Genomic DNA, 53,926 nt, shown 5'->3' with positions numbered 1-53,926 from the left:
TCTTTAACATGGAGCAAAAATAACATATTGCTACCTAAGCGCCTATACCTAAAACAATATTTCACTTCAGATGAAAATACCTGCAAAATGCAGTGTTTATCCTTATGGGTTTATTCCACAGCGTATTCATACGGTTCCCGGCTTTCATCCAGCACAATTTTCATATCGTTGAGTTTACCGATCTCATATCGCGTTTCGAAATGTTTCGTCACTTCCTCAATCTTTTCAATGCTGTAAGGATGAAGGAATACTTTGTCAGGATATTTTCCCATATCTCTGCGGTATTCCTGTTTCTCGCGCTCTATTCCTTCGAGCATAAGTTTTACTCTTTCTGATGTTTCCATTAATACAAGATTTTAATTTGTGATAGCTTTCAGTAAACCGATTCCTTTCTATGAAATCCGGTTTACTTCAGGATTGTTCAGGGAGAAGCATTTTTTGGTATTTGCTGCTGAGCGAATCATAAGGGAGACAAAGGATTTGGCGCCTGCCGCTTTGAGGCCATTCCCGCAGGAATATTAATTTTACAGCGAATAATTTTTCCGGTTCAAAAAAGATCAAATACGATGGCAGAAGAAAGAATATGTATAGCGGGTGCAGGTTTGGTAGGCTCATTATGGTCGCTTTTCCTGGCAAAGCATGGCTATGCGGTGGATGTACTGGAGCGCAGGCCGGATATGCGAAAAACCGGTGCAGCGGCAGGACGATCCATCAACCTGGCGCTAAGCGACCGCGGGTGGAAAGCGCTGGAGAGCGTAGGAATCCGGGATGAGATCATGAAAATAGCCATCCCGATGCACGGCCGGATGATCCATGCGGAGGATGGTACACTCAACCTGCTGCCTTATGGCCGGGCAGGACAGGCAATTTATTCTGTTTCGCGTGGGGGGCTCAACGAAAAGATGATGACCATTGCCGAGGCTTCTGAAAAGGTAAAAATATACTTTGAGGAGAAAGTAGATGCGCTGGACCTGGAAACAGGAATAGTACAATCTGAAGGTGGAAAGCAGCGGCAATACAAGCTCATTTTTGGAGCCGATGGAGCGTTTTCGCAAGTGCGGCTGAATATGATGCTGCAAAGTGAACGGTTTAATTACAGCCAGCAATTTCTTCCGCATGGATATAAAGAACTTACCATTCCTCCTGGCAAGGATGGCCGCTGGCAGATGGAGAAAAATGCGCTCCACATCTGGCCAAGAAAACATTTCATGCTCATTGCACTGCCGAATATGGATGGCAGCTATACCGTAACTCTATTCCTGACTTTTGAAGGCGATGAATCTTTCGCCAGTCTTCAGAATGCGCAGGCCGTGCAGCTATTTTTTGAGCAATATTTTCCGGACGCCACCGAATTGATGCCGGAACTGGCCCGGGATTTTTTCAGCAATCCTACCGGTAGCCTTGTGACGGTGTCCTGCGCACCGTGGCATTATAAAGACAAAACCTGCCTGATGGGCGATGCCGCTCATGCAATTGTGCCTTTTTACGGGCAGGGAATGAATGCGGGATTTGAAGACTGCACAGTACTCGAGCAATTGATGCTGCAACATGGCGATAACTGGACGAATATTCTCGCAGATTTCAGCCTGAAACGAAAGACCGATGGCGATGCAATAGCAGAATTGGCGCTGCGCAACTTCATTGAAATGCGCGACCTCGTTGCGGATCCTCACTTTTTGAGAAAGAGAGAAATTTCACGCAGAATACAGCAGTTATATCCGGAGCACTGGATCCCGGCTTATGGCCTGGTGACTTTTTCCAACATCCCATATTCCAAAGCGCTCTTCCTGAGCGATCAGCAGAACAAGGTGCTGGAGACGCTTAGCGTGCGCAATGAATGGGAAGAATATATTAAGAGCGAAACGATGAAGGATGTAGTACAGGGGATCTCTGAAATGCGTGACGGAAAATCCGGGAAATCCGGATCGGGAATACAACCGGTGATCTGATCATGCTTTCAAGTTAATGATAAAGATAGCGATGAGATACTTGAAATTGATGGGCCTTGCTTTCTTTTTTCTGTTGTCTTCTTGTGTTTCCGATATGAACTTTGGAGAACCACAACCGAAGAATGACAGAGACGAAAGAAAATTTAAAAACAAATTTCAGGGAAAATACCTGTGCCTGGCAGATAGCTCAATACTTACCATCGGCAACAAAACTTTAATTCAGGAATGGAATATTAAGGTTCATCTGGCAAAGTCGTTTATTGACAGCGCAGAAGGACATGACTTGAAGGATGGTTTGCTTTATTCCAAAGGAATAGAAACGCCTTTGCCGGTGGACATTATGGGAGATACTGTAGTCGCCACGTGGCAACATGAGAAAGAAATTTTCAATATTTCAGAAGAGCAGGTACTTCGCCATTATAAGGGAATTTATTTTCTCAACTATAAACATGCAGACCAGGAATGGACGGTTAAGATCATGAAAACCGGCAAGGACGGAACGCTTTCAATAAAAAGGATTTACGGAGGAGATGAAGAAATTGAGGAACTACAAAAGTTGACGGAAGTTGAGGAAATTGCTGATGAAAAAGGGAAGGTTGTGAATCTTAAAATACAGCCAACAAGGAAGGAATTAAAAGGAATATTAGCGGCCGATCTTTTTAAGGAAGGGACGATATTTAAGAAGTTGAAAGAATAAAGGAAATCCGGGAATTTAAAGTTTAATACCATTTGTTATACAGGGCAGAACAAAGCCGTCTCATTCGCGCCACCTGTGAGAACATTAAAAGTCATAATGTTAAAAAATACAATTTTAGAAACTGAAAGAACTTATCTGCGAAAGCTGTCTGGCGAGGATGCAGAGAATTTTTTCAATCTGAATTTTGATCCGGAAGTTTTGAAATTTACAGGCGATAATGCATTTGAGACCATTGAGGAAGCAAGAAAGTTTCTTGAACAATACGACCAATATGAAAAATATGGAGTAGGACGATTAGCGGTAATAGATAAGAAAACGAACAAATTCATGGGTTGGTGCGGACTGAAATTCAGTCCTGATTATAATGAATATGACATTGGATTCAGATTTTTTAAAGCATTTTGGAATCAGGGATACGCGACAGAGACGGCAGGAAAATATCTGGAGTTTGGATTTAATAACTTAAAAATCAGCGAAATTGTAGGGCGCTCAAGAATAGAAAACAGGGCTTCGATTAAGGTGTTTGAAAAGATTGGAATGGCCTTTAAAAATAATTTTGACTTTGACGGTTACAAAGGAGTTGTTTATCAAATAGCAAAAGATGATTTTAGAAAAATCGAATAATTAATTGTAAAGTTGAAAAACAAGATGGATCAAAATAATTTTTCTGAGATAAAAACGGAGCGACTGTTTTTGAGAAAATTAGAGCAATCTGATTGGGAAATGATTTCTTATCTGCGTACCGATAAAATAGTAAATAAACTTGTTAAAAGACCCGGTGCCGGATCAAAAGAAAAGGCACTTGAATTTATTAATAAAACAAATGAAGGGATAGACAGGCGGGATTTATTCTATTGGAGCATTTCCGAAAAGGATAAAGCCAAAATGATCGGAAGTATTTGCTTGTGGAATTTTTCGAAAGACAGAAAAACAGCAGAAGTCGGATATGACCTGAGCCCTGAATTTCATGGTAAAGGGTTAATGAATGAAGCCCTGCAAAGTGTTGTTGACTTTGGTTTTAACAAGTTGGGGCTTAATTCAATTGAAGCCTATACACATAGAGAAAATAGCAGTTCTGTAAAATTATTGGAAAGGAATAAATTCAGATGGGTTGAAAGCAGATCTGATGAAGACAATGGAGATAATATAATTTTGGTATTGAACAGGCCGGAAGTTCTCAGTACATAGTAAAAGGAGCACACTGCCGGTTAAACTAAAAACGTAACAATGGGATTGCGATTTAAATGCCTTTTTTCAGGCGTGCTGCCAGCCGTTTTCCCATTTCTTCTACTTCTGAAATGTCTGCGGTCAGGTGATCAAAGTTAATTTTAGTACCGCTGTCGTTTGCATACATTCCATGCAGTGTGATTGAATTACCCGTGATTTTAGCATAGCCACCAATGGGCATCCGGCATCCACCACCCAATTCATGCAGGAGGGCGCGCTCAGCGGTTATGGCTAGTTCGGTTTCGCGGTGGTTGATCTTTTCCAGGAGTTGTTTCAATTTCAAATCGTCTTCCCGGATCTCTGCGGCCAACGCACCTTGTCCAACTGCAGGCACCATTTGCTCTACGCTGAAAATTTCGGTGATACGATTCAGAATTCCGAGCCGTTGCAGACCCGCAGCCGCGAGGATGATCGCATCATATTCGCCACCTTCCAGTTTGCTCATACGGGTAATGATGTTTCCACGCACCGGCACAATCTCCATCCCCGGCTGAAGCCTTTGTATCTGAAATCCTCTGCGCATACTGGTGGTGCCAATCCTGCTACCGGGAGGCATCTGTTCCAGCTTTTTGCCGTCATTGCTCAGCAACACATCACGAGGGTCGGCTCGCTCCGGGATGCCAGCTATAATCACACCTTCCGGAATTTCCGTGGGCATATCCTTCATACTGTGTACGGCAAGGTCAATTTCCTTGTCGAGTAATGCCCGTTCTACCTCTTTTACCCACGCCCCAAGTTCTTCCAAATGCCCCATGTCTCCGCTTGTCTTTATGGTTTTAATCATAAATTCATTGTCAGGATCCATTTCTTTTAGCTTCTCAATCACCTCATTGGTTTGCGCCAGCGCCAGTTTGCTGTCGCGGCTTCCCACGATGATCCTTCTTTTAGGGATATGGATATGCACGTCTTTCAGATTAAAGATTTCACGAAAAGTATCAATAGGCCGGTCGCGGCCATGGGGTTCTTGTGCATAAGTTTTCAACACTTCAACGGGGCGTTTGCTCACGTGGCTGATCAGGCGGTTGGCAAACTTGTCAATGATCTTTTTTTGGGTCTCGTCCAGTGTTCCCATCTTGGGAATGACCCAGCTCATTTCGCGGGCCTTTATAATTTCAAGCTGGTTATAATAGCCGGAGATCAGCGGATGTACCCGTTTTGCATTTAACCAGTACACAAAATCCTCCACCTCATCATTAATGATAGCCTTCGCCTTGGGGATTTCCTTTTGGCGTTTCATAATGCCCTGGTAAGTAAGATCCTTGATGCTGTCAAGATCATGGAGTGTAATATTTTCCAGATCTGCAATTTCAGGAGCAAAATTGCGCGGCATCCCCATATCAATGAACAATTTACTATGTCCATTTACATAAGGCAGCATCTGTTCCCGCGAAACGATAACTTCAGCCGCAGCGGTAGCACCCACAATTACATCGGCTTCTTTCAGTATTTCATCCAGATTGCCAAGAGCTACCGGGGTGGCCTGGTAAATTCCAGCTATCTGAGAGGCCCGGTTCAGTTCCCGGCTTGCTACCATGAGTTTACTTACTTCGGTCTTCGCCAGCATTTGCAGGATCAGGTTGGCCATCTCTCCGGTACCGAGTACGAGCACTTTCGCGCCCCTCAATTGGGGGTGTATTTTGTTCACCAATTCGAATGCTACGGAAGCAATGGAAGTGGCAAACTGTCCGATGGATGTTTCTCCGCGAACGCGCTTTCCGGCCCGTATGGCCCTGCGTGAGAATTCATGCATTACCGGACCGAGCGCTCCTGCTTCTCTGGCCGTATGGTAGCTGTCTTTGATCTGTCCCAGTATCTGGTGCTCACCGACTACCTGGCTCTTCAGGCCCGCTGCCGTACTGAACAGATGGCGCACTGCCGAGTCATCATAATCGTAGATGGTGAGATAAAGGTTGAGATTTCCGAACCGGTTGAAGAAGTCCAGGACAGGGCGATAATTGGTGCTATAAGTATAAACTGCCAGGCGGTTGCAGGTAGAAATAATCAGGACTTCGTTTAGCCTGGATTTCATCTCATGCATTGCCTGCACCGTTTCTTCTTTGGTGAGAACAATTTTTTCTCTAATGTTTAGAGGGGCGTTTTGGTGGCTTAACTCTACTCCGATAATCCTGTGCATGCAGAACTATTGTGGCAATTTTATTTGTAAACTAAAAACAGGCGCAAAGATAGGGCTTGTGGATTCCCCAAGGATTGCTGAAGCCCTGAAACAAGAGATTTCTCTGTCAGCTATTCCTCATGGTCAATGGTCAAAGTTTCAGCTTTTTGAAATACTGCTCGGGGATATTTTTTATAACCGACATAATACCACGCCAAAACCATTTCACATATAGAACATTTTGCCTTTTTTTCGCTGCCCTGAAAACCTGATGCGCCACTTCATCAGGTTGTGAGGTGAGCAGGGCAGGGGTTTCCATGCCTTCTGTCATTTTGGTATCTACGAATCCTGGTTTCACGGTCAATACATGGACACCACTTTTATAGAGCCGGTTTCGGAGGCCGCTCAGATAGGCTGAAAATGCGGCTTTTGAACTCCCGTAAAAGTAATTGCTCTGCCTGCCCCTTTCGCCTGCCACCGAGCTGATGCCGGTAATGAAACCATTTCCTGCCTGTTCCAGATGGCTTGCCGCAATGTTCAGGATCGAAACGCAGCCGGTATAATTCGTATCCAGAATTCGCCTTGTCTCAGCGAAATCCCTCTCAGCGAGTTGTTGATTCCCCAGATAGCCCGCCACACAAATAACGCCCTTAGGAGCCGGTGACAGTTGGCGGTAAAACGCCTCGTGAGTCTCGAATTCGAGAACATCGAACCGGTGAGAGGTGACCTCCACTCCGTATCGAATACGAATATCTTCTGCCGTAACCTGCAGCAAAGACTGATTCCGGGCCGTAAGGTGAAGGTTATAACCATGACGGGCATATTCGTGGGCCAGGGCTTTTCCGATATCAGAGGTTGCTGCTATTACCAAAACGTAAGGTTTTTCGGGGGTATCCATGCCGTTTAATTTTGGTGCAAAGATTCAAAAAGGGTTGTTGTTAAAAATACGGCTGAAGTGAGGCAGCCGGAAAGACATATTGAAGGATGGGAATATTACTTTATTATGAACTGACGTTTTGAAAAGCATTAGTACGACTTAAAATATAGCGTTGTGAATAAGCGGTATTTGGGGCAAGATGTTCCACTGGTTTTTACCTCCAAACATTGTTATCCAGAAGGTATTTGTTGAAAAATAAAATAGGACTAAAATGCTCTTGAAATGGCTATTGATGTTTTTGACGGAAAGCCAGGTTTTACGGCCATTGCAATTGTTTGGAGATAACGGGATGTGCATAGTGAAAGGACTGAGTGCTTAATAGGATGAGGAGATTCAAAGGAGGTTATTCACACGTAATCCACAGGTCCGGCAAAGGGGTGGATAAGTTTTTGAGCATGGACAATGGCTGCTTTGGGCAAGGTCAGGATATTTAGTTTTGAACCCCCTTAACAATTCGATAATCTCAACCCAGGAATCTAAACAAAAAATGAAGGAAACTCCTCAATCTTTTCAGGACGTGCTGAAGCGGAAAGTAAGGCGCGGAAACCCCGAGGATTCAGGCATGATGAACATTGGAAAAGTCCCTCCCCAGGCACCTGATCTGGAGGAAGCCGTACTTGGAGGACTTATGCTGGAGAAGGATGCCATCACTGAGGTGCTCGACATTCTGAAGCCAGAGAGCTTCTACCGGCAGGAGCACATCAGCATTTATAAGGCGATGCTTCAGTTATTTGAAAAATCACAACCGGTTGACATTCTAACTGTCACCAACGAGTTGCGGCAGATGGGTGAACTGGAAAAAGTGGGCGGGGCCTTCTATATCAGTCAGCTTACGAACCGGGTAACATCAGCCGCCAATATAGAATATCATTCACGGGTAATTGCAGAGAAATTTCTCTTACGGGAGCTCATTCGTATCTCGGGGAATATTCAGCAGGAAGCTTTCGATGAATCCACGGATGTTTTCGATTTGCTGGACGATGTAGAGCGGGAGTTGTACGGAGTTTCTTCCGGAAATATCAGGAATCAGTATGAGAGCCTGAGTACGCTCATTGCGAAAGCTATAGCCGGGATTGAAGATAGAAAGGGGAAGACGGATGGCTTAACAGGCGTGCCTTCCGGATTCCGGGATCTTGACAGGATCACAAGCGGCTGGCAACCTTCTGACCTGTTGATACTTGCAGCCCGCCCGGGGATGGGTAAAACGGCCATGGTCTTGTCGCTGGCCCGAAATGCTGCGGTGGACTTTCAGCTTCCCGTGGTAGTGTTCTCACTCGAAATGTCGGCTTTGCAATTGGTGAACAGGCTAATTTCTGCTGAAGCTGAGATTGATGCGATGAAACTCAGAAGTGGTAATCTCGAAGATTATGAATGGGCACAACTCCATTCTAAAGTAGGAAAGCTGAGCGATGCCAAAATATTTATCGATGATACTCCGGCCCTGAATATTTTTGAACTCAGGGCGAAGTGTCGCAGACTCAAGGCTCAGCATGGAATAGAGATGATCATCATTGACTACCTGCAATTGATGATGGGAAAGGGGGACAACCGCAACGGCAACCGTGAGCAGGAGATAAGCTCAATCAGCAGGGCGCTGAAGGGGTTGGCCAAAGAACTGAACGTGCCGGTGATCGCATTGTCTCAGTTGAGTCGTGAGGTTGAAAAACGTGGAGGCAGCAAGAAGCCCATACTTTCGGATTTGCGTGAATCGGGCTCTATAGAGCAGGATGCTGACATGGTAATGTTCCTTTATCGTCCCGAATATTACGGACTTACGGAGGATGAGGAAGGGCGGCCCACCCAGGGTACTGCCGAGTTGATAATTGCAAAGAACCGCCACGGAGCCTTGGAAAGTCCTAGAGTACGGTTCATTGCCAAGTTTGCCAAGTTCGTAGAGTTTGATGAACCTGACTTTGACGGAGGCGGCATGGGAATGGGCACAATTATTAAAGAATCACGAATGAACGATGATGAGGAAGATGCTCCATTCTAAGCTGTGATCATTGTTATGTCCAAAAAATTGAATTTTCCTTTTATAGAATATGATAAAAGCTAATAGGTGCCAGCGGGGTATTCGCAGGCTTATTTTAATTCCGCTATTGATTTTCCTCACTTCCCTTTCAGCCCAGCCTGTGCCGGATGAGATGAGGGACAGCATTATAAAGGAAGGCAGGAATATTTCAACCACCCGGTTTGCGGCCAACTCCGCAATTGCGGCATTTGGAAGTAAGCAAAAGTTCAGTGGACTGGATGGCTATATTACCTATAAGAAAGGAAGTATCTGGATCAACGTATTTTACGCTAAAAGCGGAGACAGCATCCTCGTGCAGCACACCTTGAACACGAATGACTTGAAAAATCCCGGTGCATGGTCTTTTTCTGACGTTAAGCGTAAACCTTCGGAACTGGAAGGAGAACTCATGAAGGTTAGAGAAGCGGTGCTTGAGGATTTAAGCCTGGATACCGACTTTTACGACTTTTATGATGACCTCGGTTTCGAGCCTGTTATTCTGCCAAAAAAGGATAAATATTATGTTTACCTCATGCCGACATCACCTGAGAAGGAATATGTTCTATTTGGTAATGACTACCTTTTAGTGTTGGATGCAAGCGGAAATATCCAGAGAAGAGAAAAACTTCACAGTGAAATTCATTCTCTTCCCGCGAAGCCTGAAGGGCAGGGTACCACGATGGGTTCGATGCATGAGCATCATGACGATGAATCAGTATTGCCCACCCCAACTGATATTGCCGTGTTGCTCTATAATAAGGACAGGGTAGATTGGGATCAGCATATTATTCTGTCGAAGAAATTTATGAGCATCTTTTACCTCGATCAGGAGGGAATGGCTATATTCCCGGCAGGCTCCTACGACAAATAATACTACTTGCGCTCAACAATCCTCGATAGTTCATTGATGTTTTCGGCAATTAATTCGGCCTCTGCAATTGCTATCGAAGAGTGAAAAACATCGCCTTTCTTGAGCAGTTCTTTGGCTTTCTGCATTTTTGCCTGATAGACACGAGCCAGCTTTTTAAGGGGATGAGTTGCAACAACCATTTTTGAAAATTTTTAATTAATTACTAATGAGCTGAACAATCATGATTTAGACGGATTCAAAACTTCCCGATATAAACGTTCCGTTACGAAATAATGTTGACTAAAAGAATAAGTAATTATACATATACTGCTGAAACTCTTGTCAGCAGTGATTTTGTGCTTTATAAAAAAATGATATGCATCTAAAAAAGCAGTTACAACTGCAAAAGGGCAGTTTTTGGATTCTCTTTGGAGCAGAAAATTATTCCTGGCACCAGGCACCGGGCGCTGCTATTACACCCCATGATTTTACTTAGGTGTTCAGACAAATATCACCTTTCAGGTTATCGCCTCAAGCTTGTGAAGCGAATTCAGTTCTTAAAGGTTTAAGATAATGATAAGACAAGGTTGCACTTGCCGCTCCTACCCGCTAAATTTGCTGCATCTGCTGCTTCTCACTGTTATTAAAAGTTCCCTGTATTGAGAAATCTGCTTCTCATTTTCACAAAATACTTTCATGTATTTCTTTTTCTGAGTCTCGAAGCGGTTTGTTTCTTCCTTATTTTCAGATACAACCCTTACCAGAACGCAGTTTTTTTCAATGCCAGCAATGCCTTTCTCGGAACTATTTACAGCACATTTACTGACTACGAAGAATACTTTAAGCTGGAGGTAATTAATGACAGCCTTATCGCAGAAAATGCACGGCTAAAAGCACAACTGGAATATTCACATCTCAGCGCGGATACAGCAGTAGTGGAGGTAAGGGACAGTTTATACGATCAACGCTACACTTATATTCCGGCTAAGGTGGTCCGCAACTCACTGGAGAAAGGATACAACTATTTAACTTTTAACCGGGGGGCATTGCATGGAGTGGGTAGGCGAATGGGGGTAATAACGGCAAATGGCGTAGTGGGCGTAACCAATTCAGCAAGCGAGCGATTTTCTACAGCACTATCAGTATTGCACATGAATTTCAGCATCAGTGCGCGAATTGATGAGATCAATGAAATCGGTTCGGTGCGGTGGGACGGTACGGATCCGGAGATTGTGTACATGAATGACATTCCTTTGCAGGCCAGAGTAAAGGAGGGGCAACATGTTTACACCAGTCCTTTTTCTCCTCACTTCCCGGAAAACATACCCATCGGGCAGATCATCTCAGTAGAGCGCAGCAGAAGCAATAATTTTTATATTCTCGCCATCCGGCTTTCGGTTTCCATGCGAAATGTTACTCACGTATACATTGTAAATAACCTGATGAAGGATGAACGAGAAAACCTGGAAGCCCAAATCGAGGAATGATCACTTATATCCTGAAATATTTTGCCCGGTTTCTTGTCTTTGCCACAGTCCAGGTGCTGGTATTGAATTCCATCACGTTGCTGGATCTGATGCATCCCTACCTTTATATCATCTTCATCCTGATCTTGCCGGTACACGTGCCACGATGGGTATTGCTCACTTCAGCTTTCGTTCTCGGCCTTATCGTAGATATCTTTCTAGGAACACCAGGAATTCATGCCGGAGCATCGGTTCTCCTGGCTTTTCTCCGCAATCCGTTTATCAGACTCTTCAAGCCGCCTGAGAATATTTCCACGGGTGTCGAACCCCATATTCGCGTCCTGGGTTTGGGTCAGTTTTTGTTGTATTGCGGGCTGTTAACGGCTATTCATCATCTATTTCTTTACATCATCGAAGCGTTCAATTTTGGGAACGTTGGATTTTCCTTAGTCAATGCAGTGATCAATACTGCCATTAGCCTATCCCTTATTATTTTGACAGAATTTATTTTTTATTATCACTCCACTCAGGCGGATGAACCAGTTCGATAACCGGAAATTTGTAATTGCAGGAGTCATCCTGTTGGTGGCGCTGGTCTTCCTTATCAGGTTGTTTTATGTTCAGGTATTGAACAGCAACTACAAGATTTTCGCGGAAAACAATGCGCTGCAAAAGCAGGTCGTAATTCCCTTGCGGGGGCTGGTTTATGACCGTAAAGGGAAAATTCTGATCAACAACCAGGTGGTGTATGACCTGATGGTAGTCCCGGGCCAGGTACAGGAACTGGATACTGCGGCTTTTTGTGAAATGCTGGAAATGGAGCCCGAAGAATTCCGTCAGCGCCTGCAATTGGCCACGGAATATTCCCGGTATAAGCCTTCGGTATTCATAAAGGCTCTTTCCGTCAAAACTTATGGCCGTTTTCAGGAACTGTTGCATGAACTCCGGGGATTCTTCGTAATGGCCAGTACCACCCGGTATTATCCTTATGCTACTGCCTCACATATTTTGGGATACACCGGAGAAGTGGATCGCAACAAGCTGGATATGAGTACTGAATTCTACAGGCCGGGTGATTATATTGGCATGAGTGGAATCGAGAAAGAATATGAAATGGAATTGCGCGGAGAAAAAGGATTGCGCAATGTGCTTGTAGATGTTTTTAACCGGGAGAAGGGAAGCTATATGGACGGTGAATATGATAATCCATCCATACCCGGTCAGGCCCTGCACACAAGCCTTGATCTTGACCTGCAACTCTATGGCGAAAAATTAATGCGAAATAAGATGGGCAGCATCGTGGCAATTGAACCCGCAACGGGTGAGATCCTTGCATTGCTCAGCAGCCCTGCTTATGATCCTAATTTGCTGCAGGGGCAGGAAAGGGCAAAAAATTACCGCAAGCTGCAGCTAGACCCTGCCACGCCTTTGTTCAACCGTGCTACCGATGCTAAATATCGTCCCGGGTCTATCTTCAAAATTGTGCAGAGCCTGGTAGCATTGCAACAAGAGGTGATTACTGAAAATACAGGTTTTTCCTGCAACAGGTCTTTGGTGGGATGCCATAATCATCCTCCGGCCACCAATGTTGAAAAGGCGATCCAATACAGTTGCAATCCTTATTATTTTATGTGTTATAAAAGAATGATCCAGCAGGGAAAAGCGAAAAGTGTTTTTAAGGATAGTCGCATAGGATTAGAGATATGGAATGAACATGTTAAGAGCTTTGGCCTTGGCAAGCGCCTGGGAACCGACCTGCCGAACATTAACCAGGGATTTGTTCCGGATGTAAAATTTTACGATAAATGGTATGGAGAGGGCCGGTGGGCATTCAGCACCATTTACAGCAACAGTATTGGCGAAGGAGAACTTGGTGTTGTGCCCATTCAAATGGCAAACCTGGCAGCGATTATTGCCAACAAAGGATATTATTACACGCCACATATTGTAAAGGGAATCGGGGATGAGAAAGCCACACCAGAGCAATTTAAGGTGAAGCATTATACAACTGTGGATTCCAGTCATTTCGATATGGTGCTGGAGGCGATGAGAAGGGTAGTGGAAGAACCCGGAGGAACTGCCAGAAGAGCGCGTGTGGAGGGAATCACTATTTGCGGCAAAACCGGAACCGTGCAAAATAAGGATCGTGAAGACCATTCGGTATTTATTGCCCTGGCCCCAAAGGAAAATCCTAAAATCGCCATAGCCGTATATGTGGAGTATTCTGGATTTGGCGGACAATGGGCCGCCCCTATTGCGAGCCTGATGATTGAGAAATATCTCACTGACAGCATCTCCCGCCCGGCAGACGAGCAAAGAATTCTGGACGCTGATTTTATCAATACAAAAAAAGACACGCTGTTACCTTTGGAAATTACAGTTTCTCAGGCGGTACCGGCTACCGGCTTATGAACAGTAGTTTTGGTTCCTTACATGATTCCGGGCCCTCCGGTGGCTTTCTGCTGAATATTGACTGGGTAACTGTTCTTATTTACCTCGCCCTCTGCACCATTGGCTTTCTGAATATCTATTCTGTTGAATTCACGGAATCGCGCGAGGTATTTTTTGATATGTCAACCAACTATTCAAAGCAATTGCTTTGGATCGGCATTTCCCTGCTGCTGGGGATTATCATTCTTATCATTGATGCACGATTTTTTACTACCCTGGCTTATGGAATATACCTGGCAACTTTTCTCGTATTGCTTATTACGCTGGGATTTGGAAAAGAAGTAGCCGGGTCAAAATCATGGATCCAGATTGGCAGTTTCAGCCTGCAATCTTCTGAATTTGCAAAGTTTGCTACCGCCCTCGCGCTGGCAAAACTCCTCAATACATATCAGGTGAACATGCAAAAAACTCAGGATATGCTCCTGGGTTTTTTGCTCATATTGCTTCCGGTGGGGTTGGTATTACTCCAGAATGATACTGGTTCTGCAATTGTATTCCTGGGTCTTACTCTAGTACTGTTCCGTGAAGGCTTGCATCCTGCATTTCTGTTGATCCCGGTAGCCAGCGTCATTCTGTTCCTGTCCGTGCTGGTATTCGGCAAAATAGCGGTGCTGGGATTCCTGATAGCGATCGTTGTAATTATCCTGAATGCGATGGTCAAAAAAGCCACATTGAAAGCCTACATGCTGGTGTTCGCGCTTCTCTTTCTCAGCGGAGGAGTGGTTTATGGGGTGGACTATGCTTTTCATTCAATATTGCAACAACATCAGCGGGAGCGGATTGAAGTGTTGCTGGGCCAGAAAATAGATATGAAAGGAGCAGGATATAATGTTCATCAATCGCTTATCGCCATAGGTTCCGGTGGAATATCCGGTAAAGGTTTTTTAGAGGGCACCCAAACAAAATTTCAGTTTGTACCAGAGCAGCACACAGATTTTATATTCTGCACAGTGGGAGAGGAGCATGGCTTTTTTGGCAGTGCTGCTGTTGTATTGCTTTTTATGGTGCTTCTGCTTCGCATCATTTACAGGTCTGAAAAGCAGAAGCATAAGCTTGTGCGGGCTTACGGCTATGGCGTGGTATCTATCCTGTTAGTTCATTTTATGGTCAATATCGGGATGACCATCGGTTTGCTCCCTGTCATTGGAATTCCATTGCCTTTCATCAGTTATGGCGGCTCTTCCCTGCTTGGTTTTACGCTACTTCTGTTTCTTTATCTAAAACTGGATGCTTCTTTTAAATACGATTTTTTGTAGTGCAGGAAGGCATTTTTTCCGTTCTGGGTTAAAAGAAATACGGTTTTGGTTGCAACAATCATGAAAACACATGCGAAGCTAAAAGCAACTTTTACGACCTGAGAAGATTTATCATCAAACATTATGAGAGAAAAAGTATTCTTCAACAATACATTATGATTCTTGTGAGAAACATTATTGGCATGGCTTGTGGGAGCGGCTGAGTTATTTATATTTGTCGCGATATTTACCGGTTCTTTACAGCAGGTAATACCGGAAGTTGTTATTAATCCAAAGAAAATAAAAAAGTGGTCCGGCAGCAATACGGGGTTCAGACCCCGGGGCCGTCATTAACAAAAAAAACAACCAGATCAGTTATGGAATTTGTGACCAAAAGGGATGACATTGTAGATAACCTGAAAACCATAGAAGGTTACCTGCATTCAAAAAATGAAGATGAGCGCAAATTTGCTGTCAACCTCATTATCGAGCAGGATAAAATCCTGGTGTATAAGGTAAACGGAGACAATCACTTCGCGCCACTGAATTTCATCGCTGTTAAGAACAACAGCATGGCAGAGTACCTCGAGAATGAGAAGGAAGATGGAAAAGATCCTGATTCTGTTATTACCAAAATTGTGGGTCGTCCTTTCTTTACTGAACAAATTGAGAAGAAATTCCTGGCCTACGCCAGTAATTTCGGGAAAAAAGTACCCAATAAGGAGCGGCATTATTGGCGTATTAAAGATGAACGCAGAAAGAACCTTGATCTGAAGATCTGAGGATTTGCTTCTTGGCCGCTTCCCGCAGCCGCAATTGATCTCGTCAGCCTCAGCTATAGGGAACCTGAACTTCTTGCATGAACAGTCTGGTTTTCTCAATATCTGTATGAAATACCCGGTCAGTCTCAATAGGCGGGACGATGCCCCTGTATTCTTCAATTACTTTTTCAATAACCGGGGATGAATTTTGGGGCCTGCGGAAGTGCAGAGCCTGGGCTGCCGTCAGCAGTTCAATGGAGAGAATATTCCAAACATTATTCACAATGCGATGAAGCTTGGTAGCTGCATTCGCCCCCATGCTCACATGATCCTCCTGACCATTGCTGCTGGTAATGCTGTCAACAGAGGCCGGAGTGCAGAGCTGCTTGTTCTGGCTTACCAGGGCAGCCGCAGTGTATTGAGTGATCATTAACCCGGAGTTTACGCCAGGCCTGGCTACGAGAAAGGCGGGCAAACCCCGTTGTCCCGATACAAGCTGAAATATTCTGCGTTCGGATATATTGCCAATCTCAGCCAGAGCCATTGCGAGGTAATCCATTGTGAGTGCCAGCGGTTGCCCGTGAAAATTACCACCGCTTAAAATTTCCTGTTCCGCTGCAAAAATATTCGGGTTGTCCGTCACAGAATTGATTTCCGTTTCAAAAACCTGCATCACGTGGCTATACGCGTCTTTTGATGCCCCGTGCACCTGCGGAATGCAACGGAAGGAATAGGGATCCTGCACATGTTCCTTTATAACCTGGCTGAGATGGCTATCCCGTAGAATTTGCAATATGCTGGTGGCAGTTTGCTGCTGCCCTTTATGTGGGCGGATCTGGTGCAGGCCGGGTTGAAAAGGCTCCAGCTTGCAACTATATGCATCAAGGGAAATAGCGGAAATAAAATCGGCCCAGGAAAGCAGTTGCCTGGCATTATTGAGGCAGTAGATCCCATAGGCTGCCATGAATTGCGTGCCATTGAGCAGTGCCAATCCTTCTTTTGCCTGGAGCGTTAGGGGCTGGAGTTTGTACTGCTGAAGCACTTCTGATGCGGGCAAAATCCTGTCTTTCAGCCATACATCTCCCAGGCCGAGAAGCGGCAGGCTCAGGTGGGCAAGGGGGGCAAGGTCGCCAGAAGCGCCTAATGATCCCTGCTCAAAGACCACCGGGAGCAAATCTTCATTGAAATGGAAAATAAGCCTTTCCAGCGTTTCTATGGTAATTCCGGAATTGCCATAGGCCAGAGATTGAATTTTCAGGAACAGCATCAGCCTGATGATCTCAGGTGGCACAAGGTCTCCGGTTCCACAAGCATGGCTTTTCACCAGGTTTTCCTGTAGCAGGTTTAGTTCTTCAGGTGAGATCTTTATGTTACAAAGCGATCCGAAACCGGTGTTGATGCCGTATACAGGTTTCTCGCTGCTATTCAGGGCTTGTTCCAGGAAATCACGACATTCGGTAACGCGCTTCCTACTGCCATCAGAAAGCGAGACAGGTTTGCCCTGGTTGCAAATTTCTACAACATCCCGCAGCGTTAGTGCTACATTGCTGATTTGATGGCTATCCATATTATATATTCTTTAATTTCTCAGCGATTTCTCCGATGGTGAGAGCCTGCTGCTCACCGCTTGCCAGGTTCTTTAGTGAATATCGTCCGGTTTCGCGTTCTTCTTTACCTGCAATGAGGGCGTATGGAATGCGCTTTTTGTCAGCATATTTAAACTGCTTTCCGAGCTTGGCTGCCTCAGGAAACATTTCCGCAGCAATGCCTTCTTCCCGGAGTTGTTGCATTATGCTGAATGTGGTCAGTTCCTCTTCGTTACCCAAATTCATCAGCAGGACTGTCGCGGTAAAAAGTTCGGTTGCAGGAAACCGTTCCAGTTCCATCAGCACGTCATAGATACGATCGGCACCGAAAGATATACCTACGCCCGGCATATCCGGCAGGCCAAACGTTGCCGTGAGGTCATCATAGCGTCCACCGCTTGCAATGCTGCCGATCTTTACTTTTTGTGAAACAACCTCGAAAATTGTTGAGGTATAATAATCCAGCCCCCGTGCCAGGGAAATATCGAATTCCACCTTTTGGTTGGCACCGGTTAATGAAATGAAATTAAAAACCTGCTCCATTTCTTCTATGCCTTGCATGGCGGAAGGGGAGCTGGTCAGCTTCAGTTTTATATTTTCGAGTTTCTCTTTATTATTTCCTTTTAAATTTAAAACTGAAATGAGATTTCCTGCTTCTTCTTCTGAAAACCCACGGTTCAGCATTTCTTTATTAACACCTTCAATTCCTATTTTATCCAATTTATCAATGGAAATTGAAAAGTCAGTAAATTTATTTTCCAGTCCAAATTTTTCTGTTATTCCATAAAGGATTTTTCTGTTATTTACTTTAATATCTATATCAGGTAAATTTAATTCTTTAAAAACATTATTAAACAAACAAATTAATTCAGCATCATAAATAAATGATTTGCTCCCAATTACATCAGCATCACATTGATAAAATTCGCGGTAACGTCCTTTCTGGGGCCTGTCTGCCCGCCATACCGGCTGCACCTGGTAGCGCTTAAATGGGAATGTAATGTCATTACGGTGCTGGGCAACATAGCGGGCGAGCGGAACTGTAAGGTCATACCGCAATCCCTTTTCTGCGATGGAGCGGCCTATTGCAGCGGAACTTCCTTCCTGAAGCTCCTGCTCCGGCACATTTTTCAGGAAGTCACCGCTGTTCAGCACTTTGAAGAGGAGCTTATCTCCTTCCTCACCATATTTCTGTGTGAGGGTTTTAATATTCTCCATTGCAGGAGTTTCAATAGGAAGGAATCCATACCTGCGAAAAATTTGGGTAATGGAATAAAAAATATATTCTCTCCGGAATACCTCCTCGGGTGAGAAATCACGCATCCCCTTGGGAATAGCAGGTTTGATCATTGGGTGCTAATTTCTTTTGTCAGATGCGAAATTAGGCATTCCCGATCAAGACCGCAGGCAGCGGTGTAGAAGTAATCAAGCTCTAATAAATGTTCTGGTCTTTTTTGATTTGTTCAAGCATAGCGTAGTATTCATCAGCTTTTTCCTCCTGGCCGGTGGTGAGATAAAAATAGGCCATGTCCTGCAGCACTCTCAGGGTAACCGGGTTGTCAAGGCCATAAGAATTTTTGCATAAATCAAGGGCAATTTGATAATTCTTCCCGGCTTCTTCTGTTCGCTTTTGTATCCGGTACATGTCGGCCTTAGCGCAATAAATCTCTGATAGCGCAGGGTTTTCAGCGCCTATCGCATTTGATCGTTGCTTCAGCGCCATTTCGAAGTATTCTTCGGCTTTCAGGTAGTCCTTTTGTTTCTGGCTTAGCTTGCCCATATTCACGTAGGTTTCGGAGAGGCTTTCATGGTCTTCGCCCAAAAGGTTTTGCTTTATGCGCAATGATTTTTCATATAGTGCCCATGCATCTTCAGGACGATTTTGTTGCATATAAACATTGGCCAGGTTGTTTATGTCCCGTGCCGTAGCGGGATGTGCTTGACCCAGAACTGCGGTGTCAATGGTATAAGCCCTTTTAAAATACTCTTCCGCCTTGTCGAATTTTTTATCTCTTAAATAAACAGCCCCCAATTTATTCATGGCCGTTGCGATTTCAGGATGTTCTTTGTTCCCCGATTCGATATACACAGAAATGGCCTCGCGATGCTTTACCAGAGCTTTGGAGTAGAGGCCTTTTTTCTCGTAAATCTCTGCCTGGTCCTTTAAATATTTTGCGATGCGCAGATGATAACGGCCAAAGGCGGCAGTATCAATGGAAAGAGCAAGTTCATTAAATCGCAGAGAACGGTCATAATTTCCGTCAGATTTATAAAAGCGGGACATATTGTGGTAAACATTGGCCATCATAGGATTATCCTCGCCATAGTGTCGCTTCACAAGAATTACAGCTTTATCGAAAAGCTCTTCAGATTTCTCTTTTTCGCCTTTGGCACTGTGAAGCATAGCCAGATTCATAAGGCATGAGAGGTTATTTGTGCTTTTTTGCGCAAAATTCATTTTGTAGATATTGAGACATTCCTTGTACATTTTTTCAGAAATATCCAGTTTCCCCATACGCTCGTGCAAGTTGCCAAGGTTGTTGAGAATAATCGCGTATTTGGTGTCAGCCTTTCCGGAAGTGCGCTCAATTATGTCAAGTGCCTGAAGATAGAGCGGCTCGGCTTTCAGGTACAATCCGCCTTCAGTATAAATAAAAGCGAGATTGTTAATGGCGCTTACAGTATTTTCATGGTTGGGCCCGAAATGCTCCGCTGCTACTTCGTATGCCATTTTTGCAGTGTCAATGGCTTCTGCTATTTGGCCGGCAGAATAGAGCTTCTCCACCTGCTCATTCAGTTGGACAGCCAGCATTTCCTGCATTTGCCCGGAAGCAGGATTAAACACCTGAAGAAGGAGGGCAACGAAGATAGATGTAAGTGTTTTATACATGGTTTTACATTTTAGAATGCGGTACCTGAAAATTATATAAGTATAAACACCTACGAATACGTATAGTTCAAAATTAATTGATAATGGATTTTTAAAATTTGGATGCAATTAATTTTTATTCCTTTTTGTTAAAAAAGAATTCGGCAGGCTGAGAAGCCTAAAAATTTATACAGGTCTGCTGAAAACTTGGTAACTTTTGCACTTTAAAAAATAAACAGATTATGAAGCGAATAACTACATTTCTGACGATAGTTTGGCTGGCGCTGATAGCATTCTCGACAACTATTACAGCACAATCTACTTATTGTACACCCAGTTATACTGGACCTGGCTTTAATGGTTTGGGTGATCCAACTTCATTCTGGACACACATTCTTGAGGTGGAGTTGTTTGATATATCGCATGCAGTATCAGCACCTTTTGCTAACCCTGCACCCATTTACAGAGACTACACTAACATCAGTACAGTACTTACCCAGGGCCAGAATTATCCCATCACGGTGAAATTAGGTAATGGAGCAAATGACCAGACTCTGGCGGTTTGGATTGACTTCAACCAAAACAAAATATTTGAAACCACGGAAATGGTTTTTACGAAAAGAGATACATCCGGTATCGGAGATCACACGGCAAGAGGTATTATTTCGGTTCCGGTGGGAGCAGTATTGGGAAGCACCCGGATGCGCGTGGGAACCTTAGCCGATTTTACCCCTCCTGCTCCCTGCCAAAATAATGGGGGTTTTCCTAGCTGGTCGCAACACTTTCATGATTATACTATTGACATTGAACAACAGCAGACGCAAAGTTTTGAGTCTGCCACCTGTACCCATTCATCATTGCAGGAGGTAACTCCGGGAAGTAGTAACAATCAGATATTGCGCATAGAAGTTCGCAATAATCCGCATGGTGTTCTAAGCCCGCTCTCAGCCGGAGATTTTGATTTAAGCACGATTGGCACTTCTAATCCGCTGGATATTGAAAGGGCACGCCTTTACTATACAGGCCAAAATCCAAATTTCAGTACGGCTCAGCAGGTAGGCAGTACCGTTTCAAATCCATCTGCTTTTTATACAATAACGGCTAACCAGGAATTAAAAGCGGGTTCTAATTATTTTTGGCTGGTATATGATATAGATGAAGATGCGATCATTGGTAATGTGATTGATGCGCGCTGCAATTCGGTAGAAGTTAATTTTCCCCGCATTCCAGATGTTATAAGTCCTCCAGGTTCACGCAGAGTCGGTTATTGCGTTTCAGTTGGGGAGCAATCCAATTTCCTCTACGTAAGCCGTGTACAGATTGGAAATATAAACAACAGTACATTTTACGGCAATGGATATAGCAATTACACTTATCTCTCTACCGAAGTTACGCGGGGGTTGCGGTATCCTCTTTCCCTGCTTTTTGGCAACAGCGTTAATCCCGGCATAGGCCGCGCCTGGATTGATTTCAATCGGGACGGAGATTTTGATGATCCAGGAGAGATGGTGATGGGCGTAAATTGGATGGCCACGGCCGCAAATCCAAATTTCACCCCCGTTACCGATACGATCACCATTCCGGCTAATGCTGTGGTGGGACCCACCAGGATGCGCGTGTCTATTCAGTATACGCCAGCGCCTGGCCCGTGTACCAATCCTGTTCAAATAGGTGAGGCGGAAGATTACTCGATCATGATAGCCGAGGCCGGACAACCCGTTGCAGATTTTATTGCTGTTCCGGCATGTCTGGGATCGCCTACTGATTTTGTTGATGAATCCTACACTTTTGGTTCATTTAACATTACGAGCTGGAAATGGAACTTTGGGGATGGCGACAGCAGCGATTCCCAGAATCCATCACACACCTATTCCAGTCCTGGTGTATATAACGTTACACTTACGGTAAATTCTAATATGCCCGGTACGCCCAGTACGGTGAAAAGATCAATAAAAGTAAATGATCCAAAAGCAGATTTTTCTTATAACCAAACGATTTTCCAGACACCCATCAGGTTTACGGATCAAACCGAGGGTGGGGTGGTCATATCCTGGTTCTGGGATTTCGGAGCTACCAACAGCATGGGCCAGCGATATGCTTTCAATGAATCGCCAACCCATGTGTTTGACACAGTTGGAACTTATGATGTAATGCTCGTTGTAACAACCGAAGGAAATTGCCGGGATACTATTATTAAATCAGTAACGATAGTGGACGAAGTTTCCCCCATTGCTGATTTCAATGCGGATACATACAACCCTTATATCGGTGCAGCGACTAACCTGATTGATGCTTCCCTTCATGCACCTACCTCATGGAAATGGCGCTTCCAGCCTAACAGTGTTTCCTTTTATGAAAATACTTCAGATACAAGCCAGTTCCCCGTGGTTTCATTTGACAACCTTACTACTTATACCGTCAAATTGATCGCATCAAACGGAGCAGGAAGTGATTCCGCTACCAAAGTTTTTATTACTAAGAATTACACTGCTCCGGTAGCGGATTTTCTTGCCACCCCTGACACGGTCAAAGCCGGACAAATTGTATCTTTTGTTGACCTATCCACCAACGATCCGACATCCTGGCGCTGGGCATTCGGAGATGGTGATTCAGCTTTTGTAAAGAACCCGCTTCACCAATACGTGAATCCGGGTGCTTATAATATCTATTTGAGATCCGCTAACCCGGCCGGTTCAAGTGTTCGCACAAAATCCAACTATGTTTATGTTGATAATAAATACAGGTTGTGCGAATCGGATGCTCCTTATTCACCCCTTTATATAGGACATGTATATGACTCAGGAGATTCGGCTGCTAACTATAATTCCAATTCCAACTGCGGTTTTCTTATAGCGCCACCTTGTGCCGGTCCGATCACACTCACTTTTACTTCGTTCAATTTTGCGAATGATGATTTTATCCGGATTTATGATGGCACTGATAATACCGGAATTCCCCTCCACTCAGGAAATGGATTTTCCGGAAGTTCCATTCCTTCTGCAATTACAGCCTACTCCGGCAATATGTACATCGAGGAAGTTACTGATGCCTTCACTACTTCTTCCGGGTTTGCAGCAAATTGGTTTGCCGTGCCTAATATCAGACCGCGCGCAAGGATCACCGGAGATACTGTGGCGTATGTTAACAGCCCGGTTTATTTTTACGATGGCACCACACTGGGCACCGGTAATACCTATGAATGGGATACCGATGGTGATGGAGCGACTGATGGAACAACGCCTAATGTGAAGGCAACTTATTCTGCAACCGGCAGCTATACAGTAAGGTTGATAGTAAGCAATTGCAAGGGCAGAGATACTGCATACCACACTATTCAGGTAAGGAATCCAACTTTGGCTCCGGTTTCGGATTTTATCGTAACGAATGATACTGTTCCTGTTTTTTCTCTGAACGACACAGTTCTTCCGCTTGTACCTATTCGGTTTCTTGATCTCTCCACAAACGGACCTACCCAATGGCACTGGGAAGTAGAACCACAGGGACTTAGCTTCTTTGACATGGGAACCAGCGAGACATCGCAAAACCCTATTATTCTCTTTTTTGAAGAAGGGAAATATACGATTACACTTACTGCATCCAATTCTATCGGTACAGGAACCGTGGAGAGAAAAGTGGATTATATATATGTAAAAGGCAAGGGCTCGCTTTGCACTTTCCCATTCCAGAGTTTTGCTGATAAAGGAGTCCTCACGGATGATGGAACTGAATCAGCGAATTACAACAACAATACAAATTGTGATTACCTCTTAGACCCATGCGGAGATCGGGCATTCCTTAAATTTACTGAATTTGAGTTTGCTCTTGGCGATGTATTACGGGTTTATGATGGAGAAGATGCTTCCGGTATTCCTTTCCATACCGGAAATGGATTTACAGGGACCAATCTGCCGCCACCTCTCGTAAGTAATTCAGGGAAATTTTACATTGAGCAGGTGACGGATGCTTTTACTACTGCCAAAGGATTTATTGCAGAATGGAGCAGCGAACCTCCTGACCCGCCAGTTGCAGATTTTTCTGCACCGGATACCGGTTACACGGGCGGAGCGGTTGTAAGGTTTAACAACAGATCAACCGGCCCGGACAACCTATACGAATGGGATTTTGAAAATGATGGAACGGTGGATGAGACCACTGTTAATGCGGAGCATCAGTTTGCAACTGCCGGAGTTTACAATGTTCGCCTTCAGGCTGAGAACTGCCGGACTTCAGATGTGATGATCAAATCAATTAGAATTATTGATCCAACGGCTCCTCCGGGAGTTGATTTTTCGGCCAGCATGTTACGCGCGGCATTATCTGATACCATCAGATTTACAGATCTTTCCGATAATGGTCCGAGCGGCTGGAAATGGACGGTTACACCTGATAATGTCAACTTCATCAATGGTACTGCTGATACTTCTTCTGACCCTCAAGTGAAATTCACACAAACAGGAACTTATGCAGTGAAATTGGTAGCCCGGAATATCCTTGGCGAAGATTCGCTGGAGCGCACAGCATATATCACTATTTTCGATTATTGTACGCCTTCTGTTAATAATATCACTGCGGATATTGGCATCAGCCGCGTACAAATTGGAGACATAGACAACTCCAGTGAAACAGGCAAATTGGGCTATACGGATTATACAGGCATAGGAACCACCAGCCTCACCCGCAGAGGAATAGCGACCATCAGGGTAGAACGGGCTTCGATAGCCAATGATATGACCCGAAAGGTGTGGATAGATTATAATCAGGATGGCGTTTTCGATACAACCGAACTGGCAGCAGAAGAGCAGCCCGCCAAAACGATGACATGGACGCAAAGCTTTCAGATTCCTGGTTCTGCTTTATTAGGACCCACTCGAATGCGGGTGGCAACCAATTTGGCAGGAAATGCTAACATTCCTTGTGGCCCTCATGCATTTGGTGAATTTGAAGATTACCGTGTTACCATTTCTTTAGATAATACACCACCTATTATCACATTGCTGGGTAATAATCCTGATACCGTTGAGATTGGCTATCCTTATAATGATCCGGGAGCTACAGCTTTTGATGATCTGGATGGGAATATTACCTCTAAGATCGTAGTTGTTTCAAATGTAGATACCGGAGCCACGGGTGTTTATCAAATTAGTTATAACATAACGGATTCTGCTGGAAATGAAGCCGAAGAGGTGATCCGTACAGTGGTGGTGGTGAAAGATCATACGAAGCCCGTTATCACTTTATTGGGTGATAATCCCTTTATCCTTTCGGTTTACTCCTCTTTTAATGATCCCGGAGCCACAGCAATAGATAACCGAAGCGGAGATGTTACTTCTCAGATCACTACACAAAGCAACATTGATTCATCCCGCATCGGTGATTACCAGGTAATTTATACTGCGTATGATGCAGAAGGAAATTTTGCTTCGGTAGTGAGAGATGTGAAAGTAGTGGATACTGCGGCCCCGGTTATAACTCTGCTGGGCCCCACCGAAGTAACTATGAAGCTGGTAGACATGCCTTATATAGATCCCGGTTATCTGATCAATGACAACTATTATGATTCTGCTGACATAACAGTTACGATCTCCGGTACTTATTCCGATACGGTTACAGTGGCTAAAACGTACGTAATCAGCTATACGGCTAAAGATCCTTCCGGCAATTCTTCCACAGAACTGCGGTTAATAACGCTTGAAAGCAACATAGGAATAACAGAAGATGGTAACAACCTGTCGCTTGGGCTTTTCCCGAACCCAAATACAGGCCGCTTCAATTTAAATATTGAAATGACCCGGTCTCAACCGCTGACCCTGGAAATTACCGACCTTCAGGGCCGCCTGCTGTGGCAACAACAGCTTGCCCCGGCACAAACGCAGCAAGTGAATTTAGACGTACGCCACCTGAGTAGCGGGTATTACTTGCTGAAAGCCACAGGAACTGCCGGGACCAAAATATTACCGGTGCAGGTCTTGAAATAAGAATTTGTGGTTTTAAGGTAAAAAAAAGAGGCTGTCCGCGTTTTGGGATGGCCTCTTTTTAATTTATTTATGAGATATAAATCAAATTTGAATAGATGCTATGGTAGCTAATCCCGGAAGGCCGCACTGTCAGAATGATTGATCGGTAGCGGTCGTTATGCTTTTTAGAGATGTGGACATTAAACTCACCTTAAAACTCTACTTATAGCTCGACCAATACTAACCCCTCCTACATTCTATTGTAGTTGGGGTTTATTAGTGTAAAAGAGTAGCCTCGGCAAGAATCGAACTTGCATCTAGAGTTTAGGAAACTCCTATTCTATCCATTGAACTACGAGGCCATGGCCACCATGAAATTTGCGATGAATTTTATCAAACATTAAACTTGAAAACAGAGACTGTCAATCTCTATCTCATTTCTTTCTTTTCCGGAGGCATGGTGCGGAATATCAAATCCCAAAAAGGGCTGGAGACTCCGAATGCCCGGTCAGGATGCTTGTGATGATGCAAATGGTGGTGGCGCCAGATCGGCTTCAGGAACTCAAATGGCGGCTTAAACGCATGGATTGCATAATGCACCATTGCGTAAGCCAGGTACCCTAGGATGAAGCCGGGAAGGAAACTGTATACAGCCTCTCCCATAAAAAAACCAAACAGAAGGTAGAAGGTGCCGGCAATAATAAGACTTGGGACGGGCGGCATGATCAGGCGCTCCTTGTCAGTTGGGAAATCATGATGAACGCCATGGATGAGATGGTGTATCTTCTGTACAACCGGGTGATCAGTAATAAAATGAAATGCAAACCTGTGAAGGAGATATTCTACCAGCGTCCAGCTAAAAGCTCCAAGAAAAGCTATTCCGATTGTGGCTAGTATTGAACCGCTGAGTTCCATATAGTGGTAGTATAATGATAGAAGGCAAACAGGAACGTACATTCCTATGATCAAAGCGGGATGTGTGCGGGTCAGGGCTTCGAGAATGCGGCTTCGGAACAGCCGTCCACTCTTCTTTGGCAGGGTTACCTTATCCATATAGTGTTTTGGTTATTTTAGGTTACAAAGTTAATTCACATCTTTATGTTGTGAATAATTGTGATTCGGGGTTCAAATATAGAAGGTAAAAGGGTTGAAGCAACCTGTCATAATATAATAGAAAGGCACTTTTCCCTTCATTTAGTACTTTTGAAGGCAAATCAGCTTAATAGCAATGGAGCAAAATATAGCCGAAACAGAAGACGGGAAGATCCGGGAACAGGAATTCAAAACCGAGGTAATGAATGATTACCGGATAGCATTTGAAAGCCGTCAGGCAAGCCTGATTGGCCGGAAGGAGGTGCTTACCGGTAAGGCCAAGTTTGGCATATTCGGAGATGGAAAGGAAGTCGCTCAATTGGCCATGGCTAAATCCTTTAAAAAAGGCGATTTCCGTTCAGGTTATTATCGCGATCAAACTTTCATGTTTGCCACAGGTATGAGTACCATCAGGGAGTTTTTTGCTCAGCTTTATGCGGATACCAACCTGGAAAACGACCCGGCTTCAGGTGGACGACAGATGAACTCACACTTTGCCACGCGCAGTTTAGATGAAAACGGGGAGTGGAAAAACCTGACAAAGCAATACAATTGCTCTGCGGATATTTCTCCCACAGCAGGGCAGATGCCCCGCCTCGTAGGGTTGGGTTACGCCTCCAAACTTTATCGTGAAAATGAGGCGCTCCACTATCTTGATAATTTTTCCCACAGAGGTAATGAAGTGGCTTTTGGAACCATCGGAAATGCCAGTACCGCTGAAGGACTGTTTTGGGAATCGGTGAATGCTGTCGGTGTCTTGAAAGTGCCGGTTGCCATCTCTATTTGGGATGATGATTACGGCATATCAGTCCCGCAAAAATACCAGGTCACCAAACAGGACCTGAGCGAAATACTCAACGGGTTTGGTTATGATGAAGAAAAAGATCAGGGATTTTTGCTTTTTCGGATTAAAGGCTGGGATTACCCGGCTCTGATGGAGGCTTACGAGGAGGGAATCAGAACCGTGAGAGAAAAGCATATTCCGGCCATTTTCCATGTAGTGGAAGTAACTCAACCTCAGGGCCATTCTACATCAGGATCGCATGAACGCTACAAAAGCCGGGAAAGGCTGGAGTGGGAGAAAGAGCACGACTGCATGAAGAAAATGCGGGAATGGCTGATCAATACAGGCATTGCAACGGAAGATGAGATTCAGAACCTGGAGGAGGATGCTATCCAAATGGTAAAAGATGAGCAAAAAGCCGCCTGGAACGATTTCATTAATCCTATTAAAGAGGAAAGAAATGATTTGATAAACCGGATAAAAGTAGCGGCAGCCGAAAGTGAAAATAGTGCTGAACTTAGCCAGATAGCGAGCGAACTTCAAAACACTTTTGACAATGACCGCAGGGTAGCCATGAAAGCTGCTTTCAAGTCATTGCTGCTGCTCAGGGAAAATGATTCGGAAGAAAAAGATCAGATAAAGGACTGGCGGGATAAGCAGATCAGGATCGGCAGAGAGAATTATAATACCGATCTCTACAGCAGAACAGCAAAGGCTGCAAAAAATGTAATACAGATTGATCCCGTATATGAGGCAGAACCAAAAAAGGTGGATGGCCGCGAAATTATGGTTTCGATGTTTACGGCTGCTATGGAGCAATATCCTGAGCTTTTTGCCATTGGAGAGGACGTTGGAAAGATCGGAGACGTAAACCAGGGAATGGCGGGCCTGCAAGAGCTTTTCGGAGAAATTCGGGTAACCGATACCGGCATTCGCGAAGCAACTATTTTAGGGCAGGGGATAGGAGCGGCAATGCGCGGGCTTCGACCGATCGTAGAAATACAATACCTCGATTATTTACTCTACGCATTACAAATTATCAGTGATGACCTCGCTACCGTTTCCTATCGGACCCGTGGCGGACAAAAAGCTCCTCTTATAATTAGAACGCGTGGCCACCGCCTTGAAGGAATCTGGCATTCCGGTTCGCCTATGGCCACGATACTTGGTTCCTTCCGAGGCATCAATGTATGCGTTCCAAGAAATATGACCCAGGCCGCACGTTTTTACAATACCATCCTGCAATCCGATGAACCTGCGTTGATTGTAGAGCGGCTGAACGCTTATCGTATTAAAGAGGATTTGCCTTCAAATGTGGGAGAAATGACGCTGGCACTGGGACAACCTGAAATCCTTCAGGAGGGCGATGATATCACGATCGTTACTTACGGGGCGTGTGTGGATATTGCCCGTGAAGCAATGGAAATGCTTGACAAGGCAGGTGTTTCCTGCGAACTGATTGATGTACAGACACTGCTGCCTTTTGATACCAGCCATTCAATTTTGGAATCTTTGAAGAAAACCAGCCGGATCCTATTTCTTGATGAAGACGTACCCGGAGGCGCCACCGCTTACATGATGCAGGAAGTAATGGAAACCCAGGGCGGATATTATTATTTGGATTCCAAACCCATTACGCTTTCGGCCAAGGCACATCGACCGGCTTATGGTACAGATGGCGATTATTTCTCCAAACCCAATTCGGAAGGTGTTTTTGATGCTGTGTACAGACTCATGAATGAAGTGGATCCGCAGAAATTTGCACTCTATTTTTAGTTAAGAGTTTACTGCACAATTACTTTTTCTCAGGTATTATTGTTTTAGTCATTGCCGGAGTGTTACATTGTTAAATCTCAAATGCAACTCAACGAGGTCCGTGTGCATCTTTGACACGCTCGGATGAGTGCGTAAAATTTTATTTTTATCGAATCAGAACTTGAAAATATCCTGATTGAAGGCGCTCAAAAAGGCGATCGCAGTTGTCAAAAGAAGCTTTACAACCTTTTTTCCGGCAAGATGTACGCGATCTGTCTGCGCTATACCAAGAATACTGATGACGCTCAGGATATGCTCCAGGATGGATTCATGAAAGTTTTTTTGAACCTGAAGAATTTTCGGAGTGAAGGTTCTTTCGAAGGCTGGATAAGACGCATTATGGTCAACACTATATTGGAAAAGTTCCGGAAGGGAAAAGCGATACAGTTTCAGGAAGAGTTGGATTCTGCTGTCATGGCCACCGAATCTTTCGATGTCTTGGATAATATTTCGGTGGAGGAGATCATGAGCATTGTTTCACAACTTGCTCCCGGTTATCGAACGGTTTTTAACCTTTATGCTGTTGATGGATATACACACAAAGAAATAGCCGATGAACTGGGAATATCAGAAGGAACATCCAAATCGCAATTAGCACGGGCAAGAAAAATTATTCAAGAAAATTTGTTGAAGATATCAACTCGATATGAAAAATTCGTACATAAATAATCCTCTTGACGACAAGTTGAGAGAAAAGCTTCAGGAATATGAAGTAGCTCCTCCTCCTGAAGTTTGGGAGACTTTGGAATCACGGCTCAATGCACAGCAGCCGGTAGGTGCCACAAAAAGATATGCGCTTCTATTGCTCATACCTTTGCTAGCACTGCTTGGTACCGGAATATATTTCTGGCAGGCTGATCCGGCCAACGAAACTCAAGACGTTACTGCAATGGCGAAAAGCGCGGAATCGGCTTCCATCTCATCTGCACAAACCCAGGTTGAAGAAGCAGCTCATACAGGAAATGAGCAAGCAGTTGAAACACCCGGAGCAGGCGAAATCAATAATTCACCCGCCAATTCTGCAACTGCCGATAATTTAGCTTCAGCCACTACAGTTTCCGGCCCCGCACAACCTTCAATTCCCGGTTCTCAGGATGGCAATATCGCTGACCGCAATTCAGCCGCAAATAATTCTACCGCAGACAAAATACCTGCAACGGAAAATGAAGAGCTGTTTAATGAAATCCTGCTGTCCAAAATGCCATCACTCATGACGGTGCTGTTCCCCGCTGAGATGGGAGAACTGGATGAGGAATATCCGGAGGAAAAGGAATCAGTCGTGAAGCCTCGCCAGTATCGTCCAAGATTAGGATGGTCAGTGGAGGCATCTTTCACCCCGGCCTTCAGCAGTCGCTTTCTTCAGGAATCGAATGTGCCTGGCGAGGAAATTCCCAATCAAAATCAGATACAGGATCACATGCTGATAGAATACAGGAATGAAATGGAAAAGACCGGTTTCGGTTATTCATTTGATCTTAAGATCGGAAAACGGCTGAATGAAACCTGGATATTGAGAAGTGGAATATCATACATAAGGATGACGGAAAAGGTGGGAAAGACGGAACAATTTGCTACGCCCCAAATGCTATCCAACGATTCTATGGTGGTCCTTAACATAGAGCAAAACATGAGGCAGGGAGCCGCATCCAGAAATTATACTTCGGATGCTTACATGACGCAAACGAATGAATATGTTTTTATTGCAGTGCCTGTAACCTTGCAGTATGAAAAGGGATTTGGCTTGTGGAGATTCTATATGGGAGCAGGTGCTTCAGTGGATTATCTGATTCACGCCAGGACAGAAGTGCTGGATAACTATAGCTGGCCCATTGACCAAAATCGCAGGCTGAGCCCCTTGCCCAGGCTTAACTACAGCCTTATATTGAATGCGGGTCTGGGTTTTGAAGTGTTGCCACATCTTACCCTTACAGGAGAACCTACCTATCGTGTTTCGCTTCGCTCCATACTCCCGGAAGGAAGCTCGCTGCAGCAATATCCTTATATGCTCGGATTTTCTACAGGAGTGAAATATGAATTTTAACATATCGCGGAGAATATTTTGGAAGTAAAAGTTTAATCTTAATTTCTCATTGAAAAGCGTTCACTTCAAGCTGAAAAGTTGAAGCTGCACGCTTTTTTTTGAAGAATGAATTTCTCACGCTTTCAGATCAGCGGATTTTTCATCGGTTACGATTCGCAATGGTATCGGCTGTTTCTCCTGATAAATCTTCATTTCCACAATATCCGAGGGCATTGAAAATCCATTTTTCTGCAACACCAGTTTTACCGAATTCATTGCATTCGAATTAATATCGAATACTGAAATCGTGGTATTGAAGGTATCTACCCAGAAATAGATCTTCAGGTTCACTGTGCTGCTGGCAAGTTCTGCTATTGCTACCACCGGTTTTTTGTCCTTGAGTATGCCTTCGATTTTGTGCAATTCCTCAAGGATGAGCGCCCGTGCAGCGGATACATCGTCTTCAAAGGCAATCCCAATGGTAAAATCATAGCGAATGAATCCATCACGCGTATGGTTTACCAGCGGATTTTTAATGATCATAGAATTTGGGATATAGACATCTTTTCCATCAAATGTTTTTACCTGGGTATGGCGGATGGAGAGGCTTTCGATCTTTCCCAGGCTCTTTTCTACTTCTATCGTATCGCCCACTGCGAAAGGACGGCTGAACGCCAGAATTATCCCCGCCAGGAAATTCTCTCCAATATCTTTAAATGCAAATCCCAGGATCAGGGCAGAGACTCCCGCCCCGGCCATCATGCTGCCTGCAATACCTCCCAGGCCCAGGATCTTTAGCGCTAATGAAAGCCCTACCACTATAATCACTGCCCGGATCATCTGCGAAATGAATTTATCAAGCAACGGGTTTTCAGCCCGCCCAAAGAATTTCTTGCGCAGAAAAGTGCTTAATTTTCTTCCGATAAAGATGGATAGAGCTAAGATAAACAGGGCCAGCAAAAGGTCTGGGATGAGCAGAATGAGCTCTGCCCAGTAAACTTCCAATTTGTTTCTAAGTGCTTCAACCATGAGTTTTAAATTTTATTTTTTCGCATCTGTGACAGGTGGATAAAACTTCCTGTTCACGCTTTGTTGTTTAAAGGCAATTGAGATCAGCAGGGATTATGGATTTTTATTAAGAAATAAGTGAAAAAAATGAAACCGGTGTTTTTGATTTTATCAGTTCTGTTTCTTTTTCAATGTTCATATACCAAAAAGGTAGACATCGATTTCAAAGAGGCAGGAGAAGATGTTTCGCATGAGGCATGGAGCGAATTGTTACAAAAACATTTGAAATCCGGATTTATGGATTACGAAGGAATGCAGGAAAGGCGGCAGGAACTACAGGCATATCTTGAATACCTGGGCAACAATCCGCCCCACCGCGAGGAATGGACGCAGGAGGAACAGATCGCTTATTGGATCAATCTTTATAATGCCGCCACGGTGGAGCTGGTATTGCGGCATTACCCGGTGGAAAGTATAAAAGACATAGGTTCCAAAATCGCGGTACCTTTTGTAAATACTCCTTTTGATATTTCTTTCATCAAAGTGGGAGAGAAGGAATTGAGCCTTAACAATATTGAGCACGGAATTCTTCGGAAATACTGGGAGGAGCCGCGGATCCACTTTGCCATCAACTGTGCATCGTTCTCATGTCCGGCACTCAGAAATGAGGCCTATAACGGAGAGACGCTAAACAGGCAACTGGATGAACAAACCCGCAGATTTTTACAAAATGATCAGTTAAACAGGATTAATCCTGAAGCACCACAGGTATCGCAAATATTCAGTTGGTTCAGTGGCGATTTTAAAAAGAAGAGTGGAACTGTGATTAATTTTATAAATCAATATTCAAAAATCAGGATTAAAGAAAATGCTGACTTGGAATATATAGACTATGACTGGCGGCTGAATGATGCGGCAGACTTTGCAGAAAAATAAAAAAACGGCATAGCGCAAGCTCAACGTTAACAATTACTTAATGGGTTAAGAAATTTTTAAACTACGTGTCGGAAGTAATTTTGACGCAAAAAGGAGAAAACATGGAGCACACACCGCCAAAGATACTTGTAGTAGATGATGAGCCGGATATTCTGGAGTTCATTGGCTATAATCTGAAAAAGGAAGGCTATGAAGTATCAACGGCTGTTGACGGGCTGGATGCTTTAAAGAAAGCTCACCAGCACCAGCCTGATCTCATTTTGCTGGACATTATGATGCCGAAATTAGATGGCATTGCCGTTTGCCAGGAACTTCGGGGTGATCCGCAGTTTAAGAAAACGTTAATTGTCTTTCTCACGGCCCTGGGCGATGAGCAGTCTGAGATCAAAGGGCTGAATACCGGAGCAGACGACTACGTATCCAAACCTATAAAGCCCAAACTATTGCTGACCCGGATCAGCGCGCTGCTGAGGCGCGGACAAAAGGATGATATTTCGATGCATATCCATGTCGGAGATCTCCACATTGACAGAGAACGCCACAACGTTCGCTACAAAGACCAGGAATTTTCTATGCCCAGAAAAGAGTTTGAACTCCTGAGTCTGTTGGCCTCCCAGCCTGGTAAGGTATTTAACCGCGATGAGATCATGACGAAGGTTTGGGGAAATGACGTGATTGTGGGAGACCGGACAATTGACGTCCATGTGCGCAAGCTCCGCCAGAAGCTGGGAGACGAAACCATTAAAACCATAAAGGGTATTGGCTACAAATTCGAACCCTGATGAAGAATCCTGCACCCAGGGTACTCGCCATTGTTAGTGCTGTCGTGGTGGCGACCGTCTCGTCAGTTGTGTATTTACTGCTGGAAGGCGATGTGCTGAAATCCCTGGTTATTTTCCTGAGCACTGCCGTGGCTGCCGGGCTGGTTTTCTACTTCACGCTGGAAAACTTTATTTACCGAAAGATCAAGGTCATTTACAAAAACATCCACAGCTTAAAGGCGCCCGGCAATAATGAACGGATAAAAGACATGATGCAAACCGATCCGGTGGCAGAGGTGGAGCAGGAGGTAATTGATTGGGCCAGAGGACAGCAAGATGAAATTGCTCACCTCAAGCAACTTGCCCGCTTCCGCAAGGAGTTTCTCAGTAATGTATCGCATGAGTTAAAGACGCCTATTTTTAATATTCAGGGCTATTTGCATACGTTGTTGGACGGGGCAATGGAAGACGAGGAATTTAATCGCAGGTTTCTGGAAAAAGCGGCCCTCAACACCAGACGGTTGGAAGACCTTGTCCGCGAACTTGAAACAATTTCACAGCTCGAATCAGGAAAACTGGAACTCGAATGGGTAAAGTTCGATATGTATTCTTTGGTAAAGGATGTATTCGATTCACTTGACCTCAAGGCAAAGGACAAGAATATCAGCTTTAGTTTTAAAGACGGGGCCAATCCGGGCTTTTATGTATATGCGGATAAGGATAAGATCCGGCAGGTGCTGGTAAACCTGATGCTCAATTCAATTAATTACGGAAAGGAAAACGGAAATACCACGGTAGGATTTTATGATATGGATGAACACCTATTGGTAGAAGTAACCGATGATGGGATCGGGATTGAAAAAGAGCACCTCCCGCGGCTGTTCGAGCGATTTTACAGAGTGGATAAAAGCCGGTCGCGAGACCAGGGTGGAACGGGCCTCGGCCTTTCCATTGTGAAACATATTATGGAATCTCACCAGCAAACAATCCACGTGCGCAGCCGTAAAGGTATCGGAACTACTTTTGGATTTACAGTGAAAAAGGCGACAGCTTAGGAATGCCTCTCTTTTCGGGGATTTTCAATTTTCCCTCACAGCCAGTGTAACGTTTTCCTTGTGGCGTTCCACGTTTCCATCTAAATCGAATATTTCAATATAAAGAATATAAACGCCTTTGGCTGCGCGTCTGCCGTCATTCGTAACTCCGTCCCAGGTTATTGTACCTTCAGTGCCACCCAGTAAATTTTCCGCGAGTTCTTTTATTGGCCTTCCATTAAGATCATAAATATTAACATTTATAACCTGGCCCGGCCCGGCAAAACTGAATCTGATTTTCAGCAAATCCTGAAATCCGTCAAGGTCAGGAGAAAAAACTGGCGGATCAATTGTGTAGGGTTTGCTGGCCGGTTGGCGATGCTTGAACTGCGAATTCCGGAAGGTGGGTGTGGCATATGCGGCTGTGGCGGCTGCACTAAACCAATTCGAGGCATCCTGCGAAGGGCCATCAGGATCTATACGCTCAAGTGATACTCCATTTTCATCCTTCAGCAGGGCATAGTGCATATCGTGGTTGTAGCTGAATTGGTCTATCCGTAGCCCTTGCCTGTTTAGCACAACCACAGTTCCTTCAGCATCCGGCATGGATGGGAGGGAATTGAGCCTGAGCATCTTTGGCGGGTAAGGAACGTTGTGGTATTCCTTCACTATTTCCGGATCGGTCGTCAGTACTACATATTCTCCCGGGAAAAGCAGATAGCCCTGGAGGGTGATCTCTTTGGGATCCTCAATGTCAAGTTCGTCATCAAGAGAAGAAACCAGAAGGCTCTTCAGGTCAATGATCTTTTTGCTCCGGTTGTACAATTCCACAAAGTCAACTCCGCCAGATCGTGGATTGAAAAGGAGTTCGTTTAACACCAAGTCCAGGCTGTCTGCCGGTTCCGGTAGTCCGGTCGTGCTGGTATTCTGAACCATTTCATTGCCTGCGCAATCTCTCCCGTCCGTTACAGTCAGCTCATAGATTTGATTCCGTTCCAGATGAGTTGCGAAGGTTATTACCTGCGAAATGAATAAATCCGGCTGCGGCTCTACGGCTACGGGATTTCCCATGTAGGGTGACAATTCAAAAGATCCCGCAGAAAAGGATTCCGGATTCATGGGTTCTGTAAAGATCACTTCCAATGTAACCGAATCCCTGACAGTAATGCGCAGCACATCGGGATCCGAAACATCTGGGTTGTGGTCCTCAACGGAATTTGCAGTACCTGGCGTTCCTCCACGAGGATCTGTGGATCCCCGCCAGTTCTCTTTACCGCCACAAGGATTGTCTTTATCAATCATCTCAAGTGACCAGCCTCCGTCTTCTTTCAGTCCGTCTTTTATCCATCCAGCCTGGTATGCCACGGCAAGTACCACTTTTCCTGTGGAATCAGCGATTACCAGAGAATCACCTGCATTATTTAATAATGGAAAACTGACAAGACCAGAAACCGGTAGCTCTCCGGGAAATTTATCTTCAGTGCTCTTTTGTGTGAGGATCAGGAAACTGTCAGGTAGCAGAAGGAAGTCCGGCAGCACGGCTTCATCTGAAGGGTCAGATAATGTCCAGCCTTTAAGGGAAATTGGTTTATCTGAGCGGTTTAATAATTCTACATATTCTGCTTCAGGCAGTCCAGCCGGAGGATCTGGTTTGAACATGATCTCATGTATCAGAATATCATATAATTCAGCAGGTTTGGGTATATGATAGGAAAAATTAAATTCCAGGGTATCGGTCAGGACATTTCCTTCGCAATCTGAAGTGCCGCTGATCAAGAGCCGGTAAGGAATTCCGTCATCCAGTGGCTGGGCGAAAACAATATACACCGGATTGAAACCAGGCTGGAGCGCCCAGGCATCAGCTATTGCAGCACTGCCAGCCGAGAAGTAAGCCGAACCAAGACCTGCGCTGTCCAAGTCTTCAGAAAACTGAACCCTGAGCGATATTGAATCCAGCACTTCAACGGACACCGGACTGGGAACAGTCGTATCTTTTGTTGCATCTAAAACAGAATTCATGGTTCCGGGTGTGCCGCCAGCCGGATGCACGGCAGCGCGCCAATTGGCATTACCTCCACATGAAGTGTAAGGATTTATTCTTTCCAGAGTCCATCCTCCATCTTCTTTAGATTCGTCATGGTACCATTCCGTGTCGTAAGTGATACGCTCCATGATCTCACCTGTGGCATCCCGGATTACAATATCATCACCCGTATTATTTAAAGTAGGAAAACCCGACAAGCCAGCAGTTCTCCCGAAAGGCTGAAACTGAGCATCGTTAGAAGTTGTAGTAAGGATAAGAAAGCTGTCCGGTTGCAGAACGATCTCAGGAAGACTGGCAGTGGAAGTGCCGTCAGAAATGGACCACCCGTTGAGGTTGGCGGCAAAAGCTGATGCATTGAAAAGTTCCGCAAACTCGGCCTCCGGCAGTCCAATCTTTGGCGTAAAATCAGGAAACAATTCATTGAGCACGATATCACCCGGTTCCGGAAGGAAAAAGAAAAATGTGGCTGTATCAGCAGATAGAATATTACCGGATAAATCCTTTATTCCATTGACAATTAGTTCGTAAGAATTTTTATTTACAAGCGGCTGGGGAAATTGAAGTTCTACACCTGTTCCGTCAGTTTCCAGTGAGGCTGAAGTTGCGGAGCCGTTACCCGGAATCCGAAAGTTGGTCGCAGTAACTGTGGCCGGATCCAACTGCTCAGAGAAATGAGCAAGGATGGTTGTAGCATTCCGGGCAACAGCGCTAAGAATTTCTGGTGCATCCTTATCAATTCGCTCCGGCCCGGCATAAACTTCATCAAGATAAAATTTTGTGGCGTTTGAAGTTGTGTAATCGCACACCCAGCCAAACCATGCCGTGGAAGTATAGGTATTGTCTAATGCGTCTCCTTCCTTTACGTAGGCTATTGTTCCGGTGGTATCCGAGAAGAGTTCCCAGTTTCCCAAATGGTCGCGGACTACTTTTATCCGCAGTTCATTGCTGCTCCCCGCAGCCCGGCCATCGGCTCCGTGAATAATTGTGGTGAAAGTATTGCCATCCTGCCGTACCAGGTCAATTGCGTCATTGCTTCCGTTTTCCCCGATCTTTATAAGATATCCGTTCAGGCCGGACTTCAGATCCTGCTGATCGCTTACCAGATAAATACTCACATTGTTTTGATTGGAAGGAGAAAAATTCAGATTCAGCCAGAAGTTCCACTCTATGCTGTCAATCAGAGTGCTGGGCGTAGCAAGAAAGGAGCTGCCTGAACCGGAGGAAGACAGTTGCAGCCGCTTCTCGTTATTCACTTGGAAATTGGCTACATCTCCGGTCCAGGCAGGGTTGGATGTAAAATTTTCATCGGTAAAAGAATCTGTTATTTGAGCAAATACGGAAATGTTTAATAACAGGATGGCGGGTAGTATAAAATGCTTCATAAGCGAAAAGTATAAAATTTTTTCTTTTGAAAGATCATTCCTGTGATTTTGAGAATGTTGAAGGTTATCCTGAACCTTCTTCCTGGCGTTTTCGCTTCCTCTGGAATTGGCCGTGCATCGTCCTACCTTTGCAATTACGTTTGAATTCTAAAATTTTCTGAGTGATGAAAATCGCAATAATTGGTGCTACCGGACTGGTAGGACGTAAAATGATGCAGGTGCTGGATGAATCAGGATTGCCGGTAGATGAACTTTACCTGGCAGCATCTGAAAGATCAAAGGGCTCAAAAATTACTTTTCAGGGCCGTGAGCTGATCCTGGAAACGATTGGCGAAGTTCTTAACAGGAAACCTGATGCTGCCTTGTTTTCGGCTGGTGGAGATATTTCAATGGAGTGGGCTGAGAAATTTGCAGATGCGGGCGTTAAGGTGATTGACAATTCATCAGCATGGAGAATGCATCCTGAAATAAAACTTATTGTGCCGGAGATCAATGGTTTTGATTTGACTCCCGAAGATAAGATCATTGCCAATCCTAACTGCTCTACCATTCAACTCGTTATGGTGCTGAATCCGTTGCACGAAAGGTATGGAATAAAACGAGTGCTGGTTTCCACTTATCAGTCTGTGTCGGGCAGCGGCAACAAGGGGATTGGCCAAATGATGGATGAGCGCACCGGCACAGAAGGGAAAAAAGCGTATCCTCATACAATTGACCAAAACTGCCTGCCCCATTGCGATGCGTTTACTGAGAATGGCTACACCCGCGAAGAAATGAAACTGATGAATGAAAGCCGCAAGATCCTGAAACTTCCCGCTCTGAAACTGTCTGCGACTGCTGTACGCGTTCCTGTTCAGGGCGGACATTCTGAGAGTGTAAATATTGAATTTGAAAATAAGCCTGATGTTGATGAAATACGGGAAATTCTCAGCCAGTCTGCAGGAGTGATCGTACAGGATGATCCCGGAAAAAACCTTTATCCAATGCCGCTGCTGGCCAAAGACCAGAATGAAGTTTTTGTGGGTCGCATCCGGGCCGATCTCAGTAACGAAAACGCGATCAACCTATGGATCGTGGCGGACAACATTCGCAAAGGGGCTGCTACCAATGCCGTTCAAATCCTGGGATTGCTTATGCATTGCGGCTTTCTCGAAAAAGATCAGGTGTCGCAATAGCGAAAAATAATTTTGAACATCGAAGAAATGTTGCCGGGCTATACCCGGTCCCAACTGGCACTGAGAAATGGGCAGGACAGACAGGAAGTGTGGGTGGCCTATCGTGGGATTATTTATGACGTGAGCCGGAGCCGACTTTGGTTCACCGGCAATCATTATGAGCATTGGGCAGGACAGGACCTGACCGATGAACTTCCGGATGCTCCGCACACGGAAACGGTTTTTGACAAATTTGACCCTGTAGGAAGATTGATTTAGAAAACCTTGTCCAGCCAACTGAACAGGAGCACCAACACCGGCAGCACCACCACCCCGCCATCCAGCCAAAAGGTATAATACTGCTCTGGCCGCTTTGGCTTCCATTTAATTATAGCAAGATAAACGGCTGCTATAATTTGCGGCAGGGCAAGAGCAAAGAATTCATGGCCGAACTGCAGCACCACCAGAACCGCGAAAAGGATGAGCATCAACAAGGCCATCAGCAACGTGAGGCGGATGCCTATTCTGCCCGGTACAGTCCTCACTTTTGCCAATTCATCAGGATGCAGATCACGAATATCAAAAGGCAGGCTTAGCGCAAAAATGAACAGGAAATGCTGACTCCACAGGGAGAACACTTCACCATTAATAAACTCGGGATCGTTATTTAATATCGGAACTATTGTGGTGGAAGTGCTCCAGACAAAGGCTATCAGGAATATTTTCAGCAAACCTATTTGCTTTAGCCTCATCGTTTTTGCCTTGACGATTGGAATGGAATACGCTACGGAAATGAAAGCCAGCACCGCAAGCACGATCAGTGCTTCCGTATTAAGAAACCATGCACCCGCAGCCATCAGAGGAACTGACGCGAACATTATAGTCCTGAGCACCTGACTATTTTTCCGAAGCCAAATGTGGCGAATAGTAAATATGTCCGTATCTGCGGAATAAATTCTATCGAAATTATATATGAATAATATGGATCCAAATAACAGCATCAGGTAAAATACGTCTGTACTTTGAAAGGAAATTTTCAGCAGCGCGAAAGTTGAGAAACCAAGCAGGGCCCCGCCTGTAGCAATAAAAAAATTTCCAAATATTAAAGTCCTGATAATTGAAGAGAACGCAGGTTTGCGAAAATTTTCTTTATTAAACATTCATGCAGGAAGGTTATGGTTTAAATTTTAAATTTAACTAACTTGAATGCCTCATTGTGGTTCCGTTTGGGCAAAGAATGGAGGGTTTTTTGATAAACGGGCCAATCCATGAAAATACCTCGTTTTCCAGTTTGAAAAAACTGCTCTTTGAAGCCCTTTAATAAATTAATTGTAAACAAAAGAAAGTAAGGTAAAAAAATGATAGCAGAGCAAAAGGCAGAAGATATTTTAAAAGACTTCTTTGGATTTGATTCCTTCAAGGGCAACCAAAAAGAAATTGTTGACAGCGTTATTGCGGGCAGAGACACATTTGTGATAATGCCTACGGGAGGAGGTAAAAGCCTTTGTTACCAGCTTCCTGCGATAATGAGCGAAGGCACGGCCATCATCATTTCACCGCTTATCGCCCTGATGAAAAACCAGGTAGACCTGATTCAGGCATTTGGCAGCAAAACCGGAGTGGCGCATTTCATGAATTCGTCTCTCACGAAAAAACAGACAGATAAGGTAAAAGAGGATGTTTTATCAGGCAATACCAAAATGTTGTATATCGCTCCTGAATCACTCACAAAGGAAGAAACGGTAAATTTTATTAATCAGGTCAAGGTTCCATTTGTAGCGGTGGATGAAGCCCATTGTATTTCTGAGTGGGGCCATGACTTCAGGCCTGAATACAGAAGGATCAGGCAAATAGTGGATGCTATTGGTGGTGCTCCGGTCATTGCTCTCACGGCATCAGCCACTCCCAAAGTGCAGGAGGACATTCTGAAAAATTTGAAGATGCAGAATGCCAATGTATTTTATGCATCTTTTAATCGCCCCAATCTCTATTATACCGTCAGGCCCAAACCTACCCGGCAGCAAGCGGTAAAAGAACTGACTTCTATTCTTTCAAAAAATAAAGGGAAATCTGCGATCGTATACTGCCTGAGCCGGAAAACCGTGGAGGAATTGGCCGAGACCCTGAAGATCAATGGGATCAATGCGCTTCCCTATCATGCCGGTATGGATGCCAGTACGCGTACCCGCCATCAGGACCGGTTCCTCATGGAAGATGTGGACGTGATCGTGGCGACCATTGCCTTCGGAATGGGAATAGACAAACCGGACGTACGTTTCGTGGTCCACTTCGATGTACCCAAAAGCCTGGAAAGCTATTATCAGGAAACCGGGCGCGGAGGCCGCGATGGTATCATCTGCGAGTGCGTGCTGTATTACAATAATGCGGATCTGTCAAAGCTGGAAAAATTTCTTAAAGATAAACCGGTCGCAGAACGGGAAGTAGGGACGCTACTCCTGAATGAAATGGCATCCTTTTCTGAAAGCAGTGCTTGCCGCAGAAAGGCGCTCCTGCATTATTTCGGGGAGGAGTTTGATGCTGACGATTGCCACAAGATGTGCGACAATTGCCGTAATCCAAGAGAAAGGTTTGATGCCAAGAAAGAGATGAAGCTTGTGCTTCAATCCGTCAAAATGCTTGAAGATCAATTCCAGCCTGATCATATCATTGATTTCCTGAGAGGAGAGAAGTCTGATCAGATCATAAAGAGACGCAATGATGAACTGGAACTTTTTGGAGAGGGAGAAGGAAAGGACCGGAACTTCTGGAGATCCATCGTAAGGCACGCCACGCTGGAAGGCTATCTGAAAAAGGACATTGAAAGCTACGGCAAATTGTCTTTAACTGAAGAAGGTGAAAAATACCTTAAAAAACCCACAACCTTCATGATGAGTGAGGATGTGAATTTTGAAGATGCGCCCGTGGTTGACGAGCCGGAAGGTGGAATTGGCTATGATGAAACCCTCTTCAACCTGCTGAAGGACGTGAGGAAAATCGTGGCAAAAGACAAGAAAGTTCCGCCATATATCGTGTTCCAGGATCCTTCATTGGAGGAAATGGCGATCAAATATCCTATTTCTCAGAAGGAGCTTTCACAGATCGTAGGAGTGAGTGTCGGCAAAGCTGCTAAATACGGAACCAAATTCCTGGAAGTGATCAGCAACTATGTGGAAGAAAATGACATTGACCGGCCAGATGACTTTGTTGTAAAATCGGTTCCCAATAAATCCGCGAACAAAGTTTATATCATTCAGAATATTGATAAGAAGATGAACCTTGATGACATTGCACGCTCCAAGGGGATGACCATGGTGGAATTGATGGAAGAAATTGAGAACATCGTTTATTCCGGTACAAAGCTGAATTTGGATTACTATATTAATGATATCCTGGATGAAGAGTATCAGGAAGAGGTTTTCGATTATTTCCGTACTTCAGAAAGCAGCTCTCTTGAAAAGGCATTGCAGGATTTGGGAACAGATGTTTATACACTCGAAGAAATCCAGTTGATGCACATTAAATTTATCTCGGAAATGGCCAATTAAAACGGCCCCAGGATTTATATAAATAGAAGCCCTTCCACAGTAATGTGGCTGGGCTTTTTACTTATTTGTTCTTAATCTTTTTAATATCAATGGTTCCTTCGCGTCTGAGCCTTAAGGTAAGATCGCCTACAGCCTCTACATCAGAGGTAACACTGAGTGTTGCCCAGAATTTATAATCAGGTTTTGAACCCAGCAGCACTTTCAGGCTGGTCCATCCGGCCCTTGCCGGTTTTATATTTACCGGTAATTCCAGAAATGCAAGGTCGTGACCATCCACCCGTTGTTTTTGCGTTGCGGTTTCCTCTGCCATCAATTCATCTTTCACATCCAGGCGATAGCTAACCCTGTGAATGGTCAGGCCAAAATTGTTCTCATTCACTACCTGGAGCGTGAGCATGATTTCAGTTGTATCGAAAGCGAATTTTGTCAGCTTCCAGCTATCAAGCGTTATCTCTGGAGGCCGCAGCACCCGGATGCGCCTGTCAATATTAAAGCGCACTAATAATTTGTTCTGCATCTTTAGTGCAGCGTAGCCAGCGAGGTTCACCCACATGCTGTCCTGGTCTTCTTTACTTTTTAGCAACGCCCTGAATTTAGTCAGGTGCAAAGCAGCAGGAACAATCACTTCCTGGCCTTTTTCTCCAAGTTTGACCTCCTTTTGTTTTTCTACCACAAGGAATTCCAGTTCATCAGATTGTAGCCTCATTTCAAGACTGTCAATCTCTGTATCGCCTGGAAGGTCCTTAAGCAGGTTTAGTTGCAATGCTATATCGGCTACCTTCTCTTCTTCTCCCAGCAAGTCAATATCCGCTGAATGTATGGCAAGAGCAGGTTCGTTTGACATATTAAAATCCCGGGAGGTGCCAAATTCCAGTTCGCGCGTTCCAATGATTGGAAATTTTGTGAAAAGGTGAAATCGCACCCTTACAGCATTTCCTTCGGGTCGTTTTGCCTCCTCATATTGTGCAAGGCTCAAACGTAAAGGAACTGGAACCGAAGTTCTGTCATTTGATTCCAGCATGATCTCATCCAATTGTTGCCCAGCCGCAAGCAGTGTATCGTTCATTATAATTTCGTATTTAATGCTGTCGAACTGCACATCGAAAGGCAGAAAATTATTTAATGATACATAAAAGCGCAGGGTCGCCATCTCAGGCGAATCTTCCCGTATTTCAACATAAACCGAATCCACTGTAGGCTTTATTTCGGCATTTAAATCCACACTTTTGAGCCACCCTGCCACTATTCCCACACCAACTGCCAAAAGAATCAAAACAAGCAGTGCAATACCCCATTTGCGATTTTTAGAAGAACCTCCGGACATATATTTAAAAAATTAGAGAACCATGAAATGCCGACCAATGAACGCCACCAGCGGGCTCTTGTTCGGCTCAAAGGTTCATCGTTTTGCAATTCTTATATCTTTGCCCGCCTTCAATAAAGCATCAAATGGCGAAGTATGTAGCAATTCTTGATCTTGGCACCAACACCTTTCATTTATTGGTAGTGAGAGAACTGCCCGATTTAGGATTTGAGGTGGTGGAACGTCTTCAGGCTGCAGTAAAGCTGGGTGAAGGTGGGATGATGAACAACCTCATCACGGAAGGCGGAATTAAACGGGGGCTCCAAACCATAGAAAAAGTGAAACGCGTCCTCAACCGATATCCAGGTGCTGCGTTCATTGCGATAGGTACTTCCATGCTCAGGGAGGCCACTAATTCCGACAGTTTTATAGCAAGGGCTGAGGAAGTTCTTGACGCAGAGATTCGCGTGATTTCGGGTGATAAAGAGGCAGAATATATTGCGCACGGGGTTCGGCAGGCTGTGGCATTTGAAAAGAAACCGGCACTCATCATGGATATTGGTGGCGGTAGCGTGGAATTCATCATTGCTAACGACACCGACATATTCTGGAAAAGAAGCTACGAAACAGGTGCCGCCCGTCTCAAAGAGAAATTTAGTTTGAAAGCGCCTGTTTCAAAACAGCAGGTGGAATTAATATGTAAATTCCTGGATGACGAACTTGGAGAATTATTTGAAAAAACGAAGGAATATAATATAGACACATTGGCCGGGGCTGCGGGTTCCTTCGAAACTTTAGCCCAGGTTGACAGAATTCGTTACGGACTGGTTGATATTCCGGTTACCCACGCTATTGACATGGAACATTTTCAAGCCATCTACAATAAGATTCTTTCCAGTACGCACAAAGAGATCATTGAAATTCCGGGAATGGTAGCCTTCCGGGCAGATATGATCTCTGCAGCACTTATCACTACGGATTACGTGGTGAGGAAGGCCGGAATTAAGACCATGATATTTTCTGATTATTCTATGAAAGAGGGAGTTTTATACGTTGAACTGCACAAACGCCTGCATCATTAATGACAAAGGAAATTGAATTTAATGATTTTCTGAAAGTGGATATCAGGGTAGGTCAAATTGTAGAAGCCCTTCCGTTTCCGGAAGCCAGGAAACCTTCATTTAAGCTGGTTATTGACCTGGGACCACTCGGCCTGAAAAAATCCTGCGCGCAGCTTACGCGCCATTATACCGCAGAAAAGCTCATCGGAAAGCAGGTGCTTTGCGTGGTGAATTTTCCTCCCCGGCAGATCGGACCGGCCATGAGCGAAGTTCTCACTCTGGGCGTTCCGGATGAAGAAAATGAACCTGTACTTTTATCTCCTGATTTGAATGTGCCAACCGGAGGGCGATTATATTGATTCAACGGTTATATGTTGAATAAAAAAACAGATGGTGCCCGGAAGTTAAACTACTGCAACAATTGATTGTTAGCCCTTGAAACATTTATTCTTTTCAACATTAAAATAAGAAAATCATGTCTTTCGAACTTCCAAAATTACCTTATGATTACAATGCACTGGAACCGCATATTGATGGTGAAACCATGAAAATTCATCATACGAAGCATCACCAGGCTTACACTGATAAACTGAACGCAGCCCTGGAAGGCACCGGTAATGAGAATAAAGAAATTGAGGACATTCTCACCAATATCTCAAAGTATCCTGCCGCTGTGCGGAATAACGGTGGCGGATTTTACAACCACCGGCTGTTCTGGAATATTATGGCTCCCAATGCTGGCGGAGAACCTCAGGGAGAATTGGCTGATGCCATTAAAAGTGCATTTGGTTCTTTTGATGACTTTAAGAAGAAATTCAGTGATGCTGCGGCCACTCAGTTTGGTTCAGGCTGGGCATGGCTGGTAGTAGACGGTGGCAAGCTGAAAGTAGGCTCCACTCCGAATCAGGATAATCCCCTCATGGATGTAGTGGATTTGAATGGCACCCCCATTCTGGGACTGGACGTTTGGGAGCATGCCTATTATCTCAAATACCAGAACAAGCGCCCTGACTACATCAATGCCTGGTGGAACGTGGTAAACTGGAATGAAGTGAATAAAAAATTTAAAGAAGCAAAATAATCTTCCTGTAAATTTTCCTTAATAAAAAAAGCCTCAGCATGTTGAGGCTTTTTTTTTCCAAAATATCACGTAATAACAGTCAGGTCATTTTTTTTCAAATTCGTATTCTTCGCCACCCTCCGCTTCTATCCACAGTTCCTTGCTGGTAAGCCGCAAAATTTCCCATTCGGTTTTGCCTCCACCATCATCAAAGTCCAATTCGATATTCTCTTTATTATCTTCAAATTCCCACTCACCGGTCACCTCGTAATCGTAGGTCCCTGAGTAGCCGGGATATGAGTAAGTAATTTCCAAAAGGAGTTCGAAATCTCCATCCTTTTCAAATTCAATAATCATATTGACTTCTCCGAAGGGAGAAGTAATGGGTTTCTCAAGTTCCCATTCTCCGACCAGCCTGGCTTTCTTGCTTTTGAGGCTGATCCTTGGCCCATCCTCATATTTTTTGCAGGACTGAACATTGAAAAGAATAGCCGCAGAAGCAATTGCGGCTAAAGAGAATTTGTGCGTGCGGTTAAGTTCCATAGCTTTATTTTTAAATGATTGGAATGCCAAAAATAGATTATTTATTTAAAAAAAGCTACCAAAAATTTGATTGTGAATTTTCATCTTGCTGAAGATAAGGCAATGAGAAGTGTTTTCTTTAAATTCACGGCACGGAGTGGAGATTCAGTTGCTGAGTGACCTTAAGTACCGGAGTTATCTACAAAAAGCAAGAATTTCACGCATAAATATACTACCGGATCAGCGTAATGGTGCCGTGCACTGATCCAATGCGAGTGCTTTTAAGAAGATAATAATAAGCTCCTTCGGGTAGCGGTGTGCCGTTAAAAGTACCGTCCCAACGGGGTTCCTGGTTCTGTATTTCATACACTTTCTCCCCCCAGCGATTGAAAATGGAAAGGTCTATATCCTCGCAACTGTAATTGATTCCCTTCACGGTAAAATAACTGTTAAGATCATCTCCGGCATTGGGCGTAAAAACATTGGGAACGAAGATCTCTTCATATGAATCTTCCACAACTACCACATTCAGCGTAACGGTATCCTCGCAAGCTGTGCCCTTATTCAGTATGAGGCTCACAGGATAAGAACCCGGTTCAGTGAAGAAATACCCGGGATTATCCTCTTCGCTGGTGGAGCCATCAGGGAATATCCAGTATTTATCAGATTCTGATCCGGAAATATCCTCAAATGTATATTCAAATACGCAGGAGTCTAAGCTCCAGGTAAAATCCGGAAGCGGTATTTCAAGGTCAATCTTAAAGATCGCGTTGTTGCAATTGCTGCTGTTATTGGTATTTGACCATACCCCGGGCGTTGTGGGGAAATTGTCATCACCACCGCATCCTGCACACACGGACTGGTAAACAATGGCATTCTTATCAAACCTGCTTGTGCCGCCATCCACATGTTCATCGCTGTTTGGGCTGCCCCAGTAAGTAGCATAGAGCAGGCTTTCCATTTCCCGCGACCACACAGCGAGGTAAAAGTCAGAACCGTCAGTAGACTTTTGAAAAGCATCATCCGTGAGACGAAGGCCACTTATATCACCCCCTGGCCCGAAGGGTGGACTATTGGTGTTACCACCCCAGCCTGAAAAATATAGCCGTTCACATTTATCCACCAAAAATGCGGATGGCGAAAGAAGGGCTTTTCCGCTTCCATTGCCAAACAAGGTAGAGTAGATAATGTCCGTCAGCGAGCCATTTATCTTGGTGATGAACTGGCCGCTGTTGTCGTCAATATATTGGGTATTATGAACCGGAAATGCTCCGGGGCCATCTGTCTGTCCGGCAATATAGATATTACCGGATATATCCTGCTGAATAAAATATGCCTGATCATAACTCGATGTTCCTAAAAAAGTACCGTGTAAAATGGACGTTCCATCTGCGTCAATATGGCAAACAAAGGCATCGGCCTCGCCCCCTCTATTCGCATCCTGATAGGCCGAAGTAACCTGGAAAAGAGACGAACTTTCCGTTCCTCCACAAACGTAAACACTATGATCTTCCGAAACCGTGATTCCGAAAGCTGCATCATCTCCTTCTCCGCCAAGAAAAGAACTCCATAGCAGGGAAGAGAGATCATCACTAAGTTTGAAAATACAGCCATCCTGATTATCACCGCCAAAAGCCGGTTGAAAGGCGTTTGAGCTAACCGGAAAATCTTCAGACTGAGTACATGTCGCCACGAAAACGGAATTGTCAGTATCTGCAATCACTTCTCCTCTGAAGTCATCACCATAGTTCTGTTTCAGTGGAATTAGGTTCAATCCTGCTGAATCATATTTATGATTAAGACCGTCTTCACCTGCTCCGCCAACATAAGTTCCGGCCAGGAGATTTGTGCCATCTTCTGAAAACTTAACCACATAAATATCATGCGCACCATTGAAACTGGTATCGTAAGCTGAGGGTGTAACCGGAAAATCAGGCGATCCCGTATTTCCGAAAACGATCAGTTCATTTTTGTTATTCACCACCATGCTGTGCGGGTCTTCGTTATGTGAACCACCCAGATAGGTGGCAAACAGCAATTGTGTGCCATCCGGGGAATATTTCAGGATGCCGACATCCCTGTCCTCTCCAAAGCCGGTGGAAACAGGTTCCGGAACGCCACCCTGGAATGTGGTTTCAAATGCACCGGTGGTGGCAGGAAATTGCGGCCCGAAGGCTGTTCCTCCTGAATAAGCATTGCCCTGCTGATCAAAGGTGGCGGTGTAGCCGAAGTTATCAGCATTGGAGCCTGAATACGTGGAAAAAATCACTTCGGGATCTATATACAGCAGGAGGTTGGGATCATATCCTTCAGCGAATGAAAAACCAACCTGATTGCCTTCAAGCTGCCATTTTACGGATACTGTCTTTTTCTTTCCATTGCTGATCTGCCATGCCTCAGGAGCTGATTCTTTAAGCTTTCCAAGTGAAGTCTGGATTACCAGTTCACCGTTTTCAAGATTAAGATCATCTGCTCCTGAATAAGCCATTTTTATTGAAGCCGGGTTGCCTCCGGGATGTACGATAAAGTTATATTTCAAACCGTCATTTTTTCCTAAAAGCTCCAAATCCACTTTAGGATAAATATCTTTTACAACCAGGGTTTGATAGCCATAAAGCCGCGAAACCCATGTTTCCGGATTTTTTTCTAAAAAGTAATTATAGTAAAAAGAGGTAGGATCCGATTCGGTAATTACAGGTTGAGCATTGGCGCCTTCAAAATTCACTTGCACAGCATGATGGCTTACTTTTCCATCGGTAGCGCTTCCGTGGTGTATATCATGAATTTTTTCAAAATCTGTCAAACAATAAATGAAGCGGTTCTGCGAGAGGTAGAACATTCCGCCAGGAATTTTAGCCCTGTAAGCGAAAGGTTCTGGCCACTGATTCTTGTTGGCTACGAAGTGAACCTGACTGATAACGCTGCCTGGTAAAAGAACCAGAAGCGCAAAAATGGGCAGCAGTTTAAGAGAGAATAGGCGTTGTATAAAAGCCATGTTGAGGATTACCATCAGTCAAATCTACCGAACTAACACAATTTGAGTTCCAAGATGTCTCCTGCCTTGCTATTTTTGCCCCTCATTTAAAAACCCGAAGCCATGTTATCTTTATACCAGATCAGGGTAAAATCCGAAGAAATAGCCGCAGCCCTTGAGAAACGAAATTTTCCAGGGAAGGTAAGCATTGCAAAAGTGGTGGAACTGGATAAGAAAATCCGGCAATTAAAGCAGGACCATGAAGATACCCTTAGCCGTTCAAAAAAAATTGCTACAGATATAGGAAAGCTATATAGCGAAGGAAAAGGAGCGGAAGCAGAGAAACTGAAGAATGAAACGGGTGAACTGAAACAGCGGTCAAAGGAGCTTTTCGAAGTACTGCAGGAAACGGAAGCGGAACTGCACCAACTATTGTTGAGCATTCCGAACGCTCCCCATGCCAGCGTTCCTGCAGGCGCTGCTGCTGAAGATAATGAGATCCTCCGTGAGTGGGGAGAAAAACTGCAGCTTTCGGCTGATGCTGTACCCCATTGGGATCTTACCAGCAAATATGACCTAATTGATTTCGAGGCAGGCGTAAAAATAACCGGATCAGGATTTCCGCTTTATAAGGGAAAAGGTGCCAGGCTACAGCGGGCACTGGTCAATTTTTTTCTTGACCGGGCTACGGAAGCCGGCTATCTCGAAGTGCAGCCACCTATCCTCATCAATGCAGAAACCGGATATGGCACCGGCCAGCTTCCTGACAAAGAGGGCCAAATGTATCATGTGCAGAATGACCAGCTCTATCTGATTCCTACCGCTGAAGTGCCTGTTACCAATATTTACCGCGATGTGATCCTGAAGGAAAGTGATTTTCCGGTGAAGCTAACGGCTTACACGCCTTGTTTCAGACGGGAAGCCGGAAGCTATGGAAAAGATGTGCGCGGCCTCAACCGGCTGCATCAATTTGACAAAGTGGAAATCGTAAGAATTGAAAAGCCTGAAGATTCCTACCAGGTGCTGGAGGAAATGGTGGAATATGTGGAAAGTTTGCTTCAGGCGCTGGAACTTCCATATCGAGTGGCCAAGCTTTGCGCGGGCGATCTTGGCTTTGCAGCCGCGCTTACTTATGATATGGAGGTTTGGTCTGCGGGGCAGCAAAAATGGCTGGAAGTAAGCTCAGTTTCAAATTTCGAAACCTTCCAGAGCAACCGGCTTAAGCTGCGCTATAAAACCAGCGGAGGCAAAACCGACCTGGCCCATACCCTGAATGGCAGCGCCCTTGCGTTTCCACGGATCGTGGCTGCATTGCTTGAAAACAACCAGACCGCTAACGGAATTAAATTACCCAAAGCCCTGGCTCAGTATACTGGCTTCGATATGATTTCATAACAATAAAAGACCAGGTTTTTAATTTAAAACCTGAGCTCTTTTATTTAATATTAAGATTTTATTTAAGTCCGGAATTATTTTAAAGTCGCAGGAAAAGGCTTCCTTTTACCTTCTTTCATAATCCGCACTTTTGGCGGTGTGGGCTTCTCTGTTAACCGTTGTTTCATTATTTTAATATTTTTAAAAAATGCGGGAAATATTGGGTCTGTTTTCCGCTTTAGCAAAGTAGTTAATGCCGTGCATTCCTACTGCAAGGCTCAACATCAGGAAACACAGAATAATGTATTTTTTTGCACCGTATAGGGTTAATGCCCGGTCATCATTTACCATTGAGTTATGGTCGGTGGTATCAATAAACCGCTGTTTAAGATATGCCTGGAATTCTTCATTAGCTTTTTCTTTTCCATTTTGATATCCTTCATAATAGCTGATCAGTTCCTCATGATACTGGTGCAATTCGCTGGGGAAAGGCAGGAAACGATAAGCATGGCCACCATGCAAATTGTTGTACAACACCAGCACTTTATAAATAGAAATAGCCAGAAGAATAGCAGAAACTGTGTAGAAAAAGATAAAATATAACATCAGTACCAGGTTGGCCGTAAAGTCATAATAGGAGAGGAGCAGGCAGGCACTCACGCTCAAGGCTAAGATGAGGGCCAGCGGCATGTAAACCGAAGAATCAAGGCTGCTCTTTCGCTCTCCTTCCTTATAATACAGTTCCTTGTAAAAGTTCAGCTCATAGTCAGTGTTGCTGATTATTGAGTGCTTTTCCTTTGTTTTTTCTCGTGTATGAGGCCACATTGCAGATATATTTGGATAGGTCAAAGAAACCCCGACCGGCAGCGCATTTTGGTATTAAATTCCAAACAATACTTACAGGGGTAAGAACACCAAAAGGTTAAGTGCTGAAGGGTTCCCTGCCTACTTCTCAAAAGGACCGAACACCATCACTAATCACTGTTCACTAATCACTGTTCTTTTCTCTTCATCCCAATCCTAAAAGGATGATTCTACTCCACCACCGTCACAGTCCCCACCTCCCTCAGCACCTCACCGTCAAATCCATTCACAGTGATGCGGTAGAGGTAGACGCCAGCCGGAGCATTAGCGCCATTCCAGGGTTGGGAGGTTTCGGTGGTGTAGACGAGTTCGCCCCAGCGGTTGAAGATGCGCATGGAGTAGGACTTGATCCAGGCGCCAGCGGGGCCGAAGCTGTCGTTGATGCCGTCTGCCTGGCCGGGCGAGAAGGCGTTGGGTATCCAGAGTTTGGGGGCCTGGCGGGTGCAGACTACGATGGAGTGGCTGCGGGCGAAGCTGTCGGAGCGGTGGGCGATAACCTGATAGCAGAAGGCGGGCAGGTCTTCCGGCAGGTCGCTGTCGGTAAAACTGAGGTTGGGAGTTGAGGTGACGAACTGCCACGAGGCGCTGTCGGCACTGCGGTAAATCTCGAAGTGGCCGGTGGCGGGCCATTGCTCGTAATCCTGCCACTGGAGTAGGTTCTGGCCGTCTGCGGCAGCGACTTCGGGCATGATGATGCAGCCGGGGTTGGAGAGCGGACTGTTGTTGCCGCAAGAGTCTTGGGCGGTGACGAGAAAGCACCAGCGTTGCGTGATTCCGGGCAGGCGGACGACAAAATCGCGCGCGGAACCTGGGAGTGTGGCCACGACCGTTGGATCGGAAATACCAATTGGCTTCTGCCAGATTTGGTAAGCCGCCACGTCCGCAGCGGGCGAGGGCTGCCAGAGAAGTTCCACGGTTTCATTAGGCTGGTCAACAGAAGCCGAAACCAGCACGGGCGTTGCGGGAGAGCGGGTATCGAGCGCACGTTCGGTGGCGGTATTGGAACTGGAAACCAGCGCCACTGTTGAATCGGCCACGGCCTCGATGCGGTAGGTGTGCAGCGAGGTGCAGGTGAGGCCGCTGTCGG

The 53,926-nt window shown here is 44.8% G+C and carries 41 protein-coding genes and 1 tRNA gene; 25 read left to right on the top strand and 17 right to left on the bottom strand.

All coding sequences use genetic code 11. The annotated features are described in order from the left end of the window. Positions 1–110: 110 nt before the first annotated feature. Positions 111–344 (bottom strand): hypothetical protein, encoded by a 234-nt coding sequence (locus WD077_00435; protein ID MEX0965677.1) that lies wholly within the window; start codon positions 342–344, stop codon positions 111–113. Positions 345–566: 222 nt separating this feature from the next. Between WD077_00435 and WD077_00430 the strand changes: the two genes are divergently transcribed. The 4 genes from WD077_00430 (at position 567) to WD077_00415 (ending at position 3,834) form a co-directional block, all read left to right on the top strand. Next, complete coding sequence (locus WD077_00430) at positions 567–1,949, top strand: NAD(P)/FAD-dependent oxidoreductase (protein ID MEX0965676.1); 1,383 nt, start codon at positions 567–569, stop codon at positions 1,947–1,949. 31 nt (positions 1,950–1,980) lie between these two features. Beyond that, a complete protein-coding gene (locus WD077_00425; protein ID MEX0965675.1) occupies positions 1,981–2,646 on the top strand; it encodes a hypothetical protein in 666 nt (221 codons plus the stop codon). A 96-nt stretch (positions 2,647–2,742) separates the two neighbouring features. Next, on the top strand, positions 2,743–3,270 hold the full coding sequence (locus WD077_00420; protein ID MEX0965674.1) for a GNAT family N-acetyltransferase: 528 nt from the start codon (positions 2,743–2,745) through the stop codon (positions 3,268–3,270). 24 nt (positions 3,271–3,294) lie between these two features. Then, positions 3,295–3,834: a GNAT family N-acetyltransferase gene (locus WD077_00415; GenBank protein ID MEX0965673.1), complete on the top strand. Its 540-nt coding sequence runs from the start codon at positions 3,295–3,297 to the stop codon at positions 3,832–3,834. Positions 3,835–3,886: 52 nt separating this feature from the next. On the opposite strand, the gene hemC is transcribed toward WD077_00415, so the two are convergent. Together hemC and WD077_00405 are read right to left on the bottom strand one after the other, a co-directional pair. Next, positions 3,887–6,007, bottom strand: coding sequence for a hydroxymethylbilane synthase (gene hemC, locus WD077_00410; GenBank protein MEX0965672.1), 2,121 nt, complete (start codon positions 6,005–6,007; stop codon positions 3,887–3,889). 130 nt (positions 6,008–6,137) lie between these two features. Continuing rightward, positions 6,138–6,884, bottom strand: a complete 747-nt coding sequence (locus WD077_00405; GenBank protein MEX0965671.1) for an SDR family oxidoreductase — start codon at positions 6,882–6,884, stop codon at positions 6,138–6,140. A 601-nt stretch (positions 6,885–7,485) separates the two neighbouring features. Here WD077_00405 and dnaB point away from each other — a divergent pair. Continuing rightward, the gene (gene dnaB / locus WD077_00400; protein MEX0965670.1) at positions 7,486–8,916 is read left to right on the top strand and encodes a replicative DNA helicase; all 1,431 of its coding nucleotides are present in this window, start codon (positions 7,486–7,488) and stop codon (positions 8,914–8,916) included. Positions 8,917–8,965: 49 nt separating this feature from the next. Next, on the top strand, positions 8,966–9,805 hold the full coding sequence (locus tag WD077_00395; GenBank protein MEX0965669.1) for a hypothetical protein: 840 nt from the start codon (positions 8,966–8,968) through the stop codon (positions 9,803–9,805). Positions 9,806–9,807: 2 nt separating this feature from the next. Here WD077_00395 and WD077_00390 read toward each other — a convergent pair whose 3' ends face one another. Further along, complete coding sequence (locus tag WD077_00390; protein MEX0965668.1) at positions 9,808–9,984, bottom strand: DUF6435 family protein; 177 nt, start codon at positions 9,982–9,984, stop codon at positions 9,808–9,810. 459 nt (positions 9,985–10,443) lie between these two features. Here WD077_00390 and mreC point away from each other — a divergent pair, with 459 nt between their 5' ends. From mreC to WD077_00365, 5 genes are all read left to right on the top strand, one after another. Beyond that, on the top strand, positions 10,444–11,271 hold the full coding sequence (mreC, locus tag WD077_00385) for a rod shape-determining protein MreC (protein MEX0965667.1): 828 nt from the start codon (positions 10,444–10,446) through the stop codon (positions 11,269–11,271). Continuing rightward, positions 11,268–11,801, top strand: coding sequence for a rod shape-determining protein MreD (gene mreD / locus WD077_00380; protein MEX0965666.1), 534 nt, complete (start codon positions 11,268–11,270; stop codon positions 11,799–11,801). Before mreC ends, mreD begins: the two co-directional genes overlap by 4 nt. Further along, entirely contained in the window at positions 11,785–13,662 is a 1,878-nt protein-coding gene (gene mrdA, locus WD077_00375) for a penicillin-binding protein 2 (protein ID MEX0965665.1), read from the top strand. Before mreD ends, mrdA begins: the two co-directional genes overlap by 17 nt. Further along, a complete protein-coding gene (rodA, locus tag WD077_00370; protein ID MEX0965664.1) occupies positions 13,659–14,957 on the top strand; it encodes a rod shape-determining protein RodA in 1,299 nt (432 codons plus the stop codon). The genes mrdA and rodA overlap by 4 nt, the downstream gene beginning before the upstream one ends. 356 nt (positions 14,958–15,313) lie before the next feature. Further along, entirely contained in the window at positions 15,314–15,718 is a 405-nt protein-coding gene (locus WD077_00365; protein MEX0965663.1) for a hypothetical protein, read from the top strand. Positions 15,719–15,767: 49 nt separating this feature from the next. On the opposite strand, the gene hutH is transcribed toward WD077_00365, so the two are convergent. The 3 genes from hutH to WD077_00350 form a co-directional block, all read right to left on the bottom strand. Further along, the gene (gene hutH / locus WD077_00360) at positions 15,768–17,264 is read right to left on the bottom strand and encodes a histidine ammonia-lyase (protein ID MEX0965662.1); all 1,497 of its coding nucleotides are present in this window, start codon (positions 17,262–17,264) and stop codon (positions 15,768–15,770) included. Position 17,265: 1 nt separating this feature from the next. Next, positions 17,266–18,633: a histidine--tRNA ligase gene (hisS, locus tag WD077_00355; protein MEX0965661.1), complete on the bottom strand. Its 1,368-nt coding sequence runs from the start codon at positions 18,631–18,633 to the stop codon at positions 17,266–17,268. A gap of 82 nt (positions 18,634–18,715) precedes the next feature. Further along, complete coding sequence (locus tag WD077_00350; GenBank protein ID MEX0965660.1) at positions 18,716–20,173, bottom strand: tetratricopeptide repeat protein; 1,458 nt, start codon at positions 20,171–20,173, stop codon at positions 18,716–18,718. A 221-nt stretch (positions 20,174–20,394) separates the two neighbouring features. Here WD077_00350 and WD077_00345 point away from each other — a divergent pair, with 221 nt between their 5' ends. After that, positions 20,395–26,127 carry a PKD domain-containing protein gene (locus WD077_00345; GenBank protein MEX0965659.1) on the top strand — a complete coding sequence of 1,911 codons (5,733 nt, stop codon included), beginning with the start codon at positions 20,395–20,397 and terminating at the stop codon, positions 26,125–26,127. A 269-nt stretch (positions 26,128–26,396) separates the two neighbouring features. Here WD077_00345 and WD077_00340 read toward each other — a convergent pair. Further along, a tRNA-Arg gene (locus WD077_00340) sits at positions 26,397–26,468 on the bottom strand. A 67-nt stretch (positions 26,469–26,535) separates the two neighbouring features. After that, positions 26,536–27,159 (bottom strand): sterol desaturase family protein, encoded by a 624-nt coding sequence (locus tag WD077_00335; protein MEX0965658.1) that lies wholly within the window; start codon positions 27,157–27,159, stop codon positions 26,536–26,538. A 175-nt stretch (positions 27,160–27,334) separates the two neighbouring features. Between WD077_00335 and WD077_00330 the strand changes: the two genes are divergently transcribed. The 3 genes from WD077_00330 (at position 27,335) to WD077_00320 (ending at position 31,838) form a co-directional block, all read left to right on the top strand. Continuing rightward, the gene (locus tag WD077_00330) at positions 27,335–29,758 is read left to right on the top strand and encodes a thiamine pyrophosphate-dependent enzyme (GenBank protein ID MEX0965657.1); all 2,424 of its coding nucleotides are present in this window, start codon (positions 27,335–27,337) and stop codon (positions 29,756–29,758) included. A gap of 141 nt (positions 29,759–29,899) precedes the next feature. Then, positions 29,900–30,466 carry an RNA polymerase sigma factor gene (locus WD077_00325; GenBank protein ID MEX0965656.1) on the top strand — a complete coding sequence of 189 codons (567 nt, stop codon included), beginning with the start codon at positions 29,900–29,902 and terminating at the stop codon, positions 30,464–30,466. After that, positions 30,444–31,838, top strand: a complete 1,395-nt coding sequence (locus tag WD077_00320) for a hypothetical protein (GenBank protein MEX0965655.1) — start codon at positions 30,444–30,446, stop codon at positions 31,836–31,838. Before WD077_00325 ends, WD077_00320 begins: the two co-directional genes overlap by 23 nt. A gap of 114 nt (positions 31,839–31,952) precedes the next feature. Here the strand turns inward: WD077_00320 and WD077_00315 are convergent, their stop codons facing one another. Continuing rightward, positions 31,953–32,846, bottom strand: coding sequence for a mechanosensitive ion channel family protein (locus WD077_00315; protein ID MEX0965654.1), 894 nt, complete (start codon positions 32,844–32,846; stop codon positions 31,953–31,955). 141 nt (positions 32,847–32,987) lie between these two features. Between WD077_00315 and WD077_00310 the strand changes: the two genes are divergently transcribed. The 3 genes from WD077_00310 to WD077_00300 all read left to right on the top strand — a co-directional run bounded on the left by WD077_00310 (position 32,988) and on the right by WD077_00300 (position 35,577). Next, complete coding sequence (locus WD077_00310; protein ID MEX0965653.1) at positions 32,988–33,761, top strand: DUF547 domain-containing protein; 774 nt, start codon at positions 32,988–32,990, stop codon at positions 33,759–33,761. A gap of 101 nt (positions 33,762–33,862) precedes the next feature. Next, positions 33,863–34,543: a response regulator transcription factor gene (locus WD077_00305; GenBank protein MEX0965652.1), complete on the top strand. Its 681-nt coding sequence runs from the start codon at positions 33,863–33,865 to the stop codon at positions 34,541–34,543. Continuing rightward, entirely contained in the window at positions 34,543–35,577 is a 1,035-nt protein-coding gene (locus tag WD077_00300; GenBank protein ID MEX0965651.1) for an ATP-binding protein, read from the top strand. Before WD077_00305 ends, WD077_00300 begins: the two co-directional genes overlap by 1 nt. 24 nt (positions 35,578–35,601) lie before the next feature. Here the strand turns inward: WD077_00300 and WD077_00295 are convergent, their stop codons facing one another. Then, positions 35,602–38,982 carry a lamin tail domain-containing protein gene (locus WD077_00295; protein ID MEX0965650.1) on the bottom strand — a complete coding sequence of 1,127 codons (3,381 nt, stop codon included), beginning with the start codon at positions 38,980–38,982 and terminating at the stop codon, positions 35,602–35,604. A gap of 164 nt (positions 38,983–39,146) precedes the next feature. On the opposite strand from WD077_00295, the gene WD077_00290 reads away from it, so the two are divergent. Together WD077_00290 and WD077_00285 are read left to right on the top strand one after the other, a co-directional pair. Continuing rightward, positions 39,147–40,157 carry an aspartate-semialdehyde dehydrogenase gene (locus WD077_00290; GenBank protein ID MEX0965649.1) on the top strand — a complete coding sequence of 337 codons (1,011 nt, stop codon included), beginning with the start codon at positions 39,147–39,149 and terminating at the stop codon, positions 40,155–40,157. A 27-nt stretch (positions 40,158–40,184) separates the two neighbouring features. Further along, positions 40,185–40,415, top strand: a complete 231-nt coding sequence (locus WD077_00285; protein MEX0965648.1) for a cytochrome b5 domain-containing protein — start codon at positions 40,185–40,187, stop codon at positions 40,413–40,415. Here WD077_00285 and WD077_00280 read toward each other — a convergent pair. Next, a complete protein-coding gene (locus tag WD077_00280; GenBank protein MEX0965647.1) occupies positions 40,412–41,296 on the bottom strand; it encodes a UbiA family prenyltransferase in 885 nt (294 codons plus the stop codon). The genes WD077_00285 and WD077_00280 overlap by 4 nt on opposite strands. 198 nt (positions 41,297–41,494) lie before the next feature. On the opposite strand from WD077_00280, the gene recQ reads away from it, so the two are divergent. Then, entirely contained in the window at positions 41,495–43,681 is a 2,187-nt protein-coding gene (recQ, locus tag WD077_00275; protein MEX0965646.1) for a DNA helicase RecQ, read from the top strand. Positions 43,682–43,742: 61 nt separating this feature from the next. On the opposite strand, the gene WD077_00270 is transcribed toward recQ, so the two are convergent. Next, positions 43,743–45,005 carry an LEA type 2 family protein gene (locus WD077_00270; protein MEX0965645.1) on the bottom strand — a complete coding sequence of 421 codons (1,263 nt, stop codon included), beginning with the start codon at positions 45,003–45,005 and terminating at the stop codon, positions 43,743–43,745. A gap of 125 nt (positions 45,006–45,130) precedes the next feature. Here WD077_00270 and WD077_00265 point away from each other — a divergent pair, with 125 nt between their 5' ends. The 3 genes from WD077_00265 to WD077_00255 all read left to right on the top strand — a co-directional run bounded on the left by WD077_00265 (position 45,131) and on the right by WD077_00255 (position 47,126). Beyond that, positions 45,131–46,066 carry an exopolyphosphatase gene (locus WD077_00265; protein MEX0965644.1) on the top strand — a complete coding sequence of 312 codons (936 nt, stop codon included), beginning with the start codon at positions 45,131–45,133 and terminating at the stop codon, positions 46,064–46,066. Beyond that, a complete protein-coding gene (locus tag WD077_00260) occupies positions 46,066–46,404 on the top strand; it encodes a tRNA-binding protein (protein MEX0965643.1) in 339 nt (112 codons plus the stop codon). The genes WD077_00265 and WD077_00260 overlap by 1 nt, the downstream gene beginning before the upstream one ends. A gap of 116 nt (positions 46,405–46,520) precedes the next feature. After that, on the top strand, positions 46,521–47,126 hold the full coding sequence (locus tag WD077_00255) for a superoxide dismutase (protein ID MEX0965642.1): 606 nt from the start codon (positions 46,521–46,523) through the stop codon (positions 47,124–47,126). Positions 47,127–47,210: 84 nt separating this feature from the next. On the opposite strand, the gene WD077_00250 is transcribed toward WD077_00255, so the two are convergent. Next, a complete protein-coding gene (locus tag WD077_00250; GenBank protein ID MEX0965641.1) occupies positions 47,211–47,648 on the bottom strand; it encodes a hypothetical protein in 438 nt (145 codons plus the stop codon). Positions 47,649–47,859: 211 nt separating this feature from the next. Then, positions 47,860–50,637: a gliding motility-associated C-terminal domain-containing protein gene (locus WD077_00245; GenBank protein ID MEX0965640.1), complete on the bottom strand. Its 2,778-nt coding sequence runs from the start codon at positions 50,635–50,637 to the stop codon at positions 47,860–47,862. 87 nt (positions 50,638–50,724) lie between these two features. Between WD077_00245 and serS the strand changes: the two genes are divergently transcribed. Beyond that, positions 50,725–51,996, top strand: coding sequence for a serine--tRNA ligase (gene serS, locus WD077_00240; protein MEX0965639.1), 1,272 nt, complete (start codon positions 50,725–50,727; stop codon positions 51,994–51,996). 180 nt (positions 51,997–52,176) lie between these two features. On the opposite strand, the gene WD077_00235 is transcribed toward serS, so the two are convergent. Together WD077_00235 and WD077_00230 are read right to left on the bottom strand one after the other, a co-directional pair. Beyond that, the gene (locus tag WD077_00235) at positions 52,177–52,800 is read right to left on the bottom strand and encodes a hypothetical protein (protein ID MEX0965638.1); all 624 of its coding nucleotides are present in this window, start codon (positions 52,798–52,800) and stop codon (positions 52,177–52,179) included. Between the two features lie 209 nt (positions 52,801–53,009). Then, the coding region (locus WD077_00230) for a gliding motility-associated C-terminal domain-containing protein (protein MEX0965637.1) at positions 53,010–53,926 on the bottom strand (917 nt) is incomplete at its 5' end.

This window comes from Bacteroidia bacterium, assembly GCA_040880525.1.
Taxonomy (GTDB): domain Bacteria; phylum Bacteroidota; class Bacteroidia; order CAILMK01; family JBBDIG01; genus JBBDIG01.
This window is presented reverse-complemented; position numbering and strand designations above follow the sequence as displayed.

Coding starts and splice junctions, on each gene's coding strand:
- WD077_00435 (MEX0965677.1), bottom strand. CDS start 344: ATGGAAACATCAGAAAGAGTAAAACTTATGCTCGAAGGAATAGAGCGC.
- WD077_00430 (MEX0965676.1), top strand. CDS start 567: ATGGCAGAAGAAAGAATATGTATAGCGGGTGCAGGTTTGGTAGGCTCA.
- WD077_00425 (MEX0965675.1), top strand. CDS start 1,981: ATGAGATACTTGAAATTGATGGGCCTTGCTTTCTTTTTTCTGTTGTCT.
- WD077_00420 (MEX0965674.1), top strand. CDS start 2,743: ATGTTAAAAAATACAATTTTAGAAACTGAAAGAACTTATCTGCGAAAG.
- WD077_00415 (MEX0965673.1), top strand. CDS start 3,295: ATGGATCAAAATAATTTTTCTGAGATAAAAACGGAGCGACTGTTTTTG.
- hemC (MEX0965672.1), bottom strand. CDS start 6,007: ATGCACAGGATTATCGGAGTAGAGTTAAGCCACCAAAACGCCCCTCTA.
- WD077_00405 (MEX0965671.1), bottom strand. CDS start 6,884: ATGGATACCCCCGAAAAACCTTACGTTTTGGTAATAGCAGCAACCTCT.
- dnaB (MEX0965670.1), top strand. CDS start 7,486: ATGATGAACATTGGAAAAGTCCCTCCCCAGGCACCTGATCTGGAGGAA.
- WD077_00395 (MEX0965669.1), top strand. CDS start 8,966: ATGATAAAAGCTAATAGGTGCCAGCGGGGTATTCGCAGGCTTATTTTA.
- WD077_00390 (MEX0965668.1), bottom strand. CDS start 9,984: ATGGTTGTTGCAACTCATCCCCTTAAAAAGCTGGCTCGTGTCTATCAG.
- mreD (MEX0965666.1), top strand. CDS start 11,268: ATGATCACTTATATCCTGAAATATTTTGCCCGGTTTCTTGTCTTTGCC.
- mrdA (MEX0965665.1), top strand. CDS start 11,785: ATGAACCAGTTCGATAACCGGAAATTTGTAATTGCAGGAGTCATCCTG.
- rodA (MEX0965664.1), top strand. CDS start 13,659: ATGAACAGTAGTTTTGGTTCCTTACATGATTCCGGGCCCTCCGGTGGC.
- WD077_00365 (MEX0965663.1), top strand. CDS start 15,314: ATGGAATTTGTGACCAAAAGGGATGACATTGTAGATAACCTGAAAACC.
- hutH (MEX0965662.1), bottom strand. CDS start 17,264: ATGGATAGCCATCAAATCAGCAATGTAGCACTAACGCTGCGGGATGTT.
- hisS (MEX0965661.1), bottom strand. CDS start 18,633: ATGATCAAACCTGCTATTCCCAAGGGGATGCGTGATTTCTCACCCGAG.
- WD077_00350 (MEX0965660.1), bottom strand. CDS start 20,173: ATGTATAAAACACTTACATCTATCTTCGTTGCCCTCCTTCTTCAGGTG.
- WD077_00345 (MEX0965659.1), top strand. CDS start 20,395: ATGAAGCGAATAACTACATTTCTGACGATAGTTTGGCTGGCGCTGATA.
- WD077_00335 (MEX0965658.1), bottom strand. CDS start 27,159: ATGGATAAGGTAACCCTGCCAAAGAAGAGTGGACGGCTGTTCCGAAGC.
- WD077_00330 (MEX0965657.1), top strand. CDS start 27,335: ATGGAGCAAAATATAGCCGAAACAGAAGACGGGAAGATCCGGGAACAG.
- WD077_00320 (MEX0965655.1), top strand. CDS start 30,444: ATGAAAAATTCGTACATAAATAATCCTCTTGACGACAAGTTGAGAGAA.
- WD077_00315 (MEX0965654.1), bottom strand. CDS start 32,846: ATGGTTGAAGCACTTAGAAACAAATTGGAAGTTTACTGGGCAGAGCTC.
- WD077_00305 (MEX0965652.1), top strand. CDS start 33,863: ATGGAGCACACACCGCCAAAGATACTTGTAGTAGATGATGAGCCGGAT.
- WD077_00300 (MEX0965651.1), top strand. CDS start 34,543: ATGAAGAATCCTGCACCCAGGGTACTCGCCATTGTTAGTGCTGTCGTG.
- WD077_00295 (MEX0965650.1), bottom strand. CDS start 38,982: ATGAAGCATTTTATACTACCCGCCATCCTGTTATTAAACATTTCCGTA.
- WD077_00290 (MEX0965649.1), top strand. CDS start 39,147: ATGAAAATCGCAATAATTGGTGCTACCGGACTGGTAGGACGTAAAATG.
- WD077_00285 (MEX0965648.1), top strand. CDS start 40,185: ATGTTGCCGGGCTATACCCGGTCCCAACTGGCACTGAGAAATGGGCAG.
- WD077_00280 (MEX0965647.1), bottom strand. CDS start 41,296: ATGTTTAATAAAGAAAATTTTCGCAAACCTGCGTTCTCTTCAATTATC.
- recQ (MEX0965646.1), top strand. CDS start 41,495: ATGATAGCAGAGCAAAAGGCAGAAGATATTTTAAAAGACTTCTTTGGA.
- WD077_00270 (MEX0965645.1), bottom strand. CDS start 45,005: ATGTCCGGAGGTTCTTCTAAAAATCGCAAATGGGGTATTGCACTGCTT.
- WD077_00265 (MEX0965644.1), top strand. CDS start 45,131: ATGGCGAAGTATGTAGCAATTCTTGATCTTGGCACCAACACCTTTCAT.
- WD077_00260 (MEX0965643.1), top strand. CDS start 46,066: ATGACAAAGGAAATTGAATTTAATGATTTTCTGAAAGTGGATATCAGG.
- WD077_00255 (MEX0965642.1), top strand. CDS start 46,521: ATGTCTTTCGAACTTCCAAAATTACCTTATGATTACAATGCACTGGAA.
- WD077_00250 (MEX0965641.1), bottom strand. CDS start 47,648: ATGGAACTTAACCGCACGCACAAATTCTCTTTAGCCGCAATTGCTTCT.
- WD077_00245 (MEX0965640.1), bottom strand. CDS start 50,637: ATGGTAATCCTCAACATGGCTTTTATACAACGCCTATTCTCTCTTAAA.
- serS (MEX0965639.1), top strand. CDS start 50,725: ATGTTATCTTTATACCAGATCAGGGTAAAATCCGAAGAAATAGCCGCA.
- WD077_00235 (MEX0965638.1), bottom strand. CDS start 52,800: ATGTGGCCTCATACACGAGAAAAAACAAAGGAAAAGCACTCAATAATC.